This window comes from Oscillatoria salina IIICB1, from assembly GCF_020144665.1.
GTDB lineage: Bacteria > Cyanobacteriota > Cyanobacteriia > Cyanobacteriales > SIO1D9 > IIICB1.
This window is the reverse complement of record NZ_JAAHBQ010000023.1, coordinates 57672-115342: the sequence shown is the minus strand read 5'-3', so window position 1 is coordinate 115342 and position 57671 is coordinate 57672. Positions and strand designations below refer to the sequence as shown.

The 57671-nt window shown below is 40.8% G+C and carries 52 protein-coding genes and 1 other RNA gene (2 of these 53 cut by a window edge); 24 read left to right on the top strand and 29 right to left on the bottom strand.

The window, feature by feature from the left end; genetic code table 11:
* Positions 1-1020, top strand: partial view of a glutamate 5-kinase gene (proB, locus tag G3T18_RS08970; RefSeq protein WP_224410206.1) — the 3' portion only. The gene continues 99 nt to the left of window position 1, outside the view; only the last 1020 of its 1119 coding nucleotides appear in the window; the start codon falls outside the window, past its left edge; it ends in the stop codon at positions 1018-1020.
* Here proB and G3T18_RS08965 read toward each other — a convergent pair.
* The 3 genes from G3T18_RS08965 to G3T18_RS08955 form a co-directional block, all read right to left on the bottom strand.
* Positions 1017-1994, bottom strand: a complete 978-nt coding sequence (locus G3T18_RS08965) for a helix-turn-helix domain-containing protein (protein WP_224410205.1) — start codon at positions 1992-1994, stop codon at positions 1017-1019. The two genes, proB and G3T18_RS08965, sit on opposite strands and share 4 nt — an antisense overlap.
* A 193-nt stretch (positions 1995-2187) precedes the next feature.
* Positions 2188-2578, bottom strand: a transfer-messenger RNA (tmRNA) gene (gene ssrA / locus G3T18_RS08960).
* Positions 2579-2672: 94 nt separating this feature from the next.
* Complete coding sequence (locus tag G3T18_RS08955) at positions 2673-3842, bottom strand: hypothetical protein (protein ID WP_318013944.1); 1170 nt, start codon at positions 3840-3842, stop codon at positions 2673-2675.
* A gap of 496 nt (positions 3843-4338) precedes the next feature.
* Between G3T18_RS08955 and G3T18_RS08950 the strand changes: the two genes are divergently transcribed.
* Positions 4339-5718, top strand: a complete 1380-nt coding sequence (locus G3T18_RS08950) for a UDP-N-acetylmuramoyl-tripeptide--D-alanyl-D-alanine ligase (protein WP_224410203.1) — start codon at positions 4339-4341, stop codon at positions 5716-5718.
* 39 nt (positions 5719-5757) lie between these two features.
* Here the strand turns inward: G3T18_RS08950 and G3T18_RS08945 are convergent, their stop codons facing one another.
* The 4 genes from G3T18_RS08945 to clpS form a co-directional block, all read right to left on the bottom strand.
* Positions 5758-6252: a hypothetical protein gene (locus tag G3T18_RS08945; RefSeq protein ID WP_224410202.1), complete on the bottom strand. Its 495-nt coding sequence runs from the start codon at positions 6250-6252 to the stop codon at positions 5758-5760.
* A 124-nt stretch (positions 6253-6376) separates the two neighbouring features.
* A complete protein-coding gene (locus G3T18_RS08940; RefSeq protein WP_224410201.1) occupies positions 6377-6682 on the bottom strand; it encodes a hypothetical protein in 306 nt (101 codons plus the stop codon).
* A gap of 235 nt (positions 6683-6917) precedes the next feature.
* Positions 6918-7214: a DUF2103 domain-containing protein gene (locus tag G3T18_RS08935; protein ID WP_224410200.1), complete on the bottom strand. Its 297-nt coding sequence runs from the start codon at positions 7212-7214 to the stop codon at positions 6918-6920.
* A gap of 4 nt (positions 7215-7218) precedes the next feature.
* Positions 7219-7548, bottom strand: a complete 330-nt coding sequence (gene clpS / locus G3T18_RS08930) for an ATP-dependent Clp protease adapter ClpS (RefSeq protein WP_224410199.1) — start codon at positions 7546-7548, stop codon at positions 7219-7221.
* 66 nt (positions 7549-7614) lie between these two features.
* Between clpS and G3T18_RS25485 the strand changes: the two genes are divergently transcribed.
* Positions 7615-7737, top strand: a complete 123-nt coding sequence (locus G3T18_RS25485) for a hypothetical protein (protein ID WP_263480321.1) — start codon at positions 7615-7617, stop codon at positions 7735-7737.
* Between the two features lie 21 nt (positions 7738-7758).
* Positions 7759-8466 carry a Uma2 family endonuclease gene (locus tag G3T18_RS08925; RefSeq protein ID WP_224410198.1) on the top strand — a complete coding sequence of 236 codons (708 nt, stop codon included), beginning with the start codon at positions 7759-7761 and terminating at the stop codon, positions 8464-8466.
* Positions 8467-8528: 62 nt separating this feature from the next.
* Here the strand turns inward: G3T18_RS08925 and G3T18_RS08920 are convergent, their stop codons facing one another.
* From G3T18_RS08920 to lnt, 3 genes are all read right to left on the bottom strand, one after another.
* On the bottom strand, positions 8529-10559 hold the full coding sequence (locus G3T18_RS08920) for an FAD-dependent oxidoreductase (RefSeq protein ID WP_224410197.1): 2031 nt from the start codon (positions 10557-10559) through the stop codon (positions 8529-8531).
* A 722-nt stretch (positions 10560-11281) separates the two neighbouring features.
* Entirely contained in the window at positions 11282-12001 is a 720-nt protein-coding gene (locus tag G3T18_RS08915; protein ID WP_224410196.1) for a Uma2 family endonuclease, read from the bottom strand.
* 34 nt (positions 12002-12035) lie between these two features.
* Positions 12036-13583, bottom strand: a complete 1548-nt coding sequence (gene lnt / locus G3T18_RS08910; RefSeq protein WP_224410195.1) for an apolipoprotein N-acyltransferase — start codon at positions 13581-13583, stop codon at positions 12036-12038.
* 75 nt (positions 13584-13658) lie between these two features.
* On the opposite strand from lnt, the gene G3T18_RS08905 reads away from it, so the two are divergent.
* Both G3T18_RS08905 and G3T18_RS08900 read left to right on the top strand, forming a co-directional pair.
* A complete protein-coding gene (locus tag G3T18_RS08905) occupies positions 13659-14045 on the top strand; it encodes a nuclear transport factor 2 family protein (protein WP_224410194.1) in 387 nt (128 codons plus the stop codon).
* 17 nt (positions 14046-14062) lie between these two features.
* A complete protein-coding gene (locus G3T18_RS08900; protein ID WP_224410193.1) occupies positions 14063-14857 on the top strand; it encodes an SDR family NAD(P)-dependent oxidoreductase in 795 nt (264 codons plus the stop codon).
* Positions 14858-14991: 134 nt separating this feature from the next.
* Here the strand turns inward: G3T18_RS08900 and G3T18_RS08895 are convergent, their stop codons facing one another.
* From G3T18_RS08895 to gyrA, 4 genes are all read right to left on the bottom strand, one after another.
* Positions 14992-15681, bottom strand: a complete 690-nt coding sequence (locus G3T18_RS08895) for a Bax inhibitor-1/YccA family protein (protein ID WP_224410192.1) — start codon at positions 15679-15681, stop codon at positions 14992-14994.
* Between the two features lie 272 nt (positions 15682-15953).
* A complete protein-coding gene (locus tag G3T18_RS08890) occupies positions 15954-16325 on the bottom strand; it encodes a nuclear transport factor 2 family protein (protein ID WP_224410191.1) in 372 nt (123 codons plus the stop codon).
* A 41-nt stretch (positions 16326-16366) separates the two neighbouring features.
* A complete protein-coding gene (locus G3T18_RS08885) occupies positions 16367-16663 on the bottom strand; it encodes a hypothetical protein (protein ID WP_224410190.1) in 297 nt (98 codons plus the stop codon).
* Between the two features lie 334 nt (positions 16664-16997).
* Positions 16998-19571 carry a DNA gyrase subunit A gene (gene gyrA / locus G3T18_RS08880; protein ID WP_224410189.1) on the bottom strand — a complete coding sequence of 858 codons (2574 nt, stop codon included), beginning with the start codon at positions 19569-19571 and terminating at the stop codon, positions 16998-17000.
* 299 nt (positions 19572-19870) lie between these two features.
* Here gyrA and G3T18_RS08875 point away from each other — a divergent pair, with 299 nt between their 5' ends.
* The 3 genes from G3T18_RS08875 (at position 19871) to G3T18_RS08865 (ending at position 22434) form a co-directional block, all read left to right on the top strand.
* Entirely contained in the window at positions 19871-20788 is a 918-nt protein-coding gene (locus G3T18_RS08875; protein ID WP_224410188.1) for a histone deacetylase family protein, read from the top strand.
* A 268-nt stretch (positions 20789-21056) separates the two neighbouring features.
* Positions 21057-21353 carry a zinc ribbon domain-containing protein gene (locus tag G3T18_RS08870; protein ID WP_224410187.1) on the top strand — a complete coding sequence of 99 codons (297 nt, stop codon included), beginning with the start codon at positions 21057-21059 and terminating at the stop codon, positions 21351-21353.
* A gap of 514 nt (positions 21354-21867) precedes the next feature.
* Positions 21868-22434: a hypothetical protein gene (locus G3T18_RS08865; RefSeq protein WP_224410186.1), complete on the top strand. Its 567-nt coding sequence runs from the start codon at positions 21868-21870 to the stop codon at positions 22432-22434.
* Between the two features lie 114 nt (positions 22435-22548).
* Here G3T18_RS08865 and petL read toward each other — a convergent pair whose 3' ends face one another.
* A complete protein-coding gene (gene petL / locus G3T18_RS08860; protein WP_224410185.1) occupies positions 22549-22656 on the bottom strand; it encodes a cytochrome b6-f complex subunit PetL in 108 nt (35 codons plus the stop codon).
* A gap of 229 nt (positions 22657-22885) precedes the next feature.
* Between petL and aroB the strand changes: the two genes are divergently transcribed.
* The 4 genes from aroB to G3T18_RS08840 all read left to right on the top strand — a co-directional run bounded on the left by aroB (position 22886) and on the right by G3T18_RS08840 (position 26748).
* Entirely contained in the window at positions 22886-23992 is a 1107-nt protein-coding gene (gene aroB, locus G3T18_RS08855; RefSeq protein WP_224410184.1) for a 3-dehydroquinate synthase, read from the top strand.
* Between the two features lie 93 nt (positions 23993-24085).
* Entirely contained in the window at positions 24086-24601 is a 516-nt protein-coding gene (locus G3T18_RS08850) for a TRAP transporter small permease subunit (protein ID WP_224410183.1), read from the top strand.
* Positions 24602-24625: 24 nt separating this feature from the next.
* The gene (locus G3T18_RS08845; protein WP_224410182.1) at positions 24626-25957 is read left to right on the top strand and encodes a TRAP transporter large permease; all 1332 of its coding nucleotides are present in this window, start codon (positions 24626-24628) and stop codon (positions 25955-25957) included.
* Between the two features lie 290 nt (positions 25958-26247).
* A complete protein-coding gene (locus G3T18_RS08840; protein WP_224410181.1) occupies positions 26248-26748 on the top strand; it encodes a hypothetical protein in 501 nt (166 codons plus the stop codon).
* A gap of 139 nt (positions 26749-26887) precedes the next feature.
* Here G3T18_RS08840 and G3T18_RS08835 read toward each other — a convergent pair whose 3' ends face one another.
* The 3 genes from G3T18_RS08835 to G3T18_RS08825 all read right to left on the bottom strand — a co-directional run bounded on the left by G3T18_RS08835 (position 26888) and on the right by G3T18_RS08825 (position 29741).
* Positions 26888-27469, bottom strand: coding sequence for a Uma2 family endonuclease (locus tag G3T18_RS08835; RefSeq protein WP_224410180.1), 582 nt, complete (start codon positions 27467-27469; stop codon positions 26888-26890).
* Positions 27470-27669: 200 nt separating this feature from the next.
* Complete coding sequence (locus G3T18_RS08830; protein ID WP_224410179.1) at positions 27670-29127, bottom strand: DASH family cryptochrome; 1458 nt, start codon at positions 29125-29127, stop codon at positions 27670-27672.
* Between the two features lie 110 nt (positions 29128-29237).
* Complete coding sequence (locus G3T18_RS08825; RefSeq protein ID WP_224410178.1) at positions 29238-29741, bottom strand: DinB family protein; 504 nt, start codon at positions 29739-29741, stop codon at positions 29238-29240.
* A 31-nt stretch (positions 29742-29772) separates the two neighbouring features.
* Here G3T18_RS08825 and G3T18_RS08820 point away from each other — a divergent pair, with 31 nt between their 5' ends.
* The 3 genes from G3T18_RS08820 to G3T18_RS08810 are packed head-to-tail and all read left to right on the top strand — an operon-like array spanning position 29773 to position 33241.
* A complete protein-coding gene (locus tag G3T18_RS08820; protein ID WP_224410214.1) occupies positions 29773-31209 on the top strand; it encodes a bifunctional orotidine-5'-phosphate decarboxylase/orotate phosphoribosyltransferase in 1437 nt (478 codons plus the stop codon).
* Positions 31210-31265: 56 nt separating this feature from the next.
* The gene (locus tag G3T18_RS08815; protein WP_224410177.1) at positions 31266-32591 is read left to right on the top strand and encodes an AAA family ATPase; all 1326 of its coding nucleotides are present in this window, start codon (positions 31266-31268) and stop codon (positions 32589-32591) included.
* Positions 32588-33241 (top strand): retron system putative HNH endonuclease, encoded by a 654-nt coding sequence (locus G3T18_RS08810; protein ID WP_224410176.1) that lies wholly within the window; start codon positions 32588-32590, stop codon positions 33239-33241. Before G3T18_RS08815 ends, G3T18_RS08810 begins: the two co-directional genes overlap by 4 nt.
* A 62-nt stretch (positions 33242-33303) precedes the next feature.
* Here the strand turns inward: G3T18_RS08810 and G3T18_RS08805 are convergent, their stop codons facing one another.
* A complete protein-coding gene (locus G3T18_RS08805; RefSeq protein ID WP_224410175.1) occupies positions 33304-33735 on the bottom strand; it encodes a KTSC domain-containing protein in 432 nt (143 codons plus the stop codon).
* 312 nt (positions 33736-34047) lie between these two features.
* Here G3T18_RS08805 and G3T18_RS08800 point away from each other — a divergent pair, with 312 nt between their 5' ends.
* Positions 34048-34191: a hypothetical protein gene (locus G3T18_RS08800; RefSeq protein WP_224410174.1), complete on the top strand. Its 144-nt coding sequence runs from the start codon at positions 34048-34050 to the stop codon at positions 34189-34191.
* Between the two features lie 35 nt (positions 34192-34226).
* Here G3T18_RS08800 and G3T18_RS08795 read toward each other — a convergent pair whose 3' ends face one another.
* The 6 genes from G3T18_RS08795 to G3T18_RS08770 all read right to left on the bottom strand — a co-directional run bounded on the left by G3T18_RS08795 (position 34227) and on the right by G3T18_RS08770 (position 43651).
* Positions 34227-34400, bottom strand: a complete 174-nt coding sequence (locus G3T18_RS08795; RefSeq protein ID WP_224410173.1) for a hypothetical protein — start codon at positions 34398-34400, stop codon at positions 34227-34229.
* 50 nt (positions 34401-34450) lie between these two features.
* Entirely contained in the window at positions 34451-36067 is a 1617-nt protein-coding gene (locus tag G3T18_RS08790; protein WP_224410172.1) for a diguanylate cyclase domain-containing protein, read from the bottom strand.
* A gap of 137 nt (positions 36068-36204) precedes the next feature.
* Positions 36205-38640 carry a PAS domain S-box protein gene (locus tag G3T18_RS08785; RefSeq protein WP_224410171.1) on the bottom strand — a complete coding sequence of 812 codons (2436 nt, stop codon included), beginning with the start codon at positions 38638-38640 and terminating at the stop codon, positions 36205-36207.
* Between the two features lie 42 nt (positions 38641-38682).
* Positions 38683-41070: a response regulator gene (locus G3T18_RS08780; RefSeq protein WP_224410170.1), complete on the bottom strand. Its 2388-nt coding sequence runs from the start codon at positions 41068-41070 to the stop codon at positions 38683-38685.
* Positions 41071-41158: 88 nt separating this feature from the next.
* Positions 41159-42391 carry a hybrid sensor histidine kinase/response regulator gene (locus G3T18_RS08775; protein ID WP_224410169.1) on the bottom strand — a complete coding sequence of 411 codons (1233 nt, stop codon included), beginning with the start codon at positions 42389-42391 and terminating at the stop codon, positions 41159-41161.
* Between the two features lie 66 nt (positions 42392-42457).
* Positions 42458-43651 (bottom strand): class I SAM-dependent methyltransferase, encoded by a 1194-nt coding sequence (locus tag G3T18_RS08770; RefSeq protein WP_224410168.1) that lies wholly within the window; start codon positions 43649-43651, stop codon positions 42458-42460.
* A gap of 172 nt (positions 43652-43823) precedes the next feature.
* Here G3T18_RS08770 and G3T18_RS08765 point away from each other — a divergent pair, with 172 nt between their 5' ends.
* The 5 genes from G3T18_RS08765 to G3T18_RS08745 all read left to right on the top strand — a co-directional run bounded on the left by G3T18_RS08765 (position 43824) and on the right by G3T18_RS08745 (position 48867).
* Complete coding sequence (locus G3T18_RS08765) at positions 43824-44444, top strand: DUF4129 domain-containing protein (protein WP_224410167.1); 621 nt, start codon at positions 43824-43826, stop codon at positions 44442-44444.
* Entirely contained in the window at positions 44441-45538 is a 1098-nt protein-coding gene (locus tag G3T18_RS08760) for a DUF4350 domain-containing protein (protein WP_224410166.1), read from the top strand. The genes G3T18_RS08765 and G3T18_RS08760 overlap by 4 nt, the downstream gene beginning before the upstream one ends.
* 42 nt (positions 45539-45580) lie before the next feature.
* Positions 45581-46525 (top strand): AAA family ATPase, encoded by a 945-nt coding sequence (locus G3T18_RS08755; RefSeq protein WP_224410165.1) that lies wholly within the window; start codon positions 45581-45583, stop codon positions 46523-46525.
* A gap of 16 nt (positions 46526-46541) precedes the next feature.
* Positions 46542-47906 (top strand): DUF58 domain-containing protein, encoded by a 1365-nt coding sequence (locus G3T18_RS08750; protein WP_224410164.1) that lies wholly within the window; start codon positions 46542-46544, stop codon positions 47904-47906.
* Positions 47907-47970: 64 nt separating this feature from the next.
* Positions 47971-48867, top strand: a complete 897-nt coding sequence (locus G3T18_RS08745; protein ID WP_224410163.1) for a hypothetical protein — start codon at positions 47971-47973, stop codon at positions 48865-48867.
* Here the strand turns inward: G3T18_RS08745 and G3T18_RS08740 are convergent.
* Entirely contained in the window at positions 48864-49688 is an 825-nt protein-coding gene (locus tag G3T18_RS08740; protein ID WP_224410162.1) for a Uma2 family endonuclease, read from the bottom strand. The genes G3T18_RS08745 and G3T18_RS08740 overlap by 4 nt on opposite strands.
* Before the next feature lie 223 nt (positions 49689-49911).
* Positions 49912-50865: a stage II sporulation protein M gene (locus G3T18_RS08735; protein WP_224410161.1), complete on the bottom strand. Its 954-nt coding sequence runs from the start codon at positions 50863-50865 to the stop codon at positions 49912-49914.
* A 303-nt stretch (positions 50866-51168) separates the two neighbouring features.
* Here G3T18_RS08735 and crtB point away from each other — a divergent pair, with 303 nt between their 5' ends.
* The gene (gene crtB, locus G3T18_RS08730; protein WP_224410213.1) at positions 51169-52068 is read left to right on the top strand and encodes a 15-cis-phytoene synthase CrtB; all 900 of its coding nucleotides are present in this window, start codon (positions 51169-51171) and stop codon (positions 52066-52068) included.
* 194 nt (positions 52069-52262) lie between these two features.
* On the opposite strand, the gene G3T18_RS08725 is transcribed toward crtB, so the two are convergent.
* Entirely contained in the window at positions 52263-53738 is a 1476-nt protein-coding gene (locus G3T18_RS08725) for an adenylate/guanylate cyclase domain-containing protein (RefSeq protein WP_224410160.1), read from the bottom strand.
* A gap of 117 nt (positions 53739-53855) precedes the next feature.
* Between G3T18_RS08725 and recQ the strand changes: the two genes are divergently transcribed.
* On the top strand, positions 53856-56006 hold the full coding sequence (gene recQ, locus G3T18_RS08720; protein WP_224410159.1) for a DNA helicase RecQ: 2151 nt from the start codon (positions 53856-53858) through the stop codon (positions 56004-56006).
* 819 nt (positions 56007-56825) lie between these two features.
* Here recQ and G3T18_RS08715 read toward each other — a convergent pair.
* A protein-coding gene (locus tag G3T18_RS08715; protein ID WP_224410158.1) for a molybdopterin-dependent oxidoreductase crosses the window boundary here: on the bottom strand, positions 56826-57671 show its 3' portion. The gene runs 150 nt beyond the window's last position; only the last 846 of its 996 coding nucleotides appear in the window; its start codon lies off the right edge, out of view — the gene reads right to left on this strand; the stop codon is at positions 56826-56828.

Sequence of the window (57671 nt, the reverse complement as noted above, 5' to 3'; positions counted from 1 at the left end):
TTAAGTTATTTGCGCCAACAAGGTTTCCCTGTCGTCTTAGTTTCATCGGGTGCAGTCGGAGTTGGTTGTGCGCGGTTGCACCTTAAAGAACGTCCCCGTAAAATGGCATTGAAACAAGCGGTAGCAGCCGTAGGTCAAGGAAGGTTAATGCGAGTATATGACGACCTGTTCACCTCGCTACAACAGCCAATTGCTCAAGTTTTGCTCACTCGTCGCGACTTAATCGAGCGTAGTAGCTACGTCAATGCTTACAATACATTTCAGGAATTACTAGAACTAGGTGTAATTCCCATCGTCAATGAAAACGATACCGTTGCTGTTGAGGAATTAAAATTTGGTGATAATGATACCCTCAGCGCGCGAGTGGCAAGTTTAATCGAAGCTGATTGGTTATTTTTATTAACAGACGTAGACAGACTTTATTCGGCAGACCCTCGTGCAGTTCCCAATGCCGAACCGATTACTGTAGTGAAAGCAGAACAATTAGCCAAATTACAAGTAACAGCAGGGTCAAGTGGTTCCCAGTGGGGAACGGGAGGAATGGTGACAAAATTAGCCGCCGCGCGGATAGCGACCAGTGCTGGGGTGAGAACGGTAATTACTCAAGGACGAGATCCCCAGAATATTAACAAAATACTTCAGGGAGAGAAACTCGGCACTCAGTTTGAACCGCAACCCCGTACCGATAAAGCTCGGAAGCGCTGGATAGCCCACGGTTTAATCGCTAAAGGTAAACTTTATTTAGATGAGGGGGCAGTAGCGGCAATTTGTCAAGGGGGTAAATCGTTATTGGCTGCGGGTATTATTCAGGTAGAAGGGCATTTTCAACCTGACGAAGCAGTGCAATTATGCGATCGCCAAGGAGTAGAAATTGCTCTCGGATTGGCGAACTACAGTAGCACAGAGATCGAGAAAATTCAAGGACATCACTCCGAAAAAATTCCCGATCTCTTAGGCTATGCAGGTGCAGAAACCGTAGTTCACCGCGATAATCTCGTCATTCAGTATTGCCCGCTTTAAAATGATTCTGGAGGCGCTATCTCAGCCCCAACAGCAGAGCGATCCAGTTCAGATAATTCCGCTTGTAAGTCATTTTCAGCATATTCTTGCGTCGGAGAAACCGAAGCAGGATCGAGATCCACTTGGGGTGTAGTGCGATCGGAAATTAAAGCTAGTCCGCCGATCGCACCCGCAACCAAACCCGCATAACCTAAGTAGAGATGGATTGAATTAAGTTCTAAAGAAAGCGGCGATTTGGGTTGATGATACCAAGATGGCACGACCGAGGTTGCTGGAGTTGGTAAAGAAGCAGCGATCGCACCACCATCAAATCCTAACGCATTCGCCATCCGACGAATAAAACCCCGCACATACACATCTTCCGGTAGTTCCTCCAGACAACCCTGTTCGATTGCCTTAATATGATGATGGGGGACAAGGGTTTTATTATATAACTGTTGTACCGAAAGGGATTGGGTAAGACGTGCTTGTTGTAATCTTTGACCAATTTGACTCAAAATCTCTTGTCGTTCTTGAACTGCTTTTTGCGCTATCTGTTCTGCTTTGGTAAGTTTTTTACTCACCTTAGTTACACCCAAAGGTCTTCGCTCTAAATCAAACTGTTCTGTTTCTAATTTTCGAGCAATTTTATCTTCTTTCTCAGTATCAGTAGTAACTTCCTCAGTAAAATCAACAGTTGTCCCAGAGGATGAAAAATCTTCAGTTTGGGTGACTACAGGAACAAAATTATACTGTTTCGCAATTTGGCGAAATGCTAAGCGAATCGCTTCTCGTCCCACTGCTTTTACTAAAATTTGCGCGTTATCAACTGCTTCTCCCAACATGGTTTGTAAACCAGCCAAAGTGCTACGATAGACTTCGCTCTCTAACAATTCTGTTTCAATTTGGTTAAGAATCGAGCGCAGTCCTTCTTGAGTAATTTCAATCGGGGAAGATTCGCGAGTATTTATGCAAGATACAGATTGCAAACCCATAGCTTTTCTTCTTTTTTGCTTCAGTAACTACCAATCGACAGCCTCCACACACCAACTGCAATGGGACAATAACCCTTCTTACAACGGACTTAGGCTGTGCTGGTTCTCTTTTCACTGAGTCCGGAAACCTTCCGGAGAGTTAGCCAGTCAAAAATAAATTAACCTTGCACCACTAGGTACAAGGTTAATTTTTCAATGGAGCCGAGCAGAGTCGAACTGCTGTCCAGACTAGGTATTAACCGCCCGATCGTTCACAGGTTTAGCTCTTCTGACCCTCAGAGCGGGAACCATCAATTATCCCTGATGGCGGGATGCTCTGGTTAGCTCTTTGCTAACAAACCGACCAGAGGCAGTTTATTAGCGCATCCGTTGGGGTTGTGTTCTTAGCCCTTAACGGAGTCAGACTAAGAACGCTCGAACCTATGAGAGGTGTTTAGGCAGCTACAGGAGCCGCTTTACGAGCAAATGGAACGATGTTGTTCGCAATTACATTTTTTTCGAGCCTAGTATTTGCGAGAGAAGACTCACTCTCGACCTGCATCACAGGAAAGCCTTCGCTAGCCTGTCGAAACCGTGACGGCCCCGTGCAATGCGTACCTTTATACTAACAAGTCTGGTTAAAAGTTGCAACTTTTTCTGCTGCTCGGGGCAAATTTGAGAGCGGGGGGGTGAAAATGTTTACATAATTTGCTGTAAACAAGATAAGTCAGCATTACCAAAATGGATGCTGAAAGCCAGATGGAGATTTTCCAAAGATTTAACTAACCAAGGAACGCCATCTTGAGTAGATGACTCATAGTGATTAAATAAAATAGAGAAGCGTTTTTCTAAAAAAGGCTTAACTTTACGGCAGATGAGTAAAATTTTGAGCAGTAAGACAATGGTAGCTGTTACGCCAATATTGGTAATTAAATCAACGTAAACGTAGTGATTAGGTCGTTGGGGACTTTCTACGACCAAAAAGTTTAATAACTGACTAGAAGTGCGCAAAAGCAAAAATTCGTCAGGTTTGTGAGAATCGCTTTGAGGTAAGGTATTTTTTAATTGATTGTAAAGTCGATCGTTAAACTTACGCTGACCGTATTTGGTATCTAGGGAAGAAGTTAGGTAATCGTATAACTCGTCTTTAAATACGCGAAAAGAAGGTACTTGGGAACTCTGAGTAATAAAATTTTCCGCAAGATCGCGGTGGGTTTTACCACCTTCAACTTTACCGACAAATTGTTTGAGAGAAGCGCCTAATTCGCGATCGCTTAATAAGGTAGGATTTTTTACTGGTGGCATTTCGCTAGTTTGTCGCCGCTTACCGCAACTTGCGCGGCGTACTTGATAAGTGACGTACTGAGAGATATCTAGCTCAAAACGACGTTGAATGCGGGCTTGGACTTGCCGCACTGTTTCTTGATGCTCGTAGCTGCTGTCTTCACTGAGCAAACAGTATTCGTATAAGTAAGGATAGCGATTAATTAAACTACCTACCGACTGACGATCGTCGTTGTCGCTAGTTCCGACTTTATCGTTAACTACTTGAGCTAAACGCCGTAGAGTTAAATATTGTTCGGAAGAGGTAAAATCTTTAACTAAACTGCGTATGCGCCTCGTACCGCGAGCAGAGGTAAATCCAGGTGGAGGTAATTTGGTAAATAAATCTACCAAATCAGGAATTGCTGCTTGTAGATGCGGTTGCATTTGCCAGCGATTAATGAGAATGTGACAGCAACGATTGAGGATATATTTAAATTGCTGTTCTGCCTGTCTAGAATTAACAATATCCAATAGGGCTGACCGAACTTGATAATCTGTATAGTCAGTTCCCTGAATGAATAAATTGCGAATTCGAGCGAGCAACTCGCTGGGCGATTCTGTCTGTACGCAGTACAGTAAGTGATCGTAGAGCTGCTCCTCTCCTGGGCTTGTTTGTCGAAGGTAACAGTCTGAGATAGTGGTCACTGCCAGGACTCCTGTGTGCCAAAGTCAGGGTTATGGATAAAATGATTCAGCCGTTGCCGAATCAGTTTTTCTTAAGTGCGGTTTGTTTAGATAGTAGATGCTAATTTAGTAGATTGACCCTGATTAATCGTCCTAAACACGAGGAGAAAAAATATACTGGCTTAGGCGTTGACATTTTACCGCATTCACATCCTATCCTATTGAAGGCTCGAGCGACTTCCGGGAATATACTGGGAGATTTTAAAGTTTAGGTAAAGTGAAAGCTAATTTGAATTAACTATCTTTACTTTAAAGGCAGATAAGCACATTAAAGGTGACGTTAATTGCCATTAGTGGTTTAAGTTGTGATTCAATATTGCGATTATTATCTATTTGGAGAGTCAAATTTATTTTTATGCCTTGTCAATTGTCTCTAAATCAACTCAGTGAAATTCTCGATAGTCCGAGAAGAAATCAGCATCAGCATAATCTTGCTCGAATGGCAACTGGAATTACTACTGATACTCGCACTTTGAAACCGGATGAAGTGTTTATCGCTTTGCGAGGAGAAAAATTCGACGGACATCAGTTTGTGGATACGGCTATAGCTAAGGGAGCGATCGCGCTGGTGACGGCGAAGGATAATGAGGGGGAAATCCCGGCAAATGTGGCTGATTTCCAAGTTGAAAATACTCTCGAAGCTTATCAAAAAATAGCTTGTTGGTGGCGATCTCGCTTCGATATTCCCGTAATTGGTATTACCGGATCGGTGGGGAAAACTACTACGAAGGAATTGATTGCGGCGGTTTTATCAACTCAAGGAAAAGTTCTCAAATCTCAAGCTAATTATAACAATGAAATTGGCGTGCCAAAGACTTTGCTGGAGTTGGATCGAGATGATGATTTTGCTGTGGTAGAGATGGCGATGCGGGCGAGAGGTGAAATTGCTTTGTTGACGAAAATTGCTCGTCCCACGATTGGTGTAATTACGAATGTGGGAACCGCACATATTGGTAGATTAGGATCTGAGACGGCGATCGCCCAAGCTAAGTGCGAGTTATTAGCCGAAATGTCTGAGGACGCGATCGCGATTCTGAATCACGATAATCAACGTTTGCTGACAACTGCGAGGACAGTTTGGCAGGGAAAAACGATAACTTATGGTTTGGAAGGTGGCGATATTCAGGGAAAACTCCTCAATCCCGAAACTGTCCAAGTTGAAGGAATCAATTTCCCTTTACCTTTACCCGGTCGTCACAATGCCTTAAATTATTTGGCAGCTCTAGCTGTGGCGAAGGTGCTAAATATTGATTGGAGTCAGTTAACAACGGGCATATCAGTGAGTTTACCAGGCGGGCGATCGCGGCGTTACAATTTACCTAACGATATTGTCGTTCTCGACGAAACTTACAACGCTGGTACCGAATCAACGATCGCTGCATTACATTTACTCAAGGAAACCCCAGGTAAGCGTCATCTTGCCGTACTGGGTACAATGAAAGAACTCGGAGTAATGTCGGCTCAATTGCACGAAAAAGTCGGCGAAACTGCACAAAAACTAAATTTAGAGGCAATTTTCTTGTTAATTGACGATCCCGAAGCCAAGGCAATTGCCACAGGTGCAAAAAATATTCCCTGTGAATATTTTATCAGCCACGAAGAAATGAGCGCAAGATTAAAAGAATTCGTTCAACCTGGCGATCGCCTCTTATTTAAAGCTTCCAATTCAGTTAGACTGGATCGAGTTGTCGAACAGTTTTGTTCTCACCTCGAGGCGATCGATCGCCATCCTTGAGATAGATAAAAAGTTGAGTCTCTCCAGTTTTCCAGAGACTCAAACTTTAATTTTAAGGTAATAATTTCCTTCCTCGCGCTTAGTTAAGGTGGCGCTAGCAGGAACTTTACCCTTTAATAATCCTCGCTGGTAATTACCTATTGCCAGCTTGAATCTTTCTCTCCCTCCAACTAAGGTTAAACTAACTGTCCAATCTGCCTCTTTGAAAGTAAAGATTCGGGCATCATAGTCTACTCTAGTCGGGTGATAAACAGGAAGAGATTTACCCTGTTTTTTCGCAACTTTGCGATCGGTAGCGATACGATTGATCGCCCTAACAGCGAGATTTGCTGAGAGTCCAAATTTCTCTCTAATGTCTCTGTAGACGAGAGATTGTATTCTGACATTATTTGTCAGCTTGGGATCGACTTCTCGATTGATGTAATTACAAGCATCGCTGAAGGCTCGAAAAGTTGACTCTAGTTTATTAATTTGATCTGATGTTACTTGTAGCTTACAGGCTACTTTTTGTACTTCTTCCATTGCAGAAGTCATGTGGTAACCAAGTGAAATTATGCACGAAAAAATGTTTTCATCGAAATGTGGTTTTTTGATTTCCAAACCGGCTGGAAACCACCCAGCCTTTGTTAGTTATGCTTGTGGTTCAATAAGCAATATTCTACTTATCTTTTTCTTCCACATACATTTCTGGTTCGACAGCAACGTTATTCATCTGTCCGGATTTATTAATTCCATATCCACCAGTTGTATGTACTCCCGTTTCTTTTTCTTGCTCTTTTAAAGCTTCGACATCTTGCTTATTTGCTTGAGGATTAGTTCCGGTAGGAATTACTTCTTCTGGGGGATTGACTGCTGTGGTTTGTGCTGTTTTTGGTGTTTGACTTTCATTTCTTGGCGCACCTCTACCAGATTTTGCTTCTCTAGAATTTTCTTGCATCTCTTGGATATTTTCTTCCTTAGCCATAGTTTTATACTCCTGTTTTTTCTATAATTAACCGCAACAATCTACCGCGCCATCAATTTGACGGCGGGCAATCAAAGACGGTTTGGATCGTTAAAATAACCTTACCTTAATCTCTATCGGGCTTGACTCTTTCGGGAGGATTAAATTGCTAAAAATTTAGTTCAACACAAAGATATAGATAGATTCTCATTCAGGATAAATTAGCCGCAGTAAATAAATTATGATTAAAAGGGAATTATTTTTTTAGTGAAAGGGCGATCGCGTTTTCCAGTTCCTGTTTGCTTAACTCGGTGACGACGAATACTTCTTGGACAGTTTTTCCCTGTCGGGCGATAACTTTAAATCCGCCTCGTATAGGTACTGATACTCTTAATTTTAGCTGAGGTGAATGTCCTCTAGCGCGACTAATTACTCCTGGAGTAACGGTTTGAATTTGCTGACAATTACTAATTAATTTCTCTAGCACTGGAATCAAACCGTCGATATGGGTAGAATGATTCCAGACGAGTCTACCGTTAGAAGAATGGCTCATATCTTTACGCCTTCTCCAACGGAGCCATTGTTAAACCAGCGCGACTCAACTGTAGATGGTACAATTCTGCTTGTTCTTGGGGTCCTACCCAGACAGTTGCTTGTCCTTCAAAATGAACTTGATTCGTTAATTCCCAAGCGCGATCGCTGCTCACCCCCGGTATATACTTCATTAAGCATTCAGCTACGTGCTTGAAGGTGTTAAAGTCATCGTTGAGGACGATGACTTTATAGTTAGGATAAGTCTTGGGAACAGTTTGAGAAGTCTTTTCAGGAGTTACTGTCGGCGCAGCAGTAGCCAGAGCCGAAACGCCTGCTGAAAGTTTTATACTCATAAGCCTGTAATAAAAATACTACTCTAATTGGAAGATAAATTTTTTGATAATTCTTAGTATTAATAAATGTTTATTATATTTTGTTACCCTTGTCAAGGCTTTGCCGAACAAACGATCGCGATCGCCCTTTCTGTCACCAGAATAATCTCGATTAATTCGCGATCGTCTTTGTACAGAAAAACTCAATAAAGAGGAGAGATGCTCGTCGTGATGCCAAATCACTCTCACCCTACCAAAACCCCCATCTTAGAAAATGGGGATTTCCTCTCGCGAACCGAATTTGAACGACGCTATCGAGCGATGCCCCATCTCAAAAAAGCAGAATTGATTGAAGGAATTGTCTACATGGCATCACCTTTACGATTTGAACCGCACGCTGAACCCCATGCGAATTTACTGGTTTGGCTGGGAAACTATAAAATCGCTACCTCTGGCGTACGCTTAGGTGATAACCCAACAGTGCGGCTTGACTTAGATAATGAACCCCAACCTGATGCGGTTTTGCTGATTGATAGTAATTTTGGCGGTCAAAGTTGTCTTGACGACGATGGTTATATTGAAGGCGCACCAGAACTAGTGGCGGAGATTTCCGCAAGTACCGCTTCTATTGACCTTCGAGACAAAAAACGAGTTTATCGTCGCAATCGGGTGCAGGAATATCTCGTGTGGCAAGTTATGGATAGACGTTTAGATTGGTTTGCGTTGCAAGGAGAAGAATATATTTCCTTGACACCAGATGCAGAAGGAATCATTCGTAGCAAAGCTTTTCCGGGGTTATGGTTAGCGGTTGCTGCACTTTTGGCGGGAGATATGCTTTTAGTAATGACGACGTTGCAAGCTGGGTTGGCGAGTCCGGAGCATCAAAGATTTTTACAGCAGTTGACGAGTTTTTCCTCAAAACCTGAAGAGGAAAAATGATTTTGTCAAGAGTGGCAAGTCTGTTTCTGACAAAAAAATATCTGGTTTTGAGGAAATCGAGACTAACGCCAGTCTTCCCAGGAGTCGTTAAAAATTGAAGTACCGGGAAAAGCGGTTGGGTTATTTTGCTTTTCTAAGCGCTGTCGTAACTGTTGCAGTTGGGTTTCCCTTCTAGGTAACTCATCTACTAGCTGATAAGGCAAAATTCCCCTTTCTAAAGCAAAATCTGCGGTGACACCCGCAGCCGCACCGGATGACCATTCAAAAGAATGAACTCGATAAGCAGCCGCAGCTATATGAGAAGTCGCAATACTTTTACCAGCTACCAGCAGATTATCAATTTTCTGGGGAATCATTGCCCGTAGAGGTATTTGGAACGGATATGCTTGACCAGCCCCTTGACGTTCGCCTGGTTTTTCTGTGTTTCCTGGGGCTTCTGGAGGAGAAAGAGTCATGCAAGGATGAAAATCGATCGCGTAGTGACCGATACCTACAGCATCAGGATAAATCGTGGAGCGATCGCGTGGCTCTACTTCTGCGGGTGTGGTTTCTCCTAAAATTACGGAAAGCGCATTGCGTCCTGCTAAAGCTGTCCACAAGTTGTTATAAGTTTCTTGAGAAAGATTATTCTGATAATAATCCTCGCGGAAGTTACGGCGCGAAATATCAACTTCGGAAATACTAAAGCCATCTTCATAACCAAAAGAAGGTCGTCCGACAATCCTTCTGGCTTCCCGCATGTAAGGATATTTAGAAAGCCCGTGTACTGTCCCCATTGGCGAATTTAAACCTGAAAGAAACTGATTATTCGGATGAGGTTGTTTCACATTATCTCCCAATTGGGAATCGGTAGTTCCTGCTACTAACCAATAGAAATAACCGAGGGAAATTTCCTCAGCTTTTCGCAAAGCTTCTGGACGTAATCCACCCATCCAACTACCAGGATTTAATTGTCCTGTTTGTTGTAGTTGGGAATTGGTATAAATTAAATTATCTTCTGGAGTTCCAGGACGATAATCGTTACCCCAAGTCCAGTTTTGCATGGAAATATCTCCTGGAGTTGGTCGAGTAAAGCCAATTCCGCCAAATTTATCGGTTTCACCTGTTTCTGGACTCCAGATACGGCGATAGGTAAATACCAAGTCAAAACTAGCTAATCTTGCTAATTCGTAGCTGTAGTAAGGTTGATACTGCGGATAAAATTCTGGCATTTGGTGGGTTTGGGGTTCCTCAGTATGTTCCATTGCAAAAGTGTAGGTAAATCCCTGAGTACAATAGGGGAGATTACTCTCACTAGAAGCAGAAGGTTCGAGGAAGCTACGAGGGTCAATTCCGAGGCGGAAAGGAAGTTGAGCAAGAGCAATTAGTTCTCCGGTTTCTGTTGCATCGATAACGTACCAATCGGCGGGTTGTTGTTGATTATTCGCCGGTTTGGGAACGAAACGAATAATGTTTTTCTCGAACAAAGAAGAATCGGCGTAACTATACCAATCTGCAATGGTTTGAGACAAGGGAAAAGTATTTAAAGGTGGTGCATTTTCCGCAGGTTCGTGTTGAATTGCAATGATACTTTGAATTTGACTGGAATTAGTGTCAAGTTCTTTAACTACAGTTGAGGGAAACCATTTAAGATTTCCTTTACCACGTTTTGCCGCAGATTGCAACTGATCTAAAAGAATTTGATGAGCGTCGCGAGGAAGAAAACAAGATTCCGACACCCAACAGTCACCCGGATTAAGTTCACCATACTCCTCTTTGATGCGAACGCGCAATTCTAAGTAACCGCGAGGGTAAAAAAGTTGTTGTCTTTGGGTAGGTCGTTCGTCGAGTGCAGAAGTTCCTTGAGAGGAAATTTGTCCTCCTACCCAGTCAGTAATTTCCGTCAAGCAAACAGTACGTCCCGCGAGTAAAGCTTCATAAGCAGTCGCAGCACCCGCTAAACCACCACCAACTACGAGTATTTCACATTCTACCGTGCGATCGGGCGATCGCGGAGGAGCGGCATTTACAGGATTTAATCCCAGCAAAGGTAAGATTGTCGCTATAACAGCAAGGGTACGATTTCGCATCGCCCAGAAGGATAACTTCATCATTATTCACACTTTTTGTGTTGAATTACACAAATACTGATTGTAATCGACGCGGCGATCGCTGATTATGTTCATTTATCTGAAAAAAGAAATTTATTCTGTAAAGCTTTTCCTAGTCCCCTGAAGATGTCAAACTGGGATATTAGTAAAAATTTGCCACAACTGCAAAATGGCATCAAAATTTAACTTCTTCGCTGCAATGTTATCCTCTTGCTATTTTGTTGACTGCGTGCATTCCCAAAATAGTTAATTTACCGAACTTATTCAAGACAAAAAATGCACCCTAACGAAAATTACTTATGTGACTTTACTTAACTAATTTTGCTGAGTTAATCATCAGTAAAAATAGCTCTACGAATCCCTTTACAACCATTGACACAACCAGTAAAAATATTGTCAATGAATTTACCGAACTTACTGCTTGAACTTTCTCTAATTTCTTGCTTTACTGGAGCGCAAACTTCAGATGGCGACCAGAAACTCTCGTTAAAATCATAATAGCCCACGATCTCTTCTCCTAATACTTACTTTTAGAGTTCCCAATTTAAGAAAGACCAGTAATTTGGCACATAAAACTTAACTAAAAGAAAATTTTTCTTCAAGTTTTTAGGCTCTACTGGCTTTATCTTTGGTTACTACATTCAAGTTATTAGAGAGTGAGTCAGGAAATTTTTTTTTTAATTGTACTCACGGTAACTACAAGCGCAACTCAAAACAATTTTAATTCAAGAAAGACTGTTAGGATCGATACCAAGCGCTCTCAATCTCTCTGCTAAAATTTCAGTACGTCGTTCCGCGTCGTTAGCCCGTTGTTCGGCATTGGTAGCCCGTTGTTCGGCTTGCTGAATACGTTCTTCTGGGGTAAGATAGCGTTGTCCTTGGCGATCGTACCAATAAAGCCACTCTCGCTCAATACCTTGATAAGTTCCTCTTTCTCTACCAATAGCTAAATTAAGTTCTGGTAGCCAAACATTTTCACCTGGTTGTAAAATATATTTTTTCTCAACTAGACGGTAGACTTCCAAAGGCTGTTTGCGCTTACGCAAAGGATTGTAAACAACGTAATATAATATTCCTAAATCAGCATACATTTGCTTCTTGCTGGTATATTCACCGCGACGTTTTTGGGAAACTACTTCTAATACTAAAATTGGTAAAACTCTTTCTTCCCAAAGCACATAACTCAAACGCAAACCTTCATCAATAAATCTTTCAACTCCAATACTAAGAAATCCATCGGGAACGATCGCGGGTTTCTCTGGATCGTAGTATATTCCCATATCTACACCAAAAAACCAATCCCAACGATCTGCCCATAATAAAGCAATAATAGCTTTTAACAGACCGGGGATCATATCTTGCAGTTCATTATCCACTGGCGTATCGTCAGAATCAGGTAAATCTTTAGCAGAAGGTAAATTAGTCCATGAATCGTAATTTAACATAAAAATGCCTCTTTTTATCAGCGTTTATCTGTGTTTATCTGCGGTTAAAAATTACTCCCAAAACTCCTCCTAACCCCAGTAAAAACCAAGTCAACCAATTTCCCCAACGCACATACAAAGTTTGAGTTTGTCGTCGATAAATTGTATCTGCGTGTAACTCATAAGTGTTAATTCCAGAAAGCCATAAAGTACGTCCGTGGGGGTCTACAATACCAGAATAACCTGTATTTGTGGCTCGAACTGCCCAGCGATCGCTCTCAATTGCACGCATTACATCTTGGGCGTGATGTTGGGCGGGCATTGTTTCACTATAATGGGCGTTATTAGAGGATGTTAAGATAAATTCGCCGCCGTTTGCGGTTTGACGACGAAAGTGTTCGGGAAAGGCTGATTCATAACATATTCCCACAGTTGCGCGACCAAAAGGTGTCTCAAAGATTTGATTAGGTTTTCCGGTAACTAAACGTGCATCTAAGGGCGAAAGTCGGTTAATTATTCGCCCTAAAACTTTCTCGAAAGGTATGTATTCTCCTAAGGGAACTAACTTAACTTTGTCGTATCTACTAAATGTTTTCCCTGTACCTGTAATCGTAAATAAACTATTAGTAATTCTGGTTCCTTCACGGTCAAATCCACCTACCCAAGCTAAGACACCTTTGTTGAGAATTGCTTGGTATAAAGAACTGATTTCGCGTCTTTGTTCGTCCCAAACAAAAGGTAAGGCTGTTTCGGGAGTTAAAATTGCTTCGACACCTCGATCTGCTAAGATTTGATAGCCGCTTGTGTAGCCTTCAATTGCTTTTCGCCAACCAGCAGCATAGAGTTTAATTTCGTTGGGAATATTTCCTTGAATAATGCCCACTTGCATGGCTGCTTCACTGGGTTTTGCTATTGGGCGAATATACATTGCTAAACCGATTAAATGCCAGGTTAATAATAATCCTATTCCCGTCCAAAGTAGCTGTTTTTTCTTTTTAGCCCTGATGAATTCAGCTATTAATCCATTAACGGCAACAATTGCGGCGGTAACTGTTAAGGGTCCGGAAATTTGAGATAATTGTAAAATTGCTAAATTGTAAGGACTTTGGGTGTAAGCAATCGAAGACCAATATAAAGGTGTTTTCGCCCACAAAGCTTCTATAGTAGACCATAAAGCTACGCCAATTAAGATTCTTAACCAAACTAGTTGAAAGAACTTGAAATTGCGGTAAAAATATGTTATAATCAGCGACCAAGTAACAACAATACCAATGCCCCAAAAAGTAATAAAAAGCCAACAAAAAAGCGCGATCGCTAAACTTGCTAACCAGGGGACGCCCATCCAAGTCATCGGATGAACCCCCGTTATCCAAAACAAAGCCATTCCGTGATAGCCAAATCCCCAGGCGATCGCGTAAAAAATTGCCTGACGATAAGCGTTTTTCTTCTCGACAGAATTGACAACTAAAATCCACAGGGGAATTAAACCAATCCAAGCTAAAAACCAAGCATTAAAAGGGGCTGGTGTCAACCCCATAATTATGCCACCAATTAAGGCGAAAAAAATTCGATAAGTTAAGAAACTTTTCAGTAGCGAGAGCATTTATTTAACAAAATTAGTTAATTTGTGAGTTAATCTAAGATTAAACAAGAAATTTTTCTAGCCCAGGATCGTAAAATGAAATCTGACACGCTAGCGGTAGCTAATCGCGCCTTTGAACAGTTAAAACATGGATTAGCAACAGGAGAGTGGGACTCATTTCTCGATCTGCTTACTGATGATTTTACCTTATGGTTTCCCGCAGGTCGCTTTCACGGATTAAATCAAGGAAAAGACAAAGCGAGAGAATTTTTTCACTATGCTTCGGAAAGTTTCCGCGAAGGACTTGAGGTTATTTTAGATCGAGTTACCAGTAACGAAACTACAGTAGTTTTTGAGGTACGTTCCCAAGGAAAATTACGGGGAGAAGCTTACAAAAATCGGATTGCTATTTCCTTAGATGTTCGCGGTGACAAAATTTGTGCTTATCGCGAGTATTTTGGTAGTGACGGCAAATCTTATTAATTTTGAGGCAAAAATTGATGAAAGTTGCACTGATAACTGGGGGAACGCGGGGAATTGGTTTGGCGATCGCGCGACGACTAGCGCAAAATAATTATAACCTGGTTCTCGGCTACCGTTCTAACCACGATGCCGCCGAGAAAGCCAAACAAGAGTTAGAAAAGTTGCATATTCAAGTAGTTACCGTCGCAGGTGATATCAAACAACCGGAAACTGTCGATAATCTTTTTCAAGTTATCGAAAACGATTTCCACAATCAATTAACTAGCTTAGTTTGCTTGGCTGGCTATCTCATCAATGGTAAAATTCCCGGAGAATTTACCTTTGCACAATACGACGAAGCCCAAGAACTTTATCCAAAATCCTTTCTTCGTTGCATGGAAAAAGCCTTAGCTTGTATGCAAGATGGTGAAGGGAGAGTAGTAGTAATTTCTTCTCGTGGAGTCCATAACCCAGGTAAATTTTATGGGATGTTAGCCCCAGCTAAAGGTGCAATGGAAGTGTTAGCAAAACATTATGCTTTAGCCGTTGCCCCACGAGGAATTACAGTTAATATTGTTGCACCTGGTTATATTAGAACTGAAGAATGGGAACAAGCATTTAAAGCCTTTCCTTACCTCGAAGAAATGCCCCCAAATGTGACTCCAATGGGAAGATGGGGAGAACCAGATGATGTCGCCGCTTTAGTGAGTTTTTTGTGTTCGCAAGAAGCGGGTTTTCTCACAGGTCAACATATTTACATTGATGGTGGTGTGGGGCTATCTTTATTTTGGAATATTCATCGTTTTCAAACTTCTCCGCAAGAGTCAGAATAGCGATAAAATCACTAACAGAAATAGCAAGAAAATTTTACCAGAAACCAACAAATAGCGAGCCAGAGGCTCGCAATACAGCAAATATTCACAATAGCTAATTTATTCGTCAGGTTACTAAAAGCTGTAATGAAAAACTAACGCCGAGAAGAAAGTGCCATAACGATACGCAAAATGTACCAAAACAGCAGTGCAACTGAAGCAAATAATTCCAAAGAAGCAGCGACATATTGATCGCTAGAGTAATGATTCATTATTTTAGAAGTGTCATAGAGAATCGCTGCTGAGGCGAAAACAACCATGATGACTGAGAATAAAAGCCCTAAAGTGAAGCCAAAAATTGCACTGCAAAGAATTAAGCCGAGGGCGACAAAACCACCAATTTTTAAGATGCTTCCAAGGAAGGTAAAATCTTTTTTGGTAGTAAAGGCAACTGCGGTTAAACCTGCAAACATTAACAGTGTGAGAATGCCAGCAGTAGGAATCACGGTAGGATCGGAAAAAAAGGCAGCAATGTAAAGTAAAGGGGCAAAAATGAGCGCTTCTGCAACTACATAAATTCCTAAACCAATATACTGAGTTTGTACCGAGTCTGCCTTGGCTGTCAATTCTCTGGAAAACCAACCGAGAAGTGCAAATCCTCCTAAAAAGAATAACCAACTAAATCGACTTGCGGCGACAAATTGAAGCAATAATCCGGCGATTCCTGTCATAAATAATATGACTTCGACGAGGATAAATGCGCCAACTGCTCCGGCAAGATGTAAGTATGTTTTCTCAATAAATTTAGCTCTTTCGTCGGGACGAGCTTGTGCTACGGTAATCATTGGTTTATTTCCTTGCTATTGGGGAAATTTTACCCGTTATTTTAACAAGGTAATTGAGGAAAATATCGTAAATGAAGTAAATTTAATTAAATTTTTATGAATGGTTAAACAATTAAGTAATTATTCTTTCCGTAATCGCAGCTATAAACTGAGTTGTGGCAACATTTATCGATAATAATACTGAAATTGAATTAAGCGATCGCTGCATCGACTTTATATTACGCGTGTTTCCACTAACATTTTTTACTTCAGTAAAAACCTCATCAGTATAATTATTTACGAGTAACTTGACTATAGTTAGCAACAACTCGGGCTATTTTCCGCGATCGCGTGATTTCCATATATTCGGCGGTATGCGTTCCGCGCTGGTTAAGGTAATAGATAACTATGCTATTAATCCCAGATAATACTTCAATCGGTTCAAATTTTAAATCTGGATAAGCTGCTAATCCCTTCAAGAAATAAGCTTTTAAGTTTTCTTTACCGCGAACTGTTCCCGATACATCACCTAGCAATTGTGTTACTACGGGAGAAGTCAATTCCACATCATCTTCGTAATGAGAAATAATCCTGTCAATATTATGAGAATTCCAGGATTCGAGCCATTCTTGAGCGAGTTGGTTAACTTGTTTTTCGTCGAGCATTTTTTGAGTTAGGGATGCAAGTTTGGGAACAGTTATTATTTCTAGCTTGAAGCTTTAGTTTCTCTAGCTAGCTTGCGGAAGTTATCTAAGCTAGCATCGGGACGACGGCGGTTTGAGCTAGTTCCGGAACGAGAATATTGGGATACTGATGTTGGGGTTTCCGTTTGAGTAGATCCTGAATTTTGTTCTTGTTCTGATTCGATAAAAGAAGTAGATGCTGTTAAACCAAATAGGTTACTTAAGAATCTCAACAGGTTACTAATTTGTCGAGCTAAGAAACTGAAAAACTGACCAATCCAGGCGACGATCCGAAACCATAAGTTTTGAATTGTTTGCATTGAATTACTCCTAAATTCTTCTTAAAAACTAATGACAAAAACAGCATTAGTTACTTGCTTGAGTAACACTTTTTTGTCACTTACCCTTGAAATAGTTATTGGGTCTTTGAGGGTTTATATATCAATAATGATAGCTAATATTTGTCTAGTCTGCACCTCACTTGAGAATGATTTTCGCAGAGTTAGATTCTTGACTAGTCTACGGTAAGCCGAAGTTCGCGTCTATGCTCGCCGAGCGAATTGAGAATGAAGAAATGTTGCTAAAAATGCTAACAGAGGAATGATGAATTGAGCCACCATTCCTCTTTCTTTAGTAAACTAATACAGAGATTATTTACTCGGTTTCTGCTGCACTTTCCTCTTCCTCTTCGTCTTCAGCCGCCGGAGGGACTAAAGCGACAGCAGCGATCGCGTCGTCTTCGTCTAGTCTTTGCACTCTTACTCCTGTGGCTGTGCGCGATTGGGGTGGAATCGCGTTAACTGCTTGACGAATCATGATTCCTCGGTTGGTGATCAGCATTAACTCGTCGTCTTGATGGACAACGTGTAAGGCTACCAGTCGATCTTCCTTACCACGAAATTTGGTTGCTGTCAAGCCTTTGCCCGCACGATTTTGCAGGCGGAATTTGGTGACAGGTACTCGTTTACCATAACCGCCAGTGGTAATGGCTAACACCCAAGGACCTGGGGTAATTAACTCTTCGCTATTCAAGTCTTCATTGTTCTCATCGTCGTCTTCGTCAGCAGCCGTGGCAATACTAGCAGTAACCTGGGCAGAAATCACGTCCATGCTAATAATTTCGTCATTTTTCCGCAGTTTCATCGATTTGACACCCCGCGTGGAACGTCCGAGAGGACGCAATTGCTGGCGGTCTGCTTTAAAATGGATTGCCATACCTTGACGAGAACCGATGATGATGCTGTCTTCTTCGCGAGCGAGTCGTACCCAGCGTAACTGATCTCCTTCTGCAAGAGAAATAGCAATCAAACCGTTAGCGCGAATTTTACTAAATGCTGAGAGTGCGGTTTTCTTGATATAACCATTGCGAGTGAGCATGACCAAATATTCATCTTCGGTAAACTCGCTGACAGATACCATCGAGGTAATTTTTTCATCGCGAGAAATCGGGAGCATTTGGACGATCGGCACGCCGCGTGCGGTACGGGAGCCAGCCGGAATTTGGTAAGCTGGAACCGAGTAAACTACGCCGCGATCGCTAAAGAACAAGACATGGTCGTGGTCGCAGCAACTCAAGAAATGCTCTACACCGTCATCTTCCTTAATTTTCGCGGCAGCTTTTCCGCGAGTTGCGCGACTTTGCGCCCCAAACGTATCCACTGGCATCCGTTTAATATAACCTTGTTCGGTTAGTAAAACGATCGCCTGAGCATTAGCAATTAAATCCGTATCCAGGATTTCGCCTTCATCGGGAACAATGGCTGTGCGACGGGGAGTGGCGTGAGTTTCTTTAATCTCGGTAACTTCTGACTCAATAATTGCTTCAATCCGCTCGCGTTTTGCCAAAATATCTTGTAAATCGGCAATTTTCAGCAGCAACTCTTCATGTTCGGCGAGAATTTTCTCCGCTTCCAAAGCTGTTAAACGGCGTAACTGCATTTGCAGAATTGCATCTGCTTGCACTTCCGACAAACCGAATTGTTCGACCAATTGAGCTTTCGCCGTCGCGCTATCAGCAGCCGCACGAATCAAGCGAATTACCGCATCTAAATTCTCTAGAGCGATTAACAAACCTTGCAAAAGATGATCGCGCTCTTGAGCTTTCCGCAGTTCGTATTGCGTTCTTCTGGTAATTGCCTCAATGCGGAAGTCGAGGAAAACCTGCAAAAATTGTTTGAGGGTGAGTAATTGAGGTTCGCCATCTACCAACGCCAGCATATTCGCCCCAAAATTCATTTGCAGAGGCGTTTGCTTGTACAAATTATTCAAAACCACGCGAGGATTAGAATCCCGTCGTAGTTCGACCACAATTCGCATCCCAGAGCGATCGCTTTCGTCGCGAATATCAGAAATACCTTCCAGGCGCTTATCATTCACCATTTCGGCGATTTTTTCAATCAAAGCGGCTTTATTAGTTTGGAAAGGTAGTTCGGTAATAATAATCGCATCGCGATCGGGTCGTCCGCGCTGTTCGATCGTTTCGATTTGAGCCACACCTCGCATCGTAATCGAACCGCGTCCGGTAATATAGGCATCTCTAATTCCCGACACGCCTAAAATTTGCCCTCCGGTGGGGAAATCGGGACCTTTAATAAACTCCCGCAACCCGGGATCACTAATTTCTGGATTGTGAATTAAGGCGATCGCACCCTCAATCAACTCTCCCAAGTTGTGTGGTGGGATATTCGTCGCCATCCCTACGGCAATACCACTTGCACCGTTAAGCAATAACTGGGGAATTCTCGCAGGTAAAACTACTGGTTCTTGCTGCGAACCGTCAAAGTTATCGACAAAATCTACCGTTTCTGACTCAATATCTCGCAGCAGTGCATTAGTCGTCAAAGATTGTAAGCGACATTCAGTGTAACGCATCGCCGCCGGCGGGTCGTTATCCACCGAGCCAAAGTTACCATGTCCGGCAATTAAAGGATCGCGCATCGAGAAACTTTGTGCCATCCGCACCAGAGCATCGTAAACTGCCGAATCTCCGTGAGGATGATACTTACCGAGAACTTCCCCTACCACGCGGGCGCATTTGCGAAAAGGACGTTCTGGTGTCAGTCCTAGCTCGTACATAGCGTAAAGAATGCGGCGGTGTACGGGTTTGAGACCGTCCTTTGCATCTGGGAGCGCCCGACCGACAATTACGCTCATTGCATATTCCAGGTATGATCTGGACATTTCATTACGCAGATCGGTCGGGATAATCCGCTCTGAGGAGAAGGTCATAGGGTGAAAAACTCCATTAACATTTAAATCGGTTAGCTAAATGCTAAAAAGTAGCTAAATGTGCTACTTTTTATGAAGAGAATTGGTAATATTTTCCTTTTTCTTTTATTATTTTAGCACATTTACTCAATCTCGTAGCGCTGGCATCAATAAAGGAGGTTCGTGCAAATGGAATTGATTTTGGCAGCAATTACCTTTGGACTGGTTTTTTGGGCAGTGATGTCACAATTGAGCAAAGGATAAGCAGTTAGTGGCGATCGCCATTAAAATAATTTGTGTAAACAAAGAGCGCTCGCATCATGTTGCCAGTCATTTATTCTGACCAATTTCTCGCTCACGATACAGGTCGATTTCATCCGGAACGACCGGAACGCCTCACAGCTATTGTAAAGGCTCTCCAAAATGCTCCTTGGGCAGATCGAATTGATTGGCAATTACCCACACCCCCCCAAGAAAGAAATGTTCTGTTTTGGCTCGAACAGTTACACGATCGCGATTATATTCAGTTAGTCAAGGAAGTTGCTACGGGTGGTGGCGGCAGGATCGACCTAGATACGGCTGTTTCTCCTCAAAGTTATGATGTGGCAATGCTGGCGGTTAGTGCTTGGTTGGATGGAGTCGATCGAGTCCTCACTAGCAACGATCCGGTTTTTGTCTTAGCACGTCCTCCAGGACATCACGCGGAAAGACGAACTGGGATGGGTTTTTGTTTATTTTCCAATGCGGCGATCGCGGCAAATTATGCTTTAACTCAACCGAACATCAAACGAGTGGCGATCCTTGACTGGGATGTTCATCACGGTAACGGTACTCAATATCTCCTCGAAACTAATCCCCAAATTGCTTATATTTCCTTGCATCAGTCTCCTTGTTATCCGGGAACTGGAAATGCTTCCGAACGAGGAATGTACGCTAATGTCCTGAATTTACCCATGTCTGCGGGTAGCGCGATCGCTGAATATCAAGCCGCTTTTGCCGATCGGGTTATCCCTTTTTTAACTAAGTTTGACCCCGATTTGTTAATTGTTAGTGCGGGTTACGATGCTAATGATGCCGATCCCTTAGCCGGAATTTCCTTGCAACCAGAAGATTATGGCATCTTTACTAAATATTGTCTGCAAATAACTCGCCGGATTCTCTTCGGACTTGAAGGAGGCTACGATTTACAGGCTTTAGCTGACTCGGTACTAGCAACAATTGCTAATTGCTTGGCTTAACAAAAATTAGCTTTTGGTGGAGCGATGAATTTTAGCTTTGTGAGCGGGAAGCCTCACGCTTATCCGCTCTTGAAAGCGATGAGATGATAGCGAATGATTTGCCATCTCCCTGAACTTAAGGAACAACCTAACTACTATCAACAAAAACGGGATTTGGTTAATTATAAATCTTTATTTCCTGAGTATAATAACATCCAATCCCAGGTGTTACAAAACTGCGTAGAGAGGGTAGATAAAACCTTCAAAAGATGGCTTAAAGGAGATTCAAATGGTAAAACTCAAAGCTGAAAAAGCTGGTGTGAAAGTGATTGAAGTTAACCCTAACGGTACTACTACTGATTGTAGTGTTTGTGGTGTAAAAGTACCCAAAACACTAAAAGATAGAACACATAATTGTAGTAATTGCCATACATCTATCTGTAGGGACTTAAACGCTGCAAGAAATGTAAAATACAGGGCGGTAGGGCATTCCGTCCTTAAAGCTTACCGAGTATCCGTTCGCGAAGCGTCTCCGCCAGGAGAAGCAATAGCTGGAGTTGGTAAGAAGCCCGCGCTTACCTGTTAAGGAAGCGACGGCAGTATGTCACATAAGTAAAAATTAGATTGTTTTGTTGATTTTTTCTGGGTAAGTTTGATGTTGAAGGTTGAGGTGCAGAAGCTATATGTCCTGACAAAGACTTACCCAGAAAGTATGTCTGAGCATGAGAAAATGATTGTTGATTTTTATGCTAAATTATGAGTATCCTCAAAAAATAGGATAGACGATTAACGTCAAACAATTCTCAAAATCAAATTAAATATTTGGGTTATATGAAGATACGGTAAAGATTTTCTGAGTCTATAGACAAACCTTTCCGTGCTTTCTACAATAAGCAAAAGTATTAATTTTGCTACCTTGAGAAAAATTCCGTAATTTTGACTACAAAAAAGAGCTTAAATTTCGGTTTTCAACTCTTCTTGTTTAAGCCAGGTTGCGATCTAAATCACAGATAAACAAGCTTGAGACTACAGCTAAGTTGTGCGAGCAGTCTCAAAATATAAATTAGGAATGCTAGGTGAATCAGTTGCTGCGAAATTCAATGTCAAATAAAGCACTCATCACTAATCCAATTATTAAACCCACTCAACTGTTAACAAGTTTACAAAGTGGGCAACTTTTACGCATTACCTCTCCTCGCAGCAGCGCGGTGATAATTTGTCACAACCATCATGCAGATTTAGCAGGACCAGGAGCAGCAGTTGGTGGTATGCTAGATATCGATTGTCGGCGGGTAATTCCCATTGGTAATTTGGGTTTGCAGTATCCAGAATCGAATATAGATCGCCAAAAAGCTTTTACAATTCGTCAAAGATGGATTAAAGCAATCCAAAAAGTAACTGTGAATCCGATTCCCTTGCAACGTGCGAAAATATTGCTGGTAATGCTGGAAAAATACTGCGGTTTAGAATCGCTGCAAAATGTACCTGACGAAGTTTTAGCGCAGTTGGTGGGAGTATTACCCCAAACAATGACAGTCGCGCGTCAAGTGGTAACGACGGTGAAGGAAAAAGCCAAGCGAGAGGTGGGGAAAGATACTTCAGTAATTGACTCTCCGACAATAATTGAGCAGTCAGCAGCTAAACAATTAAATTATCAGTCACGTTGAATTTTACAGTGTGGCGATCGCCTTTTCTCTCAATCAAAAATCGCCAATCGGTTGACTGTTTTCCCTTAACTTGGTAATCACAGTTCAACCTATATCTAATTCTGTGAAAACTATTTAGATCAGTTTGATGGCGCGGAAGGTAAAATACATTCCCAAAGCAAGAACAGTAAAAGCGAATAAAAAGCCAAAGTAAGCAATAGTACCAGGAATCGAAATTAACATTTTTCCTCCAAAAGTATAAAATTGGTTAGCTAAACAGCGAGCCGCCTTGATTTGCTAAGAGCCTATAACCAAAGGCGCGTTTAATGTCATCATATTTTAGCCTGTTTCGTCACATAGCTAAAGAGCGAATTAAAAATCAATTTTGATTCACAAAAGCCATAATTTGTCAAGATAAAAGCGAAAATAGGTTGTTAACTTAACAAGTAATTTCTAGATTTAGGAAATTTTTATGCCATCAGTGATTCACGTTAACTTACCCCAAGATTACTACGAAGTCGCGATCGCGCCCGGTAGTCTCGCCCAACTCGGTAACAAGCTGAAAAAGCTAAAATTAGGCAAAAAAGTGCTAGTAGTCTCAAATCCAGAGATCTTCGCTCATTACGGAGCAACAGCAGTAAAATCTCTCGAAGCGGCGGGCTTTGATGTCTCCAGCCAAATGATTCCCGCAGGTGAAGAGTATAAAACCCTCGCTAGTATCGAACAAATTTATGATACCGCCTTAGCCAACTATCTCGAACGCTCCTCAACCTTAGTCGCATTAGGCGGCGGCGTAATTGGCGACATGACAGGTTTTGCCGCAGCTACCTGGCTGCGCGGGATTAAAGTAGTGCAAGTGCCAACTTCCCTCTTAGCAATGGTAGATGCTTCCATTGGCGGCAAAACCGGAGTCAACCATCCCAAAGGCAAAAATTTAATTGGTGCTTTCCACCAACCGCGATTGGTATTAATCGATCCGCAAGTGTTAAAAACCCTTCCAGCCCGCGAATTTCGGGCAGGAATGGCAGAAGTAATTAAATACGGTGTAATTTGGGATGCCGAATTATTCGCCGCCTTGGAAAAAAGCGAGATCCTGGATAATTTAGACTACTTAGAGCCAGACTTATTGCAAACAATTATTACTCATTCTTGCCAAGCAAAAGCAGATGTGGTAAGTAAAGACGAAAAAGAATCAGGATTGCGAGCAATTCTCAATTACGGACATACGATCGCCCACGCGATCGAAAGCTTAACCGGGTATAGTTTAATTAACCACGGCGAAGCAGTAGGCATTGGCATGGTCTTAGCCGGAGAAATAGCTGCTAAAATTAACCTGTGGAGCCACGAAGATGCCCAGCGCCAAAATGCGTTAATCGAAAAAGCAGGATTACCGACACAAGTACCCTTAATGCTAGAGATTGACGCAATTTTAGCAGCATTGAAAAGCGACAAGAAAGTCAGGGCTGGAAAAATTCGCTTCGTATTACCGACTCGGATTGGCGAAGCGATCGTCACTGGAGATGTATCATCAGAAATTATTCGCGAAGTATTGCAGCAAAATTTCCGCAGCGTTGCATAATATAACTCACAGCGAACCACAGATGAACGCCGATAAACGCAGATAACTTTTGCCTCTATCCGCGTTAATCTGTGTTAATCTGCGGGAAAAACAATGCAAATCTTACTTAAAATAGCGAGCATAATCGATACAATTAACCAATGGATCGGACGCTTGGTTTATTGGCTAGTCTTGGTGATGGTATTGGTTGGAGTTTGGAATGTTTTGGGGAGATATTTAGGGCGTTGGCTAGGGCAAAATTTAACCTCAAATGCTTTAATTGAAATTCAGTGGTATTTGTTCGATCTAGTGTTTTTATTAGGTGCGGCTTATGCACTGAAGCATGACGATCACGTGCGAGTAGATTTGTTTTATAAAGACTGGAGTCCGAAGCGAAAAGCTTTAGCTAATTTGATTGGGACTTTACTCTTTTTGATTCCTTTCTGCTTAATGGTGATTTATTTTTCTTGGGAATGGACGTTGAATTCTTGGGTAATTTTTGAACAATCTCCCGATCCAGGTGGCTTGCCTCGTTATCCGATTAAATCGATGATTATTATTAGCTTTGTCTTGCTAATTCTGCAAGGAATTTCTGAGGCGATTAAAAATTGGGCAATTTTTAGAGAGTAGTCAAAACTCAAGGAGAAAAAAGTCATGGGTTATGACTGGCTAGGACCAGTAATGTTTGCTGGGGCGTTAGTGTTGTTATCTGGTGGTTATCCAGTGGCATTTTCCCTGGGCGGCGCGGCAATGGTTTTCGGCGCGATCGGTGTAAGTTTAGGTGTATTTAACCCAGCCTTTATGACGGCGATGCCAGGGCGAATTTTTAATATTATGTCGAATTACACGCTGCTGGCAATTCCCTATTTTATTTTTCTCGGTGCCATGTTGGAAAAGACGGGAATTGCTGAGAGGTTGCTGGAAACAATGGGGATTTTGTTCGGGCGACTGAGAGGCGGTTTGGCGCTGGCTGTGGTGTTGGTGGGTGCTTTGCTAGCGGCGACTACTGGTGTGGTAGCGGCGACGGTGGTAGCGATGGGATTGATTTCTCTACCGATTATGTTGCGCTACGGTTATAGCAAGGAGTTGGCGACTGGGGTGATTGCGGCTTCGGGAACTTTAGGACAAATTATTCCACCGAGTGTAGTTTTGGTGGTTTTGGCGGATCAGTTGGGAATTTCCGTGGGAGATTTGTTTATTGGTTCGTTGCTTCCGGGTTTATTGATGGCGGCGGCGTTTGCGCTGCACGTAATTGTGGTGGCGTTTTTGAAGCCGAGTGTTGCACCTGCTTTACCTGCACAGGTGCGAGAAATAAGCGGGAAGGATTTGTGGGTGAGAGTTTTCTTGGTGATGATCCCGCCGTTGTTGTTGATTTTGTTGGTGTTGGGAAGTATCTTTTTCGGGATTGCTACGCCCACCGAAGCGGGTGCAGTGGGTTCCTTGGGCGCGATCGCGCTAGCTTTGTTTAATCGTCAGTTGAATTGGGCAGCTTTGAAACAAGTTTGCGACAGTACGCTGCGAATTACCACGATGGTCATTTTTATCTTGATTGGTTCGACAGCGTTTAGCTTGGTGTTTCGTGGTTTGCATGGCGATCGCTTTATGTTCGATCTTCTGGCGAATTTGCCCGGTGGTCAATTTGGCTTTTTGCTTGTCAGTATGTTAGCTGTCTTTATTTTGGGCTTTTTTATCGATTTCTTTGAAATTGCTTTTATCGTTGTGCCAATATTTTTGCCCGTGGCAAAGGCATTGGGGATTGATTTAGTTTGGTATGGAGTAATTTTAGGGGCAAATTTGCAAACTTCGTTTTTAACGCCACCTTTTGGATTTGCTTTGTTTTACCTCCGTGGAGTAGCACCCCCGGAAGTTAAAACTGAAGAAATTTATCGCGGGGTAATTCCGTTTATTTTTCTTCAGGTGTTCGTGCTAATCTTGATTATTACTTTTCCGCAAATCGTTAGTTTTCTGCCTTCTTTGACTAGCTGAGGTAAAGGGCGAGATCGTAGATACCGCTCTTGTCGGCGCAGCCATTACTTCTTCTTCTTTGGTAAAAGATTATTCTCAGTTGACCATTTTTAACTGTATTTTTACGCACAAAATTAATTTAAATTATACTCTCTCGGAAAAACAGCAGCTTTGATAATCAAAAAAATCTGCGTCAGGACGGAAGGAGTATTATTTAAACATCTGTTATGTTTTGAGTTACATAATCTGCCCCGTAGGGTTTAAAATAGATGATTAATCAATAGTTCACTCCGACACCAACTTGGTTAGACATGGAATTAATACAGCCTACCAACGATCCTAACGCCAACTTGAGAAAATTTGAGATCGCAATTAAGAAATTGGCTTCCTTATGGCAAAAGTACCAGCCAAAAGATAATCTGTCCCAAGCGAGAAAAGAAGACCTCCTCGCTTTACAAAAAGTAATTTTTGAGTATAAAGATAAGTTTCAATCTGCCGATCTTCAAGCTAGTTTTTGGCAAGGTTATTTTGAAGGTAAATCAGAGCGTAGAGTGATGAAAAAACGGGCAAACTCCTCCAAGCTAAAGGCTTTGATCGATAATTTAACTTCGGGGAATAAGCAAAAAACTACTGATACTTTTGAGTTAGGAGTACAAACAGGGTGGCGATATGCCAGACTTAAAAGTTACTTATTGAGAATTAAAAACGAACAAGATACTTTACAACAACAGCAGCTAGCAGCTTATGGAGAGTTTATCGCGAAAATCAAAGAAGGTTGTTCGGACTCAGATGACCTTAATTTCACTTTCTGAAATAGTTGAAGAGGATCTTTAGGCGATCGCTAAGTACATAATTGTTATATCACTACAACGTTTAGTTATGGTCTAATTTATCTCTATGCTAATGTTAGCTTAGGGATATTTTTTGTCCAGGAAGAATAACTAGAAATCTTTAATTAGCCCAAATTACTGCTAATCTCAGTACAAAACCAGGTAAAACATTTTCTCCAGAAATTTCGGCAGGATCGTCTAAAATTTCTACTGCTTTTCCCAAACGATAAATTTCTACTTTGCGAGTTTTTGGATTCAGTAACCAACCTAATTTTACCTGATTTTTGAGATATTCTTTCATTTTATCCTGAGTTACCTTTAAGATATCGTTAGGCGACATTAATTCTAAAACAAAATCAGGTGCAATCGGCGGAAATTTCTCTTTTTGGCTATCAGTAAGTGCATCCCAGCGATCTTGTTTAATCCAAGCTACATCCGGAGAACGATTTGCATTATTAGGAAGTTTGAAACAAGTAGAAGAATCAAATACTTTCCCTAACTTGGTTTGACGATTCCAAATTCCGAACTCAATCGTTAATTCAGCATTCCAGTTTCCCGTTTCTCCTCCCGTCGGTGACATAATGATTATTTCTCCATCAGCATTTCGTTCAAATTTTAGCTCGGGATTTGCGCGACAGAGTTGGTAAAATTGCTCGTCGCTTATTTTGATAATTGGGTTGAAGTCTATAGTTACCGAATTCATAGGATTCTTATTCTCAATAGGTTATGTCAGCAACCTAATCTTAATTTGATTTTAGCAATAAATCGATCGATTGATGCACCCTAACTGAAAAATTTAGCAATCCTCCTATTAATTCATTTTTGGCAGTGGCTTAAGTGCCAAAGAATCTTCTGACAACTAATTGAGGATTGCTAGATTTTTACATTCAATTAAAAAAACAATTAATCCACTTTATTTGCAGCAGCATTGTAGATTTTTTCGTTAGCTTTTGCTGACTTAAATAAATTAACCACGGGCTGAGGATAATCGACACCAAGTATCACACCAAATTTACTTTGTTCTTCCCTTGACAATTGCCACGGTTCGTGTATTTTTTTGGCTGGTAAAGAAGCAAGTTCCGGTAGCCAATGCCGCAAATATTTGCCCTCTGGGTCGTAATCTTTCGATTGTTTGATAATATTAAAAAAACGAAAACCACGGGCATCATTTCCGACACCAGCAACGTAATTCCAATTACCCCAGTTACTACAAACATCGTAGTCTATCAGTAGTGACTCGAACCATTCTGCACCCATTTGCCAATTAATTCCTAAATTTTTGGTTAAGAAACTAGCCACATTTTGTCTGCCACGATTAGACATAAATCCGGTTGCGGAAATTTCGCGCATATTCGCATCAACTAAGGGGAAGCCTGTCTTTCCTGCTTGCCAAAGGGTGAATCTTTCCCAGTCTTCTTTCCAGTCAATATCTAATCCTTTAATTCCCGATTGATAAAATACTTTATTGCCGTGTTTGCTGCAAATAAAGCGAAAATAATCGCGCCAACGTAGCTCAAAAATCAGCCAATAGGTAGAATCATTTTTTACTCTTTCTCGTTCGTATTTCTGCACTTTTTCGTAAATATAGCGAGGCGATAAACATCCCCTAGCTAACCAAGGAGAAAACTTTGAGGAATAATCTGCACCTAACATTTTATTGCGGGTTTGTTTGTAATCTTTGAGTAAATTTTCTTGCCACAAATATTGTTCTAATCTGGCTTTGCCTGCGCTTTCACCGCCTTGAAAATGTAAAGCTGCTCTTTCGTCATAAACTGGTGGTTCGAGTCCTAATTCTGCGATTTTAGGTATTGCACCGGGTTCAATTTCTGGTAGCTGAGGCAAAGTTTTTGGGGGAGGAAAGGGAGGATTAACAATTGAGGATTTTTCAACCTGTTTGCGAAATTGAGTATATATTTCGGGTGTGTTGCTAATCTCAAATGGTAAGTCATCGATGTGATGTAAAGTTGCTCCCCAAAAAGCGACTAAATCAACTCCGAGTTTGTCTAATTCTGTTTCTACTGCTAACTCTTCAGTGGTGACTTCTTCGTGATAATAAACGAGATCGATCTTGAGTTGTTTGACTATTTCTGGAATGACAATTTCTGGTAAACCTTGACGGATAATTAAATTGCTGCTTAACTGTTGGAGAGAATTGCGTAAGTCTGTTACACTTTCAATGATAAATTGGGCGCGATACGAGCCAGTTTTGGGAAAACCGTAGCTAGTTTTTCCGTAGTCTCTGGAGTCAAAACAATAAAAGGGAATTATTTGGGCTTTTTGTTCGAGTGCGTTATATAATGGTTCGCAATCGTGGAGGCGTAAGTCGTTGCGATACCAAATTAAAATACGCTTTTTAGTCATGGATTAGTTTGAGTAAATTACAGTTAAATCATAGTTGAGTAAGGTTGGTTGAGTAATCTCCTTGAGAAGTAAATCTAGATTTAATTTTGTGCGCAGTAGGTAATGTTTGCTTAGATTTCTGTGTCTGGTAGCCAAAGTAAATCAGTTACGCCAAAATCATAACCGCATTGACTTAATAATGTTGTCAATTGACCGCGATGATGGGTTTGGTGGTTGAAAAAGTGGGTAGTTACGTGCCATAAAGGAAAGATACATTCTCTTTGGCGAGATAAGCTGTTAAATTGAAAAGGTGCGGCTAGTTTTTCGTCGGTGAGTGAGTCAACCCAAGTTTGTATTTCTATGTCAGTTTGTTGACGTTGTTGACGCAGTTCGGCAAAATCAGCGTATAATTCTTGGTTAAGAGAGTTAATGGGGAACGATCGCTGCTGAAATCGAGCTAACCAAAGTCGATCTGCGAGTAAAATATGGTTGAGTGTCCCGTGTATAGAATGGAAAAATGCGCCGCGATCTTCTTTTCGCAGTGAATCGGGAATAGTTTCACAAACTGTATAAAGTCGGTCGTTCATCCAGCGATTATACTGAGATAATCTCTGAAAATAGTCGGTTGTCTTCATCGTAATTTTTGGTGGTTGGGTGATGGGTGAAATGAGTTTTGTTGAGAAATTAAATAACGCGATCGCGCATAATCATAGTTTACTGGTTGTGGGACTCGATCCTAATCCGGAAATGTTGCCCCCAAGCTACCAGAAGGATGATAATCTGGTAGAAAGTTTAGAGGTTTGGCTGCGATCGCTGGTAACGCAAACTGCCGATCTTGTTTGTGCTTATAAACCTAATTTGGGTTTCTATCAGTGTCTTGGTGCTGCGGGATTAGATTTGTTACAAAGGATTTTAGCAGTTATTCCTGACACCATTCCGGTGATTCTCGATGCTAAACATGGCGATCTTAACACTAGCACTATTTTTGCTGAAACTGCGTTCGAGATTTGGCAAGTAGACGCGGTGACGATTAATCCTTATGCTGGACAAGATTTAGTTGCACCTTTTTTACTTTCTTCTGACAAGGCTATCTTTGTCCAGTGTCGCACATCTAATCCCGCCGCAGTTGCAATTCAAGCTTATCCGAGGGAAGATTCTCCTTTATACTTGCAAGTAGTCCAAGAAGCGAAAAACTGGGGAACTCCGGAACAGGTATGCTTGGAAATAGGGACGACTACTCCAGATATTTTAGCGAAAGTACGCGCGATCGCACCAGAAAGACTTATCCTCGCTAGAAGTATTTGGGCTGAAAATGGCGATCTAAACCAACTTTTAACAGCAGGTTTGAATAGTAGTGGTGAGGGTTTACTTATTCCCATACCTCAAGATATTTTAAGCGGTAAAAATCCCGTTCCCAAAATTAAATCTCTCAACGAAAAAGTTAATCAAATTAGAAGTAAAGTTGTCCAAGAAGGTTCTACTTGCGACCTTTGGATGCCGAATGTTTGTTTCTTAAATGAGCATCCTTATCAAGATTTAATTCTGCAATTATATGACCTCGGTTGCATACTTTTTGGCGAGTACGTTCAAGCTTCCGGGGCAACATTTTCTTATTATATTGACTTGCGAAAAATTATTTCTAATCCGCAAATTTTTAACCAAGTTCTCAATGCTTATGCGAACATCCTTAAAACCTTGACATTCGATCGCATTGCTGGTATACCTTATGGCGCATTACCAACAGCAACCGGGTTATCTTTACGTTTGCATCATCCGATGATTTTCCCGCGCAAAGAAGTTAAGGCACACGGAACTCGCCGAGTAATTGAAGGTCATTTTAATCCAGGGGAAAAAGTTGTGGTTGTCGATGATATTCTGATTAGTGGAAAAAGCGCGATCGAAGGTGCAGAAAAAATTAAGTCTGGTGGTTTAATTGTTGAAGATATTGTCGTTTTCCTTGACCACGAAGGCGGTGTTAAAGATAGATTACAAGCTAGTGGTTATCGGGGACATTCTGTGTTAAATATTTCTGAAATTACTGAGACTTTGTACGAAGCAGGAAGAATTGATCGGGAACAATATGAAGTTTTGCAGCATAGTTAAATGGGGAAAAGTGACTAATAAATAGCAGTTAAAATCTAATAAATTTACTTAGAATAATGAGAGTAAAGCAGCTAAAGATAAGTAATTTTCGCGGCATAGGTGATTTAACAATAGAGTTTGATGAAAACGAACCAACTGTATTTATTGGTGTTAATGGTGTCGGAAAGTCAAGTATACTTGATTGTCTAGCGATTATGTTATCTCATTTTGTAGAGTATTTAGTTAATCGGAATCTGATACCTAAAATTAAAACCTCATTGAGTACGTCATCGAAATTTGCAGTTCCCCAATTACCTAGATTGACTACTCGATCGGAGCAAAAATCGCCTCCTATCAAATATAAACGTATTTTTAATAAGCGAGACATAAAAAATGGATGCGAAAATTTAGAAAATGAAATCACAATTTCACATCAATCTGAAGAAGTTAGCTGGAATTTATCTACGAAAGTACGTGGTCAAATCCTGAATCCACAACTATTAATAAATGAAATTAATCTTCTCCGTATCAACTTTAAAAATCCTATTTTGGTTTATTATTCAGTAAATAGGGGAATTTTTGAGATTCCGTTAGAAAGTTCTCAAACTGATTCTTTCCAACTAAAAGATGCTTATGATAATGCGCTTGAGGGAGTGAAAATTGGTTTTGAGAGTTTCTTTCAATGGTTTAGAATTGTAGAAGATTTAGAAAATGAAGAAAGACGAGATAATCCAGATTACCGAGATAAACGACTAGAAGCGGTAAGAGAAGCAATTTCTTCTCTAATGGAGGGTTTTACTAACTTGCGAGTGAGACGTTCTCCTTTACGAATGACTGTAATTAAACAAGGTGAAGAATTGATTGTCAATCAGTTATCTGATGGGGAAAAATGTTTACTAGCGATGGCTGGAGATTTAGCGAGAAGATTAGCGATCGCTAATCCTAGTTTAACCGATCCACTTCAGGGTAGCGGTGTTGTTCTTATTGACGAAATCGAATTACACCTTCATCCAGCATGGCAACGTAAAATTATTTCCGCTTTAACACAAACTTTCCCTAATTGTCAATTTATTGTTACTACTCATTCGCCCCAAGTAATTAGTCAGGTAAAACCGGAAAGTATTTACATTTTAGAAGCAACGCCAGACGGTATTGTCGCCCAGCGTCCCGAAAATTCCTATGGTAGAGATAGTAATCGTATTTTAGAAGATTTGATGAACGTTCCCGAACGTCCTCAAAAAATCAAAGAACTTCTTTTAGAATTATTTCGACTTATTGATAGCAATAATCTCGATCGTGCGAAACAATTACGTCAAGAAATTGCCGATCAAATTGGCACAGATGAACCAGAATTAGTTAAAGCGGGCGTATCAATTCGACGCCAAGAAATTCTGAATCGATGAGATATATCAAAAAGGGTCAAGAACCGCAAGAATTTACTGAGTGGAAAGCTTCTGGAAATGAAAATTGGCAACCTAATTGGGATAATTTTCAGAAACCAGAAAAACCAATTGTTCACGATGCTTTGCTACAAGAACAAGGATTTATTTGTTGTTACTGCGGAAGACGAATTACTAGAAATATCGATAGCAGTCATCTCGAACATTTTCAACCTCGAACTCAATATCCTGAGTTAGCATTGGAATATTCAAATTTGCTGGCTTCTTGTCAAGGGGAAAGTGAAAAACCACCTCCTATACCAGTTCATTGTGGACATAAGAAAGGAGAATGGTATGAGGAAAAGCTAATAATTTCTCCTCTGAAACCGAACTGTGTTGATTTTTTTAGATATACTGTTGATGGACAATTTTTGCCAACTGAAGATTCTGAAAAACAAGCTGCGGCTGAGACAACTATCGAGAAACTTGGTTTAAATATTCCGAAACTAAGGGCGATGCGTGAAAAAGCGATTGAAGGTATTTTAGATGGAATTGAGTTTTTAACAAATGAAGAGATACAACAATTAATTGATGCTTTTCAAGAAACAAATTCTACGGGAGAATACGAAGAGTTTAACGCGACGCTAGTTTACATTTTAAAAGAATATAGTTAGGGCGAGATTCTCGATTTAAGTTTCGTTTTCCAGGAATCTCGCGCAACCTAATTATTGCAATTTTAAGGTTTTTTTTTAATTTCAAATGTGCCACTTTCTGCTACAGTTTCCTCATCGATACGCTGACAAGAATATTGTCCTTTAATTCTGCTGTTGTAATACTTTCCCGTTGAGTCGGAGTAGCGTAGTTCTTGCCAAATTTCTGCTTCGACGTTATCGTATTGATAAACTGAGCCGCTTAAGAATTCTACCTGCAATTTTTTCTCTGTTTGGTTATAGGCGATCGCGGCTGCCATTGATGAATTAACTGGTTCCCTCGTAATTGTTTTACCTGCTGCTAGATTGTTGACTTGTTGTAGCCCTTGATACGCTGCGGTAGGGGCTGAAATTTCGACATACTCTACATCTTTGCCGCGATCGATTAACAATCCCAGTTTGTCTTGTTCGTGTCCCACAGCAACAATCTTGGTTAAATCAATTTTGTTTAATTTCATGGCAATGCTTCCTTGTTTTTGCCGATCCCGAAAGACTTATAGCAGTGAACAGTAAACAACGATAAGAGCTTATGCTAGTAAGGTTTTCCGAAAATTAGGATGTCTTGAGCCATCTCGTTCTCTGCTATATTAGCTAAGATAATTTACGTTGACTAAAAAGTCAATATAAGCAGAAAATTTTTTATTCGGCGATCGCATCAAATTAATTCATGAAGCGCATTAATTTGCCCAATAGTCTGCCTAAAGGCATAGACAAAGGAGAATAACTTATTTAAAAATGGAGATGTCTGTAGCTATGTTTAGGCATTACTAATGGAAGCAAACACTTTATCCCAAACTTCTAAAAATCAACAAAAAATTAACGAACAACAAGACTTTAATTTCGAGGAATGGGCAAAAGCGGTTAGACCGCAGTTGCTAGCAGCATTGCGGAAAAGATCGGCTTCCTCTTCATAAAACTTACGCCGATTGTATTAGTGGTAAAAAATGGGTCAAATAGACATTCTTAGATTTGAGGTAGAGTCCTTGACTATTTGTCCTGATTGTGCTAGAGGAGGTTCTCTAGCTGCGGATTTTCTCAGAGCAGCGATCGCCTGCTGAGATTTGCTAATTTCTTTTTGCGCTTGTTCGTAAAGTGTAGATGGTTGAAGTAAAGATTTTGTCAAGTTGATGAGAAAAACTACTAATTAGTAGATTTCAGAAATTTGGCAGAGACTTAGGAATTAATCTGTAAAATCGGTCTGAGCGAGTTGTAGTCAACTTCAGGCGGATAGAAAGTAGAATAAATACAATTTTTACCTAGTGCTTTTGCTTGATAAAGAGCCACATCTGCGGATTTAATTAAGGAAGAAACTGATAGCTTTACGGAAGGAATCGTACTAGCAACACCGCAACTAATAGTGACATATTGGTTAGGAGAAGATTGAAAATTAGGTAATTTCAGTGATTCTACTTGCTGGCGCATTTGTTCGGCGATCGCGATCGCCGTTTTGAGATCGTAATCCAAAAGCAGAGCGATGAACTCTTCCCCACCGTAACGTGCAAGTACAGAAGCAGTATTTTTGCTCGCTTTGGCGATCGCTTGACACACTTGCTGCAAACAAGCATCGCCAGCAAGATGACCGTAGTAATCGTTGTAATTTTTGAAAAAATCGATATCGCAGATAATTATCGATAAAAGTTTTTGCTCTTTCAGGGCTAGTCGCCAGCTTTGTTGCAAAACTTGCTGGAATTTGCGGCGGTTAGCGACTCCGGTTAAAGGATCGCTAGTTGCCAGTTGATGTAATTTTTGGTTAGCTAGCTTTAACTGCCGACAAAGTTCTGATTGTTGAATGGCGATCGCCACTTGAGCCGCGAGTTGTCTTAAAAATTTAATTTCCCACTCTTGCCATTCTCTAGCACTACGACAATGATGTGCTGTCAGAATTCCCCAAAGTTGAGGTTTATTTTCTCGAATAACTTTTGCTTCTCCACCACAGTTATCTTCTTTTTCCCAGATTGAATTTACCTGCTCTTTCCATTCACCTGTTTGCCAAATTGGTACAGTCAACACTGCTTTAACTTGACGACAATTAATCGTTTGTAAATCTTCAGCGCTCATTTGAGAGTTAACATCTTCTAAGACTTGAATCCATTGGCTATCTTGCTGACAAACCCAAGGAAGCACTAAGTTGTTCAACAGTGCTTCTGTATTTCCACAACAACTATTTGCGCTCATAGCTTCCACCAAAATTTTGCCTGATTCTGGCGAGCGGGCTGCCAGCTCGGCGCAGCCATCATAACAACGATAAATCAAAACTCGATCGGTTTTGAGAAATTGTTGTACTTCAGCAACCGTAGTTTGGAGAATTTCTTCTAATTGTAAAGATTGACGGATGCGATCGACTATTTTGCTTAAAAGACGCTCTCTTTGAGCTTGTTGGCGATTCGCTTCTTCTGCTCGCTGGCGTTCGATAGCATAACGTAACGAACGAATCAATAAATCCTCGCTAAATTTACCTTTAACTAAATAATCTTGCGCTCCTGCACGCACTGCTTCAATCGCTAAATTTTCATCATTTAGAGCAGTTAAAACTACTACTGGAATAGTTTTTACTTGTTCTTTCACTTTGATGAGAGTATCTAATCCCTTACTATCGGGGAGAGATAAATCTAACAAAATCACTTCAAACTGTTCGAGTTGCAAAAATTCGATCGCTTGCTCCAGACGAGCCACAGCTTTTAGTTCAAACCTAGTATGATAAACATCACCTAAAAGTTCTCCGATCAAATCAGCATCGGCGGCTTCATCTTCTACTAGCAGGATTTTGAGAGATTGGTTAGAGGTAAGCACGAGTTAATTTAATAATTTTGCTATTTTTTTTTTCAGTTTTAGCTTTTCGCTATTTTTTTTAAGCTAACCTTTGTCCATAATTAGAATATAACCTATATCTACTTAAAGAAACAATGTAAACAAATCTTAAAATTTTTTCAGCGAACGAGCAAAGTAAAGTAAAAAGTTGAACCTTTACCGAGTTGAGATTCAACCCAAATACTTCCACCATGAAGTTGAACAATTTTTTGACAAAGAGCTAAACCAATCCCAGTACCAGGGTATTCGGTAGAAGTATGTAAGCGCTGAAAAATTTGAAAAATGCGTTCTCGATACTTAGCTTCGATCCCGATACCATTATCGCTAACAGCAAAAAGCCATTCGCTTCCTCCAAAAGAAGCACAGATCGCAATTACAGGTGGCTCTTCGCGGCGGTATTTAATCGCATTACCAATTAAATTTTGAAATAGCTGTACCAATCTTTGACGATCTGCCATCACCAGAGGGAGTTGTTCGCAATCGATTCTCACTTGATTTTTGGCGATCGCGGCTTGGAGATTAGATTTAACTTCGATAACGACTTGGTTACAATCAGTGAGGGTAAATGGTTTTTGATTTCTACCTACTCGCGAATATTCTAACAAATCATTAATTAGCTGTTGCATTCGCAGCGTACTACTCAAAATATTGTTAATAAACTTGTCGGCTTTGGCATCAAGTTGATTTTGATAGCGTTTTTGCAACAATTGCACGTAACTAGCAATCGTTCCTAAAGGCGCTTGTAAATCATGGGAAACCACATAAGCATATTGTTCGAGTTCGGTATTCGAGCGAGCTAACTCTTGACGCTGGCGGGATTCTGCGGTGATATCTCTAGCACTACCTTGTAACTGTACAATACGACCAGTAGCATCAGTTATCGGGACTAAAGAAGTTAACCAGATCGAAATTCCATTTGGAAGTACGAGGCTTTCTTCGTAGTGAAGAGGAGTTTGACGAAGAATTGCTTCCTGACAGCGTTTTTGGAGTTTAGCTGCTTCGGTGCTTGGTAGCACTTCAATTAAATTTTTCCCTACTAGCTCCGATGCAGGTTTACCTAAAACTTTTTCTTGAGAAGGATTAACTTGAGCATAAGCAAACTCATTCTCAGCCAATACATCTAAGAGAAAAATCGCTTCCAGAGAATGATTAAAAATACTCGCATATAACGCTTCGCTAGCCCGGAGTTTTTCCCAAGCCGAGGCGCGATCGCACCAGCTATAAATCATTTCCCCGGCTACTTCCAGCAATTGTACATCTTCGTAAGCCCAATTTTTGCGGTTGTTTTTGGTATTATTAAAGCCAATCATTCCCCAGATTTCTCCAGAGTGAGTAAAAATTGGCACGACCACCAGGGAACAAATATCGAGTTGTTGCAAGAATTTTTTTTCTCCTAACGCCATTTCTGGCATTTTCTCCACATCAGAGATCGCCACACTTTCTTTTTTCTGCAACTGTTGAATCAACCAAGGAAATCGAAAAATATCGACATTTTGCCAATTCTCAACCGGAGCGGAAATTTGACCGCAGCACCACTCCGAGATTCCCTCAGCGATTTTGCCATCAGCCCGGAAACGAGTAAGATAAGCAATATTTGCATCCACAGCGATCGCCAGTGTTTTCAAAATTTGCTCGAAATTTACCGCTTCAGTTGTCGCTAATTCTTTTGATACCTTTGCTAAAACTTTCTCCAATAATAAACGATATTGCAATTCTTGTTCGGTACGTTTGCGTGCGGTAATATCGCGACAAATCCCGGCAAAACGATAAACTTCTCCTGACGAGTTACGAACTGGAAAACACCGATCTAGCACCCATACCACCGCTCCATCCGGACGAACAATGCGATATTCTTGTTCGATAGTTTCGCCTTTTTCAATTTCCCCCAAGAAACTTACTACTTTTTGTCGATCTTCAGGATGGATAGATTCCAGCCAAACCTCGCGGCGATCGTAAATACTTTGACAACTCCTACCCCAAATTTCTTCAAAAGCAGGACTAACATAAATAACTTGCTTCATTTGGACATCTATCATCCAAAAACAGTCGCGAATACTATTAACTATTTGGCGCAATTTAGATTCGCTTTCTCTTAAAGCTGCCTCTGCTTGTTCGCGCGAGCGAATTTCTTGCTCTAACTGTTGATTTTTCTGTGCTAATTCTTGATGGGCTGCCCGTAATTGTAAATGAAAATTAATCCGCGCTAAAACTTCTTCCTGCCAAAACGGTTTGGTTATATAATCGACAGCCCCAACCTCAAATCCTTTTACCTTGTCCAGTTTATCTGTCAGTGCCGTCATGAAAATCGTGGGAATATCTCGAGTGCGACGCATAACTTTCAAGCGACGACAAGTTTCAAACCCATCCATTCCCGGCATCATCACATCTAATAAAATCAAATCGGGGGAAACCTTTGCTAACTTTCGCAGCGCACTCTCACCCGACTTAGCAACCAACACCTGAAAACCCTCTTCTTGCAAAAAGCTATAAAGCAACTTGAGATTATTCGGGCGATCGTCAACAATCATAATTGTTTTTTGCCGAGTAGCTTTCATAGTTCCTCGTTGATAACTAATAACTAACAGTTGCGGTAACTGTTAGATCTCCTCCATAAACTGTGCGACAAAATCAAAAATTTCTTCTTCTTCAAAATCCCGCGCTAGTTGTAATAACCTATTAACAAAAGGCAAATATTGCACATCTAACTGTTGGATACGAATAGCTTCTGCTTCTACCCTCGCGATATCACCTATTTCAGCAGCTTGATATAAGCTAGCAAGTTCTGCTGGCGGTGGTGCAACTATGGTTTGATTTTCTTGATTTTCTCTGGCTAACTTAGCTCCATTATGTTCAACAATCCACTCTAGCTGCAAAAAATTCTGTAATTTTAATAACAATTCTTCTGTTTGAATCGGTTTGGCAAGAAAATCATCGCAGCCTGATTCTCGACTTTTTTGTCGATCTTCTTCATAAACGCTAGCACTTGTAGCAATAACAATTGCTTCTTGATATTCTGGTAACTCTCGCAACCGCTTAGTCATCTCAAAACCATTCATTACTGGCATCATTAAATTAGTAATAATTAAATCTGGTTTAACTGCGGCAATTTGTTCTAAACCTGTAACTCCATTTTCTGCTTCCAAAATCTCAAAGCCAAGAGGTTCTAACATACTCATAATTACAGAGCGGTTTTCCCAAATATCGTCAATTACCAAAATTTTGCGACTTTCTCCTTGAAAGCCAACGATATTATTCGATATACTTCCTGGTGCAGGTTCAATTTGTCCTGAAACAATCTGCAAATCAAGAGCAAACCAAAAAATGCTTCCCACACCAGGGGTACTTTCTACTTGAATTCTTCCTCCCATAATTGAGACAATTTGTTGGGTAATCGCTAATCCCAACCCAATCCCTTCACCTCGTTGTATAGTTTCTTCTAATTGCTCGAAAGGTAAAAAGATTTTTTGTAATTTCTCCGCAGATATGCCCGCACCTGTATCTTCAACTTGAAACTTGATTTTTTGGCTATTACTATTGGCATTTTTTTGCTCTTTTTCGTTGATTATTTCTACCTTAAAAGTTACGCCGCCCTTTTGCGTAAACTTGGTTGCATTAATCAAAAGATTAAGCAAAACTTGTTGTAGTCGTTTTTTATCTGTGCGAACCCAGGTTGGTAAATTGGGAGCGGGTATGTAATTAAAGTAAATTCCTTTTTGTTCGGCACGAAGGCTGCAAAGCTCAACCACTTCTTGCAGCAATAAACTAAGAGATAAATCCGTAGGATAAAGTTCAAATTTTTGGGCTTCAATTTTAGCAATATCTAAGAGTTCGTTAATTAAATTTAGTAAATGAGAACCGCTCTGGTAGATAATGTTAATACCTTCTTTTTGTTTAGGAGTAAAATTTTTCTCCCGGCGTAAAATTTGCGCATAGCCGAGAATTCCATTTAAAGGAGTGCGAAGTTCGTGACTCATATTAGCAAGAAAATCGCTTTTAGCACGGTTAGCAGCTTCGGCGGCTTCTCGTGCTTTTTTTAACGCAGCTTCAGTTTCTTTGCGAGCGGTAATATCTTGTATAGTCCCGAATATTTTGATTATTTTTCCAAAAGGATTTTTAGTTACTTTTCCTTTGCTGTAAACATATCGCACTGAATTATCCGGTCGTATAATTCTAAAATCAAGTTCACAACCTTGACCTGATTTAAGTGCTTGTTTTAACGCTTGTAGCCACATTTTTCTGTCCCCGGGATGAATTCTTCGTAAATATTGTTTTAAATTCGGTTCTCCTCGTTCTGGTTCTAGTCCAAAAATATGGAAAACCTCTTCACTCCAGGTTACTTTTTCAGTTATTACGTTATATTCGTAACTACCTAAGCTTGCTAATTTTTGTGCTTCAGCTAATAAAGCTTCTTTGGTTCTCAACTCTTGAGTACGTTCGGTAACTATTGCTTCTAAATTTTCTTTATCTCGATCTAGTTTTTCGATTTCTTGAAAAGCTCTTAAAGCTGTGACTACTGCTGTTACTAGCTTAGATTTAGTTAATTCAGTTTTGGTTTTATAGTCATTTACATCGTAGTTAATAATAACTGTACTTTCGGGAACTTGACCGGGCTGTCCGGTGCGAATAATAATACGTGCTAGTTCGTTTTTGAGGGAGTTACGGATATAATTAATTAATTCTAAGCCCGAATCATTTTTTTCCATTACTATATCAAGTAAAATTACCGCGATATCCGGGTGATTATTAATAATTTGTTGAGCTTCTTGTTGAGTATAAGCGCTAAAAAAGTTGATTTTTTTACATGCAAAAGTAAAGTTTTTTAAGGACAATTTAGTGACATCATGAACCTGGCGATCGTCATCGACAATTAATAACTTCCAGTAGGTATCTGTTGACGCAAATTGTGCTATTTCTTCTTCAGCAAAGACTAAATCTCGATCTCCTTCATCTTCAGATAAAGGTGAGTTTTCCTCCCTTTCTGTCATTAGTTATTCTCCTTAATAATTAACTACAATCATTCTTGTGAGTTACTAGCTAAACTATTTACAAAGCTGACGCGATCGCCAAAAATAACTAAATTGGTATAGACAAATCTTTACTAATCGGAAACCTGATGATAAACTTTGTCCCAACTCCCTCCTTACTTTCACATTTTATCGTTCCTTTAAATTGCTGATTAACTAAATTATAAACAATATGTAAACCTAATCCTGTGTTACCTTGATTTCGTTTGGTTGTAAAAAATGGCTCGAAGATTTTCTTTAAATTATCTGAATTTATCCCCCGACCATTATCCATATATTCTAGAATCATTTCCTCTCCTTCTAGCTGAAAATTAATAGTTATCTCTCCCGTTTTCCGCTCGTCAAAACCATGCACAAACGAATTAATCATCAAATTAGTAATAATTTGTGCAAAACCTCCAGGGTAACTATAAATCGCAATATTTTCATCTCCATTAATTATAACTTGATGTTGAGATTTTTCGCTCTTTCCTCCTAAATAATAAACGATCTCTTCTAAGTATTTTTTGACCTTAAAGCAGCGTTGCAAATCACTAGAACGATCTACAGCCACTTGTTTAAAACTGGTAATTAAGTTATCCGCACGACTGAGATTAGCTAAAATTATACGACTACTATCACTAGCAGTATCTAAAAAACATTCTAGCTCGCTTCTTTTCAGTTTACCAGTTTGATAACTATTAACAATAATTTGTGTATCTTCTGCTAAAGTAGAAGCAGCAGTTACGCTAATACCGATAGGGGTATTAATTTCGTGAGCAACTCCTGCTACTAACTCACCTAGGGCTGCCATTTTGGCTGCTTCTACCAGTTTAGTTTGAGTGGTTTTTAATTCTTGTAATGTTCGAGCTAATTGTTCATTCTTTTCTTGCAAAGTTTTTTGCAATTTCCGCATTTTTAAGTGAGTTTCGATTCGGAGCAAAACTTCGGTGACTTGAAAAGGTTTGGTAATGTAATCTACACCACCAATACTAAAAGCTTTAACTTTATCTAAAACTTCGTCAATAGCACTAATAAAAATAACGGGTATTTCGCGAGTGACTGGCGAACTTTTCAATTGTTCGCAAACTTGATAGCCGTTCATTTCTGGCATGACAATATCAAGTAAAATTAAATCTGGAGGATATTTTTGGGCAGTTGAGAGGGCTAATTTAGTATTTGATGTTGGTCTAATTTTGTAGCCGTGGTGACTTAAAAGATTAACTAGAAGTTGTAAGCTTTCCAGCGTATCGTCGATTAATAAAATATCTGCTTTATTTTGCCTATTCTTTTGTTCATTCATAGTTGTTAGCCAGTGCGTCAGCTTGAAAAAATCTAAACATTGAGAAAAATAAAATTCCCAAATTAGTTATAACATTGGCGGCAGGCTTAAACCTTGAAGAGATTTTGCTTTTTGTGGCAAATTTTTACTTTGAATTAAGATTCCAAAACCACCTAATCCAGTAGGATCGATGAGTTGATGAAGAGCATCGCGTCGCGCTAAGATTTGTGGTAAATTCAATTTTCCGTTAGGAAGAGAAGAAAGGCGATTTCCTAATCCTAACGCCATTAAAAACATTCCTTGCTGGGTAAAACCAATTTTCTCTAAGCCGCATAATTCTCCCTGACGCTCTAAGGCGGTAAAATCAACAAAAGCAGTAATATCTTGCCGTCCAATATTTAGGAAAGGGTTGTTGTGACGGCGGTGTTGATAATAACATTGTCTGGTTCCCTGCGCTCTTTGGGGATGGTAGTATTTGGTGGCAGGATAGCCGTAATCAATGGTTAAAAGATAGCCAAGTTGCAATTTTTGCGCGACTGTTTTGATCCAATCTAAAGCAGCTAAGTTTACTTCGCTACGATAGCCATCTGGGTAATTTTCGGGATTTAGATCGATGTCGATGAGTTGAAAGTATTCTGTTATTTGGGGTGTGGAGAGAAGAGCGGAAATTTCGAGGAAATTTGCTTTGGTTTCTGATGAAGGAGTATCGAGAGAATTGGTGACATAAATTTCTTGTAGTTGTCCTTGTTGAAGGATAATTTGATGGACGGGGAAAGCATCGACTAATTCGTTGGAAAAACAGCAGCCAATTAGGGAAGCAGGAGGAATTTCTGCCCAGGTTTTCCAGGAAATTTTCATACCTTTTTCTAACCATTGCTGTAATAATTGTTGCTGTTGGGTAATGAGAGAGGGGGCTTGTTCGATGATGATATATTCAAGCTGGGTGAGAAAGTCGGGATGATGTAAGCTAAGATATTGCAAAATATCTGTGGCGAGAAGTCCCTGACCTGCACCCATTTCGACTAACATAAAAGGATTAGGTTGTGCTAATAATTCCCACATTTGCACGAATTGAATGGCGAGTAATTCGCCAAAGTCTGCACTGAGTGAGGATGAGGTAAAAAAGTCTCCTTTTGAGCCAATCTGGACAGTACCACCTGAGTAATAGCCATACTGGGGATGGTAAAGTACCAAGTTCATATATTCGGCGAAGGTAATTCGCTTTTGGGGGCTGTTGGCGATCTTTTCTCGGATTATGTTTGTTAGTTGTTGGTTGTTCATTTTTTGGGGATTGGGGTTTTCAGTTATCAGTTATCAGTTATCAGTGACTAGTTATGAGTTATGAGTAGAGAAGATGGGGAAGATGGGGAAACTGCTAAGTGTTGACTGTTGACTGTTGATTGGTAAATGTGGGTAACTGCTAACCGATCGCTGTTAGTTGATAAGGTGAGATATGTCTACAGGTTCCTATGAAGAGAATAGTTTAGGTTGGCAGTTGTCGCTACTGCGTCGGAGGGTTGGTGAGTGGTGGGAATTGCAAACTAATCGAATTGCGGATAATATACCTGATGTGCCGGAGTTGTCGTGGTTAGATTCGCCGATGATTCAAGCGATCGCCAAATCTCTTTTTTGGTTGTTGGTGTCTTTGTTGGTAGTCTGGACGGCATGGCAGATTTGGCAAGTTTTGTCTCCGTATTTGTATATTCTTCGCCAAAAATTAGGTCAGCCGAGAGATACAACGGTGACAAAGCAGAGTCAGGAATTATCAGTGAAGGGTTGGTTGGCGCGATCGCGCCTATTTCAAAAAGAAGGTAATTACCGAGAGGCTTGTCTTTGTCTTTATTTAGCTATGTTACAACGTCTCCACGATCGCGAAATTATTCTTCATCAAGCTAGTCGTACTGATGGGGAATATCTCAATTTAGTCGGGGATTTACCTCAGCCGCAACCCTATCAAACGATTTTTACTTCTCATCAACAACTTTTGTTTGGTGGTAGGGAAGCAACCGCGCAACTTTACGAGATAATTCAACAAGCTTATCAGGATCTCGATGTTGAGGCGGAAAAGACATGAAAATATCGCAGCAACGACTCTGGATTTTGGGCGCGATCGCACTGGGAGTTATCTTCCTTCTCAGTTTAATTGCGGCTCCGAGTAGAAGTCAATTGAATAGTGGTTCGACTTATGGACGCGATCCTGATGGTTATGGGGCGTGGTATGCTTATATGCAAGCACGAGGAACTGAGATTCAACGTTGGGAAAAACCGTTTCAGGAGTTGCCCGAAAGTGAGTCAATTAACAGCCCAATTACGTTTGTGCGCGTTTTCAGTCGGTTGACAGAACAAGGTTTTTATGATTTTAGTCGCGATTGGGTGGCGAAAGGTAATACTTTGGCGATTTTGGGGGTAGAAAAACCAGTTACTGAAGCCGAGTTTAGTACCTTACAAGCTTCTGAGGTGGGGGAAATTAAGATTGAGACTAAGCGACGAGATCCCGAAGCGAAAGAAGTAATTTTAGGCGATCGCTATGGGGCGATCGTTTGGGCGGAAAAGGTCGGTTCGGGACGTATAATTTATGCTACGACTCCTTATCTTGCGGCTAATGCTTACCAAAATGCTGCCGGGAATTTTGCTTTTCTCGCTGAATTAGTTAGTAATGGATCTCACCCGATTTGGATCGATGAATATATTCATGGTTATAAAGATCGAGAGCAAATTCAAGAGGAAATCGGCGAAGATGTCATTAGTTATTTGCTGAAAACTCCTTTATTTCCCGCTTTTGTCCAAGGATTGGTTATTTTATTAATTGTGATTTTCGCTGCAAATCGTCGTTTTGGACAACCAGAAATTCTCGCTACTCCAGTAGTTAATAACAGCGAAGCTTACATTGATGCTTTAGCTGGAGTCTTACAAAAAGCAGGTAGTACGGAATTCGTGCTAGAAGTATTAGGCAAAGAAGAACAACTGCAATTGCAAAAATCCCTTGGCTTAGGAGATATTTTACTCGAAGAACGCACATTAGTCAGCGCTTTTGAGCAACAAACTCAGCGCTCGGGTAAGGAATTAGCCCAACTCCTTAAATTACAAGCTGAAAAACGACGGATTAGTGAAACGGAATTGCTACATTGGTTGAGTAAATGGCAAGATATTCTGGGGACTGGGGATTAGGGACTGGTGATTGATTACTGATTACTACTAACTATTGCAAAAATGAACAATGAATTATTTACTCGTATTAATAACACTGTCGGCAAAATTGTTGTCGGTCAAGCGGTGGTCGTTCAGCAGTTGCTAGTAGCCTTATTAAGTGGGGGTCATGTGATTATTGAGGGGGTTCCCGGAACGGCGAAAACCCTAACCGTAAAAGTCCTTGCAAGGCTGATACAGGCTGATTTTCGTCGGGTACAGTTAACGCCAGATATTTTGCCTTCAGATATTTTGGGGACGAATATTTTTGACTTGAATACCCGTAGTTTCACGTTAAAAAAAGGACCTGTTTTTACCGAAGTATTGTTAGCAGATGAAATTAATCGCACTCCCCCGAAAACTCAAGCGGCACTTCTGGAAGCAATGGAGGAACAACAGGTAACATTAGATGGGGAAACTTTACCGCTAGCAAGCTTATTTTGGGTAATTGCGACGCAAAACCCGTTAGAATTTGAGGGGACATATCCTTTACCAGAAGCGCAGTTAGACCGCTTTTTGTTTAAAGTAGAGGTAGATTATCCGGGTACAGTTGCGGAAAAGCAAATGTTACTTAACGCACAAAAAGGCTTTCAAGCAAAACGTTTGGATTTAGCAAAGATTAAGGCGATCGCTACTGTAGAACAAATCCTCGGCGCTCGTCAAGCGGTACAAAAGGTTAATGTTGAAGATAATTTACTCGATTATGTCTTGGCTTTAGTCCAGCGTACCAGACAACATCCAGATTTGGCTTTGGGTGCGTCTCCTCGCGCTGCTGTTGCTTGGTTACAAACGAGTAAAGCTTATGCTTGGTTGGAGGGAAGAGATTTTGTGACTCCGGATGATGTGAAAGCGGTTGCGCTTCCTTTGTTGCGTCACCGTTTAATTCTCAAACCGGAAGCGCAATTGGATAATTTACAGATGGATGCGGTGATTAGTTCGTTATTGAAACAAGTCGCAGTCCCAAGGTAAGGATAAACGGAAAAAAATGATTCCTGCAAGCAGATTTTATTTACTTTTATTACTAGGTATTCCCGTTGCGGCAATTTTGGCGATAATTTTCAATGTGGCGATCGCGCTACTAACAATCCTCGTCTGCGATCTTTTTCTCCTCGTTGTCGCTTTCTGGGATGGATGGAGAGTTAAAAAGCACAAAATAGAAATCAAGCGTCAACCTTTCGGACGACTTTCGATCGGACGAGATAATCCAGTAGTCTTATCAATAGTATCTCGCGATCGCCCTGCGCGTATTCTCATCCGTGACTATTATCCGGTACAATTTTCCGTTTCTCAATCCACTCTGACGGCTACTTTACCAGCAAACACGACTCAAGAATTAACTTATACAATTCACCCAGATTTGCGGGGAGAGTTTGACTGGGGTGACATCCAAGTGCGACAACGAGGTAAACTAGGTTTAGCTTGGCATGATTGGCAAGTAACAGCCAAGGAGAAAGTAGCAGTTTATCCAGACTTGATCGGTTTGCGATCGCTATCTATTCGTCTGGCGTTAGAAAATACTGGTACAATGCGACAAGCCCGACGTTTAGGACAAGGTACAGAATTCACCGAATTACGAGAATATGGAATTGGTGACGATACACGCTTGATTGATTGGAAAGCTACAGCCCGTCGTAGTCGTCCCTTAGTCCGAGTTTTAGAACCAGAAAAAGAACAAACCTTGCTTATTTTACTCGATCGCGGCAGATTAATGACCGCCAGAGTCGAAGGATTAAAGCGCTTCGACTGGGGTTTAAATGCTACCTTATCCTTAGCCTTAGCCGGATTAAGTCGCGGCGATCGCGTCGGAGTCGGCGTTTTCGATCGTCATGTTACCACATGGATACCCCCAGAACGCGGTCAACATCAACTTTCTCAACTAATCGATTATCTCACACCCATTCAACCAGTATTACTCGAACCCGATTATTTTGGTGCTGTCACCCGACTCGTAACTCAGCAAACCCGTCGCGCATTAGTCGTCTTAATCACCGATATTATCGATGTTACCGCTTCTACAGAACTACTTTCCGCGCTGATGCGTCTCACTCCCCGCTACTTACCATTTTGCGTCACCCTACGCGATCCTTTAGTCGATAAAATTGCTCATAATCCCAAAACTACCACAAAAACAGAGGCTGAGGAGAATCTCACTTCAGCAAAACCAGCCAATTCTGGAGAAAGTATAACCGCATATCGTCGCGCGATCGCCCTCGACTTACTCGCCCAACGTCAAGTAGCCTTTGCTAAATTAAAGCAAAAAGGAGTCCTCGTCTTAGATGCACCTGCTTCACAAATTAGCGAACAACTCGTCGATCGCTATTTGCAACTCAAAGCCCGTAACTTACTCTAACTTAATATTTTAGTCTGAGTTAAACAGCGATTAGACAGTTACGCCAAATTTTTTCTCTAAACTCATGCAACCTCTTTCTCTTGGCAACATTATTAATGTTAGTATCAACCTTTATCGTCAACATTTCAAATTGTATCTCCGGCTAGCTTTATTTGCCTTTTTATGGTTGCTAGTTCCCCTCTACGGCTGGGCAAAATTTTTATCAATTTCTGCTTTAATTTCTCGTTTAACATTTAACGAATTAATTGGCAACCCAGAAACTCCCAAATCAGCCCGTCGTTATCTCAAACCTCGCACTTGGGGCTTTTTATTAACAAATATCTTAATTCTCAGCGCCCTATTTTTCACCTTAGTAATTTCTTTTATTTTAGCTTCCATTGTAATTTGGATAATTTTTATTACCCCAGCATTGAGAAGTAGCATAGAGATTCTTTTAGGTGAAACCTTTGTTACCAATAATATTTTCTTAGCCTTGCTTTTTATTTTTGTCTTTATCTTTTTTCTTTTATCATTATATTTTGGGGCAACTTGGTGGTTATACTGTCGCTTATTTATTGCTACTCTACCATTAGCAATTGAAGCCAAAATTAATCCTGTTACAACTATTTTTCGTAGTTTCCGATTGACAAAAGGTTATTTTTTCAAATTCCAAGGAATCCTGATAATTGCCAGTTTAGTAATTACTCCCTTGGAACTTAGTTTATATTTTATTTCCTTAATAGTTATCGGAATATTGTCCGTATTCGCCAGCAACTTCAACAATTATCAAGTTTATTATTCAATGGCTTTAGAAATATTTTATTTAGTAATTTTTGGGATAAATATAATAATTTTGCTGCCATTTATTCAGAGTATTAAAGCAGTAATTTACTATAACTTATTACTACATCGAGAAGGTTTTGGCTTAGATTTAGCTAGGAATAATTTATTCCCAGAAACTAAATTAAGCCAAGGAAACTAACTCTCACTTCTCACATCTTCCACACTCAAATTAAGAGCTTCTGCAACTTGTTCCACACTCAACCCCATCGCTAATAACTTCGGAATTGCTTCTCTTTGCGTCTGTTCTAAACGATTAGCACGTTCTCGTTCCAATGTAGCCTGTTCAGAACCAGTTAGCAACAGATTACCTTGTGCATCCCACCAACGCAACCAACGTTGATTTTGGTTTTGATAATTCCCTCGCCATAAACCCAATTCTACACCCAAAGGTGGAATAGGATAATGTCCTCTTGCGTTTGGTTCTATGCGTTGATAAAATCCACTAACTAGAGTGTAAACTTCGAGATTACCGCTTCTAATTTCGTAGATTCCGTAATAAGGAATACGAAGAATTTGTTCATAAACCCAAAACTTACCAGGTTTCGTTCTTTCTCCCTGCTCAGTGACACGAGAAACCGGAGTGCGATCGCGCTCCTCCGAACCATCCCCACTAGCAAATTCTAACGCAATTAGCGGCGCAATATGCTCCCGCCAAATCACGTATGAACGCCGAATTTGCCCCTCTAACAAGGGTGGAACGTTAGGAACGTAGAACCAGTCAGGAGCCTCTGCACCTCGCTCTGGAGGCTCAGTTTCGCGCCAATAAATGCCACAATCTTGTCCGATCGCATATTGTCCATCGGGATGTAAATTTTCCAAAACCGATCCGAGGGAATCAGTTAAAATAATACTTTGGGGATGCTCCTGGAAATTTTTCACAAAAGTACCATCCGACTCTGGTAATTGAGTATGGTCGGGAAAAGGTGGTGGTAGAGTAATTTTGTCTATGTTTTTAGTCATAATTGGTGGTTAGGGATTAGGGATTAGGGATTAGGGATTAGGGATTAGGGATTAGGGATTAGGGATTAGGGATTAGGGATTAGGGATTAGGGATTGGGGATTAGGGATTAGGGATTGGGGATTAGGGAGACAAGGAGTATAAACTGATAACTGATAACTGATAACTGTTCACTGAACCCAGTCCCCAATCACCAGTCCCCAATCACCAGTCCCCAGTCCCATACTAAATCTTTTTTCGAGCGCAATACAAAACTAACAGAATAAATAAACCAATTCCAACAAGATATTTAATAGGATCGGGAATAACTGGAGAAGGAGAAAAGAAACCTTCAATAACACCTGCGATCGCTAACAAAACAACGACACCAAATAACAATTGTGCCGCTCGAGATCCATAATATTTTAAAGCATCAATGCGGCGATATTTTCCGGGGAATAAAATTGCTCTCCCAATTAGCAAACCACCACCACCAGCTAAAAAGATTGCAGGTAATTCTAAAGCACCGTGAGGAAAGACAAAAGCCCAGAAAGGATAAGCTAAATTATTTTGTCCGACTAAAGTTCCCACAGCACCAATTAACAATCCATTCAGTGCCATAATATAAACAGTATAAATACCAGCAGTAATTCCACCACCAACAGCACCAAAAGATACCGAAAGATTATTAATCATAATATTTGTACTGGCTAAAGGTTCAATCCCCACAATCGAACCCATCCATAACTCACCGCGATCGCGTACCTGGTAAATTAAATTGGATGGTACTATCAACGACATAAATGCTGGATCTTGCCAAGCGTACCACCAAGCTACTAAAGCTGCCACCAAAAAAATGCTCGTGGCGATCGCTGTATAAACAAAAGTACGTTGTACCAAAGCTGGAAAACCCCAAGCGCAAAATTCCTTCACCGCTTCCCATTCTTGACGGCGCGAACCCTGATAAATTTGGTTATAAGCGCGAGAAGTTAGCTTTTGCAAATCTTGGCACAAAATATGACCAACTTGATGAGTTCTCGCCCTTGCTAAATCCGCCGACACCGAACGATATAAACTGGCTAATTCCCTGATTTCTGGCGCCAGGAGCGACTTTAATCCCTTTTTCTCCACTTGAAGCAAAAGAGCATCTAATCGCTTCCAGTTGGATTCTCGCCGCGCTACCCAACGTTGAATATTCATAAAGTTTTCCTGAAAATTACTAGAACTAGCTTATTGCAAAACGCAATTTATTCACCCCTGGATGATAATAACGAGTGAACCCGTAAGTATAGCCAGCTACCGGGCTTCCTAATTTAACGTCGTTATTTTTCCTAATGTAGGGGGTTTGGATTTTAAGATGAGTAATGATGAGTACCGAGGGTATATGCTACAAAGCGGACTACAACGCGACTACAGGAGGGTCAATTGAGTAACGGACGAGTAAAAGAATGTTATCCGAAAAAACCGAAGAGTAGAAGGCAACCAGGGCAAAGCTTTGGGAATATTACAGTCACATCTGCTGCCGAGGCATACGAACACTGTCGTCAAATTACAGCAAAATACTCGAAGACGTTTTACCTCGGCACATTGTTAATGCCCAAAGCGAAGCGTCAAGCAATTTGGGCTATTTATGTTTGGTGTCGTCGTACCGACGAACTTGTAGATGGACCAGAGTCAGATTTTACTACCCCGGAAACTCTCCAGTGTTGGGAAGAACGCTTGGAATCACTCTTTGCCGGACAACCTCTTGATGACCTTGATGTGGCGCTAGTAGACACTCTCGAACGCTTCCCAATCGAGATTGAACCTTTTCGGGAGATGATCGCGGGACAGCAGATGGATCTCTACCGCAATCGCTACGAAACTTTTCGGGAGTTGGAACTGTATTGCTATCGGGTTGCAGGAACGGTGGGCTTGATGTCAAGTGCTGTTTTGGGTTCCGATCGCTACTACTTTACTGCTCCTTGGCATCATCAGGAGGCAAATTACGTTCCTACCGAAGAAGCGATCGCTCTGGGAATAGCTAATCAACTAACTAATATTTTGCGGGATGTCGGTGAGGATGCGGGGCGAGGGCGGATTTATCTTCCTCTGGAAGATTTGGCACGCTTTAATTACTCCGAAGAAGATTTATTTAATCGGAAAATTGATGAACGCTGGCGGGAATTAATGCGTTTTGAAATTAAACGCGCTCGTAAGTTTTATCGAGAGGCGGAAAAAGGTATTCGCGCTCTCTCTCGTGACTCCCGTTGGCCTGTTTGGGCGGCTTTGATGCTTTATCAAGGTATTCTTGATGCGATCGAGCGTAATGATTATGATGTCTTTAACAAAAGGGCTTTCGTTCCTCAAGGGGAAAAAATGCTCTATCTACCTGTTGCTTGGTTGAGGGCGCAAGTTCTTTAGCTTTTCTCGTTGGTCAAGTGTCGTTTTCTTGGCAGTTGACCAATGGGTATTGCTTTTTCCTCTATTTGATGGTATATTTAAATCAAAAGGATTTTCTTTATAATGGGAATCTGAGCAAGAAAAATTAATTGCAAATATCCCATTGTATTTAATATAGCGTCAACCCCCGAAAGATTTTGTAACTTTGGATACATTTAACTATTTTTTTCATCAGGAAGCAAAACTTGATAAATAGCGAGAGGTTCTTCTTTGCCCTTAACTTTAACAGAATCATCAACAAGATGAAGTTGAAAAGCCTGTGGATGAGCCAAAGCGACTAACACCGACTCAGTAACCAAAACATCGCAGTGGTACTTACGAGTAAGATTTTCCACACGAGAAGCGACATTAACAGCATCACCAATAACAGTAGACTCAATCCGAGAAGCAAAACCCACAGTACCCATAACCACATCACCTTGGTGAATACCAATCCCAATTTCCAAATTAGGCAAAGCTTGACGAATTCGTGCCTCATTAAACTTGCGTAACGCAGACTGCATGGCTAAAGCTGCTTCGAGAGCGCAATCAGTATTTTCTTCATCAAAAAGTGCCATAATAGCATCACCGATATACTTATCGATAAAACCGCCAGACTTTTCAATTACAGCCCCCATACAAGCGAGATAATCATTTAACAAAGCAAAAGTTTCTAAAGGAGACATTTGTTCCGACATCGAAGTATAGCCTCGAATATCAGCAAAAAGAATCGTCATCGTGCGAGTAGAAGCAACTCCCACCTGAATATTTTCGATCCCCTCCGAAGCAATCACCGTCAGAAACTTATCTGGGACAAAGCGTGCAAAAGATTCTAAAGTACGTTGTTGCTTATTAAAAGACAATTGTAACGCCCAAGCCATTTCATTAAAAGCAGTAGCTAACTGTCCAATTTCATCGCGAAGAGGAACTTCCGCGCGATGTTCCAAATCACCCGCAGCAATTTTAGCAGCACTAACTTGTAAACGTTGTATCGGATAACTCAATTGTTTAGCCAGGATATAAGCACCAACCAAACCACAAGTAAGTCCCAACCCACCGACAGCCAAAGCTTTGATAACTCCCTCAATCACAGCTTCGTTAACTTCTCGTAGGGAAACACCAAGACGTAAAGTACCAATTTTTTCACCTTGAGAATTACGCACATCATAAGCCACTTCCATAATTTGTTCGCCACGTTCAGCCCTTACTTCTCCTGGGGGAAACTTTAAATCGCGGAGAATAACCGTCTCAAAAATTTCGGCACCACCCGATAAATTTAAAGAAGCTTCAGTTTGGGATAAAGGAATAGCATCAGGGATATATTGTTCAGTAAACTCTTCAGGTAAAGCAGCGACAATTTGATTATCGCGACGTACATCAGAAACGAAAATATAGACTAATTCTTCATTGCGGTTAAACAAGAGATTAACATTGAGACGAATTTGACTCCAGCTTTCCTCCACCAAAGCATTTACCCAAGCATTAGCCAAAGCAACAACCATTTGTTGTGCTTGCTTGCGCTTTTGTTGACGGTAGACATAATTTACCTCCTTCACCCAGAGTAATACCACTGCTCCGACGATCGCTACAATCAATAGTGTCGTAGCCGTCATTATGCGAGTATGGATAGAACGAAATAAAGGTTTTTTCATCTGATGGTTGAGAGGTTAGCACTTTCTCAGGGGGTAGTTGCTATGTTACTTTCTGGCTTACTTACTTTTATTTCCTCTCTCTCTCCTACTGACGCGTGCATTTTTTGATCGAGAACAATGAATAGTCCCATCCAGTTTAATTCCCTGGAAGAAAAACTTAAACACTTTTTTGGTTTTGATTCTTTTCGTCCCGGACAAAAAGAGATTATCCAAGCGGCGTTAGCAAATCGCGATTTGTTAGTAGTGATGCCGACAGGTGGAGGTAAGTCAGTTTGTTTTCAGCTACCTGCATTACTCAAGCCTGGTTTAACAGTAGTAGTTTCGCCTTTGATTGCGCTGATGCAAGATCAGGTGCAGGCTTTATTAAAAAATGGGATTCAGGCTACCTTTTTAAATAGTAGTTTGGATTGGCACCAGACGCGATCGCGGACTGCGGCGATCCTCAAAGGTAAGATTAAGTTACTCTATGTTGCTCCAGAAAAACTCTTAAGCGAGAATTTTTTAGCTTTTTTACAGCAGGTAAATTCTCAAGTGGGTATTGCTGGTTTGGCGATTGATGAAGCTCATTGTGTTTCCGAATGGGGACATGATTTTCGTCCGGAGTATCGGCAGTTGCGACAACTTAGAGAAGTTTACCCCTTAGTACCAATTTGTGCCTTAACTGCCACGGCGACGGCACGAGTACGCCAAGATATTATCGAACAGTTAGCACTGCGACAACCTTATTTTCCGACAGCTAGTTTTGACCGTCCGAATCTGTACTACGAGGTACGTCAAAAACATCAATACTCTTACCGGGAAATTTTACAGCAAGTCAAGAAAACTGATGGTTCGGGGATTATTTATTGTCTCAGTCGCAAAAAAGTTGAAGAAATTGCTTTTCGATTGCGACAAGATCGAGTGAAGGCTTTACCTTATCATGCGGGGATGTCTGCTGAAGAAAGGACAGCTAATCAAACTAGCTTTTTACGAGACGATATTCAAGTAATTGTCGCTACGATCGCGTTTGGGATGGGAATTAATAAACCGGATGTTCGTTTTGTGATTCACTACGATTTACCTCGCAGTTTGGAAAATTACTATCAAGAAGCGGGAAGGGCGGGAAGAGATGGAGATACAGCTAATTGTTGGTTGTTTTTCAGTTATGGAGATGTGGCTAAAGTCAAGTATTTGATCGAAAAAAAGCCGGATCTTAACGAACAACGTCTGGCTTTACAGCAGTTACGGCAAGTAATTGATTATGGTGCGGGTACGGAATGCCGTCGTCGAATTTTATTAGCTTATTTTGGTGAGGATTTTCCTGGTAATTGCGGTAAGTGTGATAATTGTCTGAATCCCGATCCGAAAGAAGATTGGACGATTGAGGCGCAAATGTTTCTTTCTTGTGTCGCGCGCTGTCAGCAAAAGTTTGGCATGATGCACATTATTGATGTCTTACGAGGTTCGCGCAATAAAAAGGTGATGCAATACAATCATCATTTACTTTCTACTCACGGTATTGGTAAAGATAAATCAATTGATGCTTGGAAAATGTTGGGGCGATCGCTACTGCATCAAGGTTTATTGACTGAAACGACTGATGGTTATTCGGTGTTGAAGTTAAATGAGTACAGTTGGGAGGTATTACGCAAACAGCGTGCGGTGAAAATTGCTGTTCCTAGTAAGAAGAAAAGTCGCGATTGTCATGGTGGTAGCGATCGCGTGGCTGAGGAAACTAGAAGAATTGAGGTTGATGCTCTTTTTCAACGGTTGCGTAATTTACGTAAGCGAATTGCTGACGAACAAGGGATTCCTCCTTATATGATTTTTGCTGATTCTACACTCAAGTTAATGGCATTTCAGCAACCTCAATCTTTGGCTGATTTGGCTCAACTTTCTGGTGTTGGTGACTACAAACTTGCTTATTATGGCGAACAATTTGTTGCTGAGACGATCGGACATTGTCGAGAACGAAATCAAGCTAGTCTTAGCGATACTCTCCAGTTGACTTTGCAGTTGTATCAAGCCGGTTTCAGTTTCAAAGAAATTGCCGACCAAAGGCATTTTAGTACCGGTACGATCGCTTCTCATCTGGCTCAATTAATTGAGTTAGGACTAATTCGGGAGATCGATCGTTTTGTAACTCCCGAACGTCAGGAGAAGATTGAAAAGGCGATCGCTAGTTTGGGTCACGATCTTTTACGACCTCTTCGCGAGTTTCTCGGAGAAGGTTACAGTTACGATGAAATTCGCTTGGTTGTTGCTTGTTGGCGACGAGATTCTCGTTAGGAAGGAGAAAGTTAATAACTTAAAAAGAAGGATAATACCAGATAATTCTTGCTTCTTTCTTTTGTTTATATTTATCTTATCTAAGCTAGGTGAATTAAATAAGTAAATATTTTTATTTACTCAATGCGTGTTTTGATATTTAAATCAATGTCAAAAAACTGGGGACGCGATCGCCGAAAATAACGTGCAATTATTCGACGAATTTTCAAGGGGTTGCGCCTCGCTGTCAAATATGATACAAAAAGAAAAGGATGCTATACTACCCCCTTTCTAACTATTTTAGCAAACCAACCTGGCAAATCCAGTAACCTCGTCGGAAGAGAGGCCAAAATTTTCGCAAAATTTAATTTTTCCGGTCGAAATGACTCACGAGAAAAACTTTTTTTTCTTAAGTCTAAATACTTAAAGTATTTATGCCGATTGACATTATCCTAAAAATATGTAGCAAAAAGTAAAACAAATCATCGATTCTATTATTCTTTTGATATTTAAATCAATGTCAAAAAACTGGGGACGCGATCGCCGAAAATAACGTGCAATTATTCGACGAATTTTCAAGGGGTTGCGCCTCGCTGTCAAATATGATACAAAAAGAAAAGGATGCTATACTACCCCTTTTCTAACTATTTTAGCAAACCAACCTGGCAAATCCAGTAACCTCGTCGGAAGAGAGACCAAAATTTTCGCAAAATTTAATTTTTCCGGTCGAAATGACTCACGAGAAAAACTTTTTTTTCTTAAGTCTAAATACCTAAAGTATTTATGCAGATTGACATTGCCCTAAAAATATGCAGGAAAAAGGAAAACGATACATAAATACTATTCAACGAGAATTTGTTCGACAAAAGTGAGCCAAGGTGGATTTTGGGGGAAAAACTCCTGACAATCAGGAGAGAAAGCGAGAGTAAGCGGACCGCCCATACGCGAGGGAATCGGCTGACGTTTCTTTCCCCAAGCAGTAATCAACAGCACATCACAACCTTGAACGGCAGCCACAGGGATTTCAATCGGCTTATAAGGATTGCGGTGAACAATTGACTTACCTTGAATAATGACCGTTTCCTCAGACTCAACCTTAGCCGCTTGAAAAACATCACGAAGGCGCACGCCGTGGAGTTGAACCTTACCTGGAGACCAACCGCTATAACCAACAGCCTCTTCAATTGTGACCTGGGGGAACTTTGCCAAAGAGCGAGCATTAAATTTTCGATCGCCAACTTGCAGACCAAGATCCGGAGTTCCAGCGATCGCGTGAGTCAGATAAAACACCCAATAGCGATCGCCATACTTTTGTTGTAACTGGGGGTAATCGGTGTAAGGAAAAACCAAATAAAGAGGACCGCCATCAGAACGAGCAATTGGTCGCCGATCTCGTTCAAAAGCGACAATAATCGGATATTTTTGTAAATCCGCCCAACTCACCGTAGCACGGTAGCCATCATAAGCAACAAAAGTCACCTCAGTTACATCCGCATCCACGCCATAGCGATCGAGGAGAGTAGCAACCTTAACACCTCGAAACTCATAGCTAGAGTTAGCATTGAGACTATTATGAGGATCGCTAGTAACCACCGAGATCGTTTCCAAATCCTTAAGTTGAGCAAGACTCAAAGAAACTGTTTTCTGGTAGTTAATTTCGCCTTGAACAAGTAACTGCCATAACTC

Bases quoted from the DNA above. Each gene is read 5' to 3' on its own strand.
- G3T18_RS08735 (WP_224410161.1), bottom strand. From the start codon at position 50,865: ATGAATATTCAACGTTGGGTAGCGCGGCGAGAATCCAACTGGAAGCGA.
- G3T18_RS08740 (WP_224410162.1), bottom strand. From the start codon at position 49,688: ATGACTAAAAACATAGACAAAATTACTCTACCACCACCTTTTCCCGAC.
- G3T18_RS08820 (WP_224410214.1), top strand. From the start codon at position 29,773: ATGAGTTTTGTTGAGAAATTAAATAACGCGATCGCGCATAATCATAGT.
- G3T18_RS08915 (WP_224410196.1), bottom strand. From the start codon at position 12,001: ATGTTAAATTACGATTCATGGACTAATTTACCTTCTGCTAAAGATTTA.
- G3T18_RS08810 (WP_224410176.1), top strand. From the start codon at position 32,588: ATGAGATATATCAAAAAGGGTCAAGAACCGCAAGAATTTACTGAGTGG.
- G3T18_RS08805 (WP_224410175.1), bottom strand. From the start codon at position 33,735: ATGAAATTAAACAAAATTGATTTAACCAAGATTGTTGCTGTGGGACAC.
- G3T18_RS08825 (WP_224410178.1), bottom strand. From the start codon at position 29,741: ATGAAGACAACCGACTATTTTCAGAGATTATCTCAGTATAATCGCTGG.
- G3T18_RS08785 (WP_224410171.1), bottom strand. From the start codon at position 38,640: ATGAAAGCTACTCGGCAAAAAACAATTATGATTGTTGACGATCGCCCG.
- G3T18_RS08750 (WP_224410164.1), top strand. From the start codon at position 46,542: ATGATTCCTGCAAGCAGATTTTATTTACTTTTATTACTAGGTATTCCC.
- recQ (WP_224410159.1), top strand. From the start codon at position 53,856: ATGAATAGTCCCATCCAGTTTAATTCCCTGGAAGAAAAACTTAAACAC.
- lnt (WP_224410195.1), bottom strand. From the start codon at position 13,583: ATGCTCTCGCTACTGAAAAGTTTCTTAACTTATCGAATTTTTTTCGCC.
- G3T18_RS08885 (WP_224410190.1), bottom strand. From the start codon at position 16,663: ATGCAAACAATTCAAAACTTATGGTTTCGGATCGTCGCCTGGATTGGT.
- G3T18_RS08965 (WP_224410205.1), bottom strand. From the start codon at position 1,994: ATGGGTTTGCAATCTGTATCTTGCATAAATACTCGCGAATCTTCCCCG.
- G3T18_RS08870 (WP_224410187.1), top strand. From the start codon at position 21,057: ATGGTAAAACTCAAAGCTGAAAAAGCTGGTGTGAAAGTGATTGAAGTT.
- G3T18_RS08800 (WP_224410174.1), top strand. From the start codon at position 34,048: ATGGAAGCAAACACTTTATCCCAAACTTCTAAAAATCAACAAAAAATT.
- aroB (WP_224410184.1), top strand. From the start codon at position 22,886: ATGCCATCAGTGATTCACGTTAACTTACCCCAAGATTACTACGAAGTC.
- G3T18_RS08905 (WP_224410194.1), top strand. From the start codon at position 13,659: ATGAAATCTGACACGCTAGCGGTAGCTAATCGCGCCTTTGAACAGTTA.
- G3T18_RS08770 (WP_224410168.1), bottom strand. From the start codon at position 43,651: ATGAACAACCAACAACTAACAAACATAATCCGAGAAAAGATCGCCAAC.
- G3T18_RS08835 (WP_224410180.1), bottom strand. From the start codon at position 27,469: ATGAATTCGGTAACTATAGACTTCAACCCAATTATCAAAATAAGCGAC.
- G3T18_RS08780 (WP_224410170.1), bottom strand. From the start codon at position 41,070: ATGACAGAAAGGGAGGAAAACTCACCTTTATCTGAAGATGAAGGAGAT.
- G3T18_RS08925 (WP_224410198.1), top strand. From the start codon at position 7,759: ATGCCAAATCACTCTCACCCTACCAAAACCCCCATCTTAGAAAATGGG.
- G3T18_RS08765 (WP_224410167.1), top strand. From the start codon at position 43,824: ATGTCTACAGGTTCCTATGAAGAGAATAGTTTAGGTTGGCAGTTGTCG.
- G3T18_RS08950 (WP_224410203.1), top strand. From the start codon at position 4,339: ATGCCTTGTCAATTGTCTCTAAATCAACTCAGTGAAATTCTCGATAGT.
- G3T18_RS08845 (WP_224410182.1), top strand. From the start codon at position 24,626: ATGGGTTATGACTGGCTAGGACCAGTAATGTTTGCTGGGGCGTTAGTG.
- G3T18_RS08830 (WP_224410179.1), bottom strand. From the start codon at position 29,127: ATGACTAAAAAGCGTATTTTAATTTGGTATCGCAACGACTTACGCCTC.
- G3T18_RS08775 (WP_224410169.1), bottom strand. From the start codon at position 42,391: ATGAATGAACAAAAGAATAGGCAAAATAAAGCAGATATTTTATTAATC.
- G3T18_RS08760 (WP_224410166.1), top strand. From the start codon at position 44,441: ATGAAAATATCGCAGCAACGACTCTGGATTTTGGGCGCGATCGCACTG.
- petL (WP_224410185.1), bottom strand. From the start codon at position 22,656: ATGTTAATTTCGATTCCTGGTACTATTGCTTACTTTGGCTTTTTATTC.
- G3T18_RS25485 (WP_263480321.1), top strand. From the start codon at position 7,615: ATGTTTATTATATTTTGTTACCCTTGTCAAGGCTTTGCCGAACAAACG.
- G3T18_RS08890 (WP_224410191.1), bottom strand. From the start codon at position 16,325: ATGCTCGACGAAAAACAAGTTAACCAACTCGCTCAAGAATGGCTCGAA.
- G3T18_RS08940 (WP_224410201.1), bottom strand. From the start codon at position 6,682: ATGGCTAAGGAAGAAAATATCCAAGAGATGCAAGAAAATTCTAGAGAA.
- G3T18_RS08945 (WP_224410202.1), bottom strand. From the start codon at position 6,252: ATGACTTCTGCAATGGAAGAAGTACAAAAAGTAGCCTGTAAGCTACAA.
- G3T18_RS08935 (WP_224410200.1), bottom strand. From the start codon at position 7,214: ATGAGCCATTCTTCTAACGGTAGACTCGTCTGGAATCATTCTACCCAT.
- G3T18_RS08900 (WP_224410193.1), top strand. From the start codon at position 14,063: ATGAAAGTTGCACTGATAACTGGGGGAACGCGGGGAATTGGTTTGGCG.
- G3T18_RS08865 (WP_224410186.1), top strand. From the start codon at position 21,868: ATGTCAAATAAAGCACTCATCACTAATCCAATTATTAAACCCACTCAA.
- gyrA (WP_224410189.1), bottom strand. From the start codon at position 19,571: ATGACCTTCTCCTCAGAGCGGATTATCCCGACCGATCTGCGTAATGAA.
- G3T18_RS08840 (WP_224410181.1), top strand. From the start codon at position 26,248: ATGGAATTAATACAGCCTACCAACGATCCTAACGCCAACTTGAGAAAA.
- G3T18_RS08745 (WP_224410163.1), top strand. From the start codon at position 47,971: ATGCAACCTCTTTCTCTTGGCAACATTATTAATGTTAGTATCAACCTT.
- G3T18_RS08725 (WP_224410160.1), bottom strand. From the start codon at position 53,738: ATGAAAAAACCTTTATTTCGTTCTATCCATACTCGCATAATGACGGCT.
- clpS (WP_224410199.1), bottom strand. From the start codon at position 7,548: ATGAGTATAAAACTTTCAGCAGGCGTTTCGGCTCTGGCTACTGCTGCG.
- G3T18_RS08755 (WP_224410165.1), top strand. From the start codon at position 45,581: ATGAACAATGAATTATTTACTCGTATTAATAACACTGTCGGCAAAATT.
- G3T18_RS08815 (WP_224410177.1), top strand. From the start codon at position 31,266: ATGAGAGTAAAGCAGCTAAAGATAAGTAATTTTCGCGGCATAGGTGAT.
- G3T18_RS08895 (WP_224410192.1), bottom strand. From the start codon at position 15,681: ATGATTACCGTAGCACAAGCTCGTCCCGACGAAAGAGCTAAATTTATT.
- G3T18_RS08920 (WP_224410197.1), bottom strand. From the start codon at position 10,559: ATGATGAAGTTATCCTTCTGGGCGATGCGAAATCGTACCCTTGCTGTT.
- G3T18_RS08850 (WP_224410183.1), top strand. From the start codon at position 24,086: ATGCAAATCTTACTTAAAATAGCGAGCATAATCGATACAATTAACCAA.
- G3T18_RS08875 (WP_224410188.1), top strand. From the start codon at position 19,871: ATGTTGCCAGTCATTTATTCTGACCAATTTCTCGCTCACGATACAGGT.